This window comes from Streptomyces sp. NPDC001493, from assembly GCF_053597235.1.
Window position 1 is genome coordinate 1 of record NZ_JBSFHV010000039.1, and the last position, 53,698, is coordinate 53,698.

General features: G+C 71.7%; 46 protein-coding genes and 1 riboswitch. Of the genes, 37 read left to right on the top strand and 9 right to left on the bottom strand.

Annotated elements, in window-relative coordinates:
- Positions 1-179 precede the first annotated feature (179 nt).
- Positions 180-1,007: a S1 family peptidase gene (locus ACWCWD_RS34415; RefSeq protein ID WP_450779144.1), complete on the top strand. Its 828-nt coding sequence runs from the start codon at positions 180-182 to the stop codon at positions 1,005-1,007.
- Positions 1,008-1,119: 112 nt separating this feature from the next.
- Here ACWCWD_RS34415 and ACWCWD_RS34420 read toward each other — a convergent pair whose 3' ends face one another.
- Complete coding sequence (locus ACWCWD_RS34420) at positions 1,120-1,353, bottom strand: DUF7455 domain-containing protein (protein ID WP_327178373.1); 234 nt, start codon at positions 1,351-1,353, stop codon at positions 1,120-1,122.
- 443 nt (positions 1,354-1,796) lie between these two features.
- Here ACWCWD_RS34420 and ACWCWD_RS34425 point away from each other — a divergent pair, with 443 nt between their 5' ends.
- The 7 genes from ACWCWD_RS34425 (at position 1,797) to ACWCWD_RS34455 (ending at position 10,084) form a co-directional block, all read left to right on the top strand.
- Entirely contained in the window at positions 1,797-3,929 is a 2,133-nt protein-coding gene (locus tag ACWCWD_RS34425; RefSeq protein WP_390958193.1) for a DNA gyrase/topoisomerase IV subunit B, read from the top strand.
- Between the two features lie 277 nt (positions 3,930-4,206).
- Complete coding sequence (locus ACWCWD_RS34430) at positions 4,207-4,767, top strand: DUF1453 domain-containing protein (RefSeq protein ID WP_450779146.1); 561 nt, start codon at positions 4,207-4,209, stop codon at positions 4,765-4,767.
- On the top strand, positions 4,764-5,927 hold the full coding sequence (locus ACWCWD_RS34435; RefSeq protein WP_450779148.1) for a sensor histidine kinase: 1,164 nt from the start codon (positions 4,764-4,766) through the stop codon (positions 5,925-5,927). The genes ACWCWD_RS34430 and ACWCWD_RS34435 overlap by 4 nt, the downstream gene beginning before the upstream one ends.
- Positions 5,924-6,688, top strand: a complete 765-nt coding sequence (locus ACWCWD_RS34440; protein ID WP_450779150.1) for a response regulator — start codon at positions 5,924-5,926, stop codon at positions 6,686-6,688. Before ACWCWD_RS34435 ends, ACWCWD_RS34440 begins: the two co-directional genes overlap by 4 nt.
- Positions 6,689-6,784: 96 nt before the next feature.
- Entirely contained in the window at positions 6,785-7,261 is a 477-nt protein-coding gene (locus tag ACWCWD_RS34445; protein ID WP_450779152.1) for a DUF485 domain-containing protein, read from the top strand.
- Positions 7,258-8,850: a solute symporter family protein gene (locus tag ACWCWD_RS34450; RefSeq protein ID WP_450779154.1), complete on the top strand. Its 1,593-nt coding sequence runs from the start codon at positions 7,258-7,260 to the stop codon at positions 8,848-8,850. Before ACWCWD_RS34445 ends, ACWCWD_RS34450 begins: the two co-directional genes overlap by 4 nt.
- Positions 8,851-9,064: 214 nt before the next feature.
- Positions 9,065-10,084, top strand: a complete 1,020-nt coding sequence (locus tag ACWCWD_RS34455) for a LacI family DNA-binding transcriptional regulator (protein WP_450779156.1) — start codon at positions 9,065-9,067, stop codon at positions 10,082-10,084.
- Positions 10,085-10,091: 7 nt separating this feature from the next.
- Here the strand turns inward: ACWCWD_RS34455 and ACWCWD_RS34460 are convergent, their stop codons facing one another.
- Positions 10,092-11,579: a citrate/2-methylcitrate synthase gene (locus tag ACWCWD_RS34460; protein ID WP_450779158.1), complete on the bottom strand. Its 1,488-nt coding sequence runs from the start codon at positions 11,577-11,579 to the stop codon at positions 10,092-10,094.
- 125 nt (positions 11,580-11,704) lie between these two features.
- Between ACWCWD_RS34460 and ACWCWD_RS34465 the strand changes: the two genes are divergently transcribed.
- Positions 11,705-12,964 carry a citrate/2-methylcitrate synthase gene (locus tag ACWCWD_RS34465; protein ID WP_450779160.1) on the top strand — a complete coding sequence of 420 codons (1,260 nt, stop codon included), beginning with the start codon at positions 11,705-11,707 and terminating at the stop codon, positions 12,962-12,964.
- A gap of 38 nt (positions 12,965-13,002) precedes the next feature.
- On the top strand, positions 13,003-14,220 hold the full coding sequence (locus ACWCWD_RS34470) for a CobW family GTP-binding protein (protein ID WP_450779162.1): 1,218 nt from the start codon (positions 13,003-13,005) through the stop codon (positions 14,218-14,220).
- Positions 14,221-14,371: 151 nt separating this feature from the next.
- On the opposite strand, the gene ACWCWD_RS34475 is transcribed toward ACWCWD_RS34470, so the two are convergent.
- A complete protein-coding gene (locus ACWCWD_RS34475; protein ID WP_450779164.1) occupies positions 14,372-16,822 on the bottom strand; it encodes a DNA gyrase/topoisomerase IV subunit A in 2,451 nt (816 codons plus the stop codon).
- A gap of 383 nt (positions 16,823-17,205) precedes the next feature.
- On the opposite strand from ACWCWD_RS34475, the gene ACWCWD_RS34480 reads away from it, so the two are divergent.
- From ACWCWD_RS34480 to ACWCWD_RS34495, 4 genes are all read left to right on the top strand, one after another.
- Entirely contained in the window at positions 17,206-18,573 is a 1,368-nt protein-coding gene (locus ACWCWD_RS34480) for a M16 family metallopeptidase (protein WP_450779166.1), read from the top strand.
- A 26-nt stretch (positions 18,574-18,599) separates the two neighbouring features.
- On the top strand, positions 18,600-19,982 hold the full coding sequence (locus tag ACWCWD_RS34485; protein ID WP_450779216.1) for a M16 family metallopeptidase: 1,383 nt from the start codon (positions 18,600-18,602) through the stop codon (positions 19,980-19,982).
- Between the two features lie 212 nt (positions 19,983-20,194).
- Positions 20,195-20,362, top strand: a riboswitch (cyclic di-AMP (ydaO/yuaA leader).
- 13 nt (positions 20,363-20,375) lie between these two features.
- Positions 20,376-21,140: a M23 family metallopeptidase gene (locus ACWCWD_RS34490; protein ID WP_450779168.1), complete on the top strand. Its 765-nt coding sequence runs from the start codon at positions 20,376-20,378 to the stop codon at positions 21,138-21,140.
- A 252-nt stretch (positions 21,141-21,392) separates the two neighbouring features.
- Positions 21,393-22,088, top strand: a complete 696-nt coding sequence (locus tag ACWCWD_RS34495; protein ID WP_450779170.1) for a GntR family transcriptional regulator — start codon at positions 21,393-21,395, stop codon at positions 22,086-22,088.
- A 167-nt stretch (positions 22,089-22,255) separates the two neighbouring features.
- Here the strand turns inward: ACWCWD_RS34495 and ACWCWD_RS34500 are convergent, their stop codons facing one another.
- Positions 22,256-22,537, bottom strand: coding sequence for an HPr family phosphocarrier protein (locus tag ACWCWD_RS34500; protein WP_450779172.1), 282 nt, complete (start codon positions 22,535-22,537; stop codon positions 22,256-22,258).
- A gap of 510 nt (positions 22,538-23,047) precedes the next feature.
- Here ACWCWD_RS34500 and ACWCWD_RS34505 point away from each other — a divergent pair.
- The 8 genes from ACWCWD_RS34505 (at position 23,048) to ACWCWD_RS34540 (ending at position 33,583) form a co-directional block, all read left to right on the top strand.
- Entirely contained in the window at positions 23,048-26,005 is a 2,958-nt protein-coding gene (locus tag ACWCWD_RS34505) for a bifunctional acetate--CoA ligase family protein/GNAT family N-acetyltransferase (protein ID WP_450779174.1), read from the top strand.
- Between the two features lie 58 nt (positions 26,006-26,063).
- On the top strand, positions 26,064-26,687 hold the full coding sequence (locus tag ACWCWD_RS34510) for a DUF5998 family protein (protein ID WP_450779176.1): 624 nt from the start codon (positions 26,064-26,066) through the stop codon (positions 26,685-26,687).
- Positions 26,687-27,874 carry an alkaline phosphatase family protein gene (locus ACWCWD_RS34515; protein WP_450779178.1) on the top strand — a complete coding sequence of 396 codons (1,188 nt, stop codon included), beginning with the start codon at positions 26,687-26,689 and terminating at the stop codon, positions 27,872-27,874. Before ACWCWD_RS34510 ends, ACWCWD_RS34515 begins: the two co-directional genes overlap by 1 nt.
- Positions 27,875-27,935: 61 nt before the next feature.
- Complete coding sequence (locus ACWCWD_RS34520) at positions 27,936-28,586, top strand: thymidine kinase (protein WP_450779179.1); 651 nt, start codon at positions 27,936-27,938, stop codon at positions 28,584-28,586.
- 134 nt (positions 28,587-28,720) lie between these two features.
- A complete protein-coding gene (locus ACWCWD_RS34525) occupies positions 28,721-29,221 on the top strand; it encodes a hypothetical protein (RefSeq protein WP_450779181.1) in 501 nt (166 codons plus the stop codon).
- Between the two features lie 455 nt (positions 29,222-29,676).
- Positions 29,677-30,627, top strand: a complete 951-nt coding sequence (locus ACWCWD_RS34530) for a sugar ABC transporter substrate-binding protein (protein ID WP_450779183.1) — start codon at positions 29,677-29,679, stop codon at positions 30,625-30,627.
- A gap of 269 nt (positions 30,628-30,896) precedes the next feature.
- Positions 30,897-32,459: an MFS transporter gene (locus ACWCWD_RS34535; RefSeq protein WP_450779218.1), complete on the top strand. Its 1,563-nt coding sequence runs from the start codon at positions 30,897-30,899 to the stop codon at positions 32,457-32,459.
- Between the two features lie 155 nt (positions 32,460-32,614).
- Positions 32,615-33,583, top strand: a complete 969-nt coding sequence (locus tag ACWCWD_RS34540) for an Lrp/AsnC family transcriptional regulator (protein ID WP_450779185.1) — start codon at positions 32,615-32,617, stop codon at positions 33,581-33,583.
- A 61-nt stretch (positions 33,584-33,644) separates the two neighbouring features.
- Here ACWCWD_RS34540 and ACWCWD_RS34545 read toward each other — a convergent pair whose 3' ends face one another.
- Complete coding sequence (locus ACWCWD_RS34545; protein WP_450779186.1) at positions 33,645-34,421, bottom strand: VOC family protein; 777 nt, start codon at positions 34,419-34,421, stop codon at positions 33,645-33,647.
- A gap of 259 nt (positions 34,422-34,680) precedes the next feature.
- Between ACWCWD_RS34545 and ACWCWD_RS34550 the strand changes: the two genes are divergently transcribed.
- Positions 34,681-35,511, top strand: coding sequence for a sulfurtransferase (locus tag ACWCWD_RS34550; protein ID WP_450779188.1), 831 nt, complete (start codon positions 34,681-34,683; stop codon positions 35,509-35,511).
- A gap of 66 nt (positions 35,512-35,577) precedes the next feature.
- Here the strand turns inward: ACWCWD_RS34550 and sepH are convergent, their stop codons facing one another.
- Positions 35,578-36,633 (bottom strand): septation protein SepH, encoded by a 1,056-nt coding sequence (gene sepH, locus ACWCWD_RS34555; protein WP_450779190.1) that lies wholly within the window; start codon positions 36,631-36,633, stop codon positions 35,578-35,580.
- A 529-nt stretch (positions 36,634-37,162) separates the two neighbouring features.
- Between sepH and ACWCWD_RS34560 the strand changes: the two genes are divergently transcribed.
- Positions 37,163-38,266 (top strand): hypothetical protein, encoded by a 1,104-nt coding sequence (locus ACWCWD_RS34560; protein WP_450779192.1) that lies wholly within the window; start codon positions 37,163-37,165, stop codon positions 38,264-38,266.
- Positions 38,267-38,352: 86 nt separating this feature from the next.
- Here ACWCWD_RS34560 and ACWCWD_RS34565 read toward each other — a convergent pair whose 3' ends face one another.
- On the bottom strand, positions 38,353-39,669 hold the full coding sequence (locus ACWCWD_RS34565) for a D-arabinono-1,4-lactone oxidase (protein WP_450779194.1): 1,317 nt from the start codon (positions 39,667-39,669) through the stop codon (positions 38,353-38,355).
- Between the two features lie 335 nt (positions 39,670-40,004).
- On the opposite strand from ACWCWD_RS34565, the gene ACWCWD_RS34570 reads away from it, so the two are divergent.
- Both ACWCWD_RS34570 and ACWCWD_RS34575 read left to right on the top strand, forming a co-directional pair.
- The gene (locus tag ACWCWD_RS34570; RefSeq protein ID WP_450779196.1) at positions 40,005-41,132 is read left to right on the top strand and encodes a ferrochelatase; all 1,128 of its coding nucleotides are present in this window, start codon (positions 40,005-40,007) and stop codon (positions 41,130-41,132) included.
- A gap of 94 nt (positions 41,133-41,226) precedes the next feature.
- The gene (locus ACWCWD_RS34575; protein ID WP_450779198.1) at positions 41,227-42,027 is read left to right on the top strand and encodes an inositol monophosphatase family protein; all 801 of its coding nucleotides are present in this window, start codon (positions 41,227-41,229) and stop codon (positions 42,025-42,027) included.
- Positions 42,028-42,246: 219 nt separating this feature from the next.
- Here the strand turns inward: ACWCWD_RS34575 and ACWCWD_RS34580 are convergent, their stop codons facing one another.
- Positions 42,247-42,420, bottom strand: a complete 174-nt coding sequence (locus ACWCWD_RS34580; RefSeq protein WP_327178405.1) for a hypothetical protein — start codon at positions 42,418-42,420, stop codon at positions 42,247-42,249.
- A gap of 381 nt (positions 42,421-42,801) precedes the next feature.
- On the opposite strand from ACWCWD_RS34580, the gene ACWCWD_RS34585 reads away from it, so the two are divergent.
- The 4 genes from ACWCWD_RS34585 to ACWCWD_RS34600 all read left to right on the top strand — a co-directional run bounded on the left by ACWCWD_RS34585 (position 42,802) and on the right by ACWCWD_RS34600 (position 46,389).
- A complete protein-coding gene (locus tag ACWCWD_RS34585) occupies positions 42,802-43,455 on the top strand; it encodes a response regulator transcription factor (RefSeq protein ID WP_450779201.1) in 654 nt (217 codons plus the stop codon).
- An 8-nt stretch (positions 43,456-43,463) separates the two neighbouring features.
- Positions 43,464-44,705 carry a sensor histidine kinase gene (locus ACWCWD_RS34590; RefSeq protein ID WP_450779203.1) on the top strand — a complete coding sequence of 414 codons (1,242 nt, stop codon included), beginning with the start codon at positions 43,464-43,466 and terminating at the stop codon, positions 44,703-44,705.
- A gap of 406 nt (positions 44,706-45,111) precedes the next feature.
- Positions 45,112-45,408 (top strand): DUF4193 domain-containing protein, encoded by a 297-nt coding sequence (locus tag ACWCWD_RS34595; protein ID WP_003965732.1) that lies wholly within the window; start codon positions 45,112-45,114, stop codon positions 45,406-45,408.
- 12 nt (positions 45,409-45,420) lie between these two features.
- Positions 45,421-46,389 (top strand): hypothetical protein, encoded by a 969-nt coding sequence (locus tag ACWCWD_RS34600; protein ID WP_450779205.1) that lies wholly within the window; start codon positions 45,421-45,423, stop codon positions 46,387-46,389.
- 117 nt (positions 46,390-46,506) lie between these two features.
- On the opposite strand, the gene ACWCWD_RS34605 is transcribed toward ACWCWD_RS34600, so the two are convergent.
- The gene (locus ACWCWD_RS34605) at positions 46,507-46,980 is read right to left on the bottom strand and encodes a DUF3093 domain-containing protein (protein WP_450779207.1); all 474 of its coding nucleotides are present in this window, start codon (positions 46,978-46,980) and stop codon (positions 46,507-46,509) included.
- A 58-nt stretch (positions 46,981-47,038) separates the two neighbouring features.
- On the opposite strand from ACWCWD_RS34605, the gene ACWCWD_RS34610 reads away from it, so the two are divergent.
- From ACWCWD_RS34610 to ACWCWD_RS34640, 7 genes are all read left to right on the top strand, one after another.
- Positions 47,039-47,623 (top strand): PaaI family thioesterase, encoded by a 585-nt coding sequence (locus ACWCWD_RS34610; protein ID WP_450779209.1) that lies wholly within the window; start codon positions 47,039-47,041, stop codon positions 47,621-47,623.
- Positions 47,620-48,150, top strand: a complete 531-nt coding sequence (dut, locus tag ACWCWD_RS34615; protein WP_266709948.1) for a dUTP diphosphatase — start codon at positions 47,620-47,622, stop codon at positions 48,148-48,150. Before ACWCWD_RS34610 ends, dut begins: the two co-directional genes overlap by 4 nt.
- A gap of 1 nt (position 48,151) precedes the next feature.
- A complete protein-coding gene (locus ACWCWD_RS34620) occupies positions 48,152-48,922 on the top strand; it encodes a DUF3710 domain-containing protein (RefSeq protein WP_390958132.1) in 771 nt (256 codons plus the stop codon).
- A gap of 408 nt (positions 48,923-49,330) precedes the next feature.
- Positions 49,331-49,420, top strand: coding sequence for a K(+)-transporting ATPase subunit F (gene kdpF, locus ACWCWD_RS34625; RefSeq protein WP_078075662.1), 90 nt, complete (start codon positions 49,331-49,333; stop codon positions 49,418-49,420).
- 6 nt (positions 49,421-49,426) lie between these two features.
- The gene (kdpA, locus tag ACWCWD_RS34630) at positions 49,427-51,091 is read left to right on the top strand and encodes a potassium-transporting ATPase subunit KdpA (protein WP_450779212.1); all 1,665 of its coding nucleotides are present in this window, start codon (positions 49,427-49,429) and stop codon (positions 51,089-51,091) included.
- Between the two features lie 26 nt (positions 51,092-51,117).
- The gene (gene kdpB, locus ACWCWD_RS34635) at positions 51,118-53,214 is read left to right on the top strand and encodes a potassium-transporting ATPase subunit KdpB (RefSeq protein ID WP_450779220.1); all 2,097 of its coding nucleotides are present in this window, start codon (positions 51,118-51,120) and stop codon (positions 53,212-53,214) included.
- 5 nt (positions 53,215-53,219) lie between these two features.
- On the top strand, positions 53,220-53,698 hold a 479-nt coding region (locus tag ACWCWD_RS34640), incomplete at its 3' end, for a potassium-transporting ATPase subunit C (protein WP_450779214.1).

The following is a 53,698-nucleotide window of genomic DNA, read 5'->3' on the forward strand; positions in this document are numbered from 1 at the left end:
CTCCGGGCGTACGGCCGCCGCGGCCAACTCGGCGACGCACAGGGCACAGAACCCGGCGATCAGCCCGCTGAGGGCGGCCAGTACGGCGGGGCCCCCGGCCCATTCGGTTTGAGGGTGCGGGCCGCTTCGGGCTGGATGACTCTGAGTAGGTGATATCCACCTCGGAGTCAGGAGTGTCCATGTCCCACAGGTTTGCCCGTGCCCTGACCGGAGCGGTCGCGCTGGCATCCGCCGCCGCTCTGGCGGCGGGGTCCCAGGCGTCGGCCGCGACCGGCAGCATCATCATCGGAGGAGAGCCCGTCAGTGTGGCGGACAGCCCGTGGGTGGTGGCTCTGTCCAGCCGCGCCCTGTTCGGGGAGTCGCGCGGCGGGCAGTTCTGCGGGGCGGTGGTGGTCGCTCCCACCAAGGTGCTGACGGCGGCCCACTGCCTCGGCTCCGATGTGCTCGGGGGCGAGGTCGCCGATGTGCCGGACCTGCGGATCATCGCGGACCGGGACGATCTGCGCGGCACCGGAGGGCAGGAGATCCCGGTGAAGGACGCGTGGATCAACCCCGCGTACGACCCCGCCACGAACGTGGGCGACGCCGCTGTCCTGACGCTGGCGGAAGCGCTGCCGGAAAATAGTTCGATCCCGGTCGCCCGGGACGGTGACGCCGCCTACTCGGCGGGCGAGCAGGCGCTCGTCTACGGCTGGGGGGACACGACCGGGTACGGCACGTACGCGTCGACGCTGAGGGCGGCCTCGGTACAGGTCATGTCGGACGAGGCGTGCGCCGTCTCCTACCCCGGCGGCTCACGCGGGACGTACGACGCCTCCTCGATGGTCTGCGCCGGCGAGCCGGAGGGTGGCTACGACGCGTGCCAGGGGGACAGCGGAGGGCCGCTGGTGGTCGACGGGCGCCTCATCGGGCTGGTCTCCTGGGGCAACGGCTGTGCGCGCGCCGACAGCCCAGGGGTCTACACGAGGGTCTCCGCCGCGGTCACCTGGGCGGAAGGCGAAATCTGAGCCTCCCGCCGCAGGCGGAGCGAACATGAGAACGGGCGGCCTCCCCCACACCGGGGAAGCCGCCCGTCGGACGGTCAGGGACCGGCCCATGGCTCGTCGTGGATGCGAGGTGTCAGTGTTGTGCCTCGTCGGCGGCACCGGCCTGTACGGCGGTGAGCCGATCCGTCTCATCCTGTATTTCCGCGGCGATCTTCTTGAGTTCCGGCTCGAACTTGCGCCCGTGGTGGGCACAGAAGAGCAGTTCACCACCGCTGGTGAGGACGACGCGCAGATAGGCCTGGGCGCCGCAACGGTCACAGCGGTCTGCTGCGGTCAGCGGGCTCGCGGGGGTCAGAACAGTAGTCACGTCGCCTCTTCTCTAGCTCGACGAGCTGTCGTACCAGGGTCAACATCCAACCAGGCCGAAAACGTTCCCGCTCGTGGCATTTCTTCGAAAACTTCTTTTCAGGTGGCTGGCTGCCGACGGTTGGCGGCGAATGTGCCGTAATGCGGAGCGCTACGGTTTCGCGTTGCTGGTGTCGGGTCGGTCCTCCGGCTGGCTTGCCGGTTGTTCATGAGGACGTGCCCGGAGCCTAAATGGTTCATGCCTCAAATGGAACGTGATGTGCACGTCACTCCGAGGAATGATCGAACACCCATGCGATCCGCTGGGGGCTCGACTAGCATGATGATTCCCCGAGGGTGGCGTGACAACCGCTCTACCAGGCCTCGGTAGGCTTTCAGCGGCCACCACGGCCGCGCCCGATACCCAAACGGGCCCCCATTGAAATTCAGCGAGGAGCGAACCGCGTGACCGCCGATACGTCCGTGCCGTCCACTGCGCTGCTGACCGGAGCCGGCGGCGTCGTCGACAGGGACAGCTCCAACTACACCGCGCGGCACCTTCTCGTCCTCGAAGGGCTGGAGGCCGTCCGTAAGCGTCCCGGCATGTACATCGGGTCGACGGACAGCCGCGGCCTCATGCACTGCCTCTGGGAGATCATCGACAACTCGGTCGACGAAGCCCTCGGGGGGTACTGCGATCACATCGAGGTGATCCTCCACGACGACTCCTCGGTCGAGGTCCGTGACAACGGCCGCGGCATTCCCGTCGACGTCGAACCCAAGACGGGCCTCTCCGGTGTGGAGGTCGTCATGACCAAGCTCCACGCGGGCGGCAAGTTCGGCGGTGGGTCCTACGCGGCCTCCGGCGGCCTCCACGGCGTCGGCGCCTCGGTCGTCAACGCACTCTCCGCGCGGCTCGACGTGGAGGTCGACCGGAACAGTTCCACGCACTCCATCAGCTTCCGGCGCGGAGTGCCGGGCATCTTCGTCGAGCAGGGGCCGGACAGCCCCTTCGACCCCGCCAACGGGCTCCGCCGGACCAAGCGGGTACCCAAGGCGCGCACCGGCACCAGGGTGCGGTACTGGGCGGACCGGCAGATCTTCCTCAAGGACGCCAAGCTCAACCTGGAGACGCTGTACCAGCGCGCCCGCCAGACCGCCTTCCTCGTGCCCGGCCTCACCATCGTCGTGCGCGACGAGCGGGGCCTGGACGGCGAGGGCAAGACCGAGGAGACGTTCCGCTTCGACGGCGGCATCAGCGAGTTCTGCGAGTACCTCGCCCAGGACAAGGCGGTCTGCGACGTGCAGCGGCTGACCGGGCAGGGCACCTTCAAGGAGACCGTCCCGGTCCTGGACGAGCGCGGGCACATGACCCCGACGGAGGTCACCCGCGAGCTGGGCGTCGACATCGCGCTGCGCTGGGGCACGGGGTACGACACCGTGGTCAAGTCCTTCGTGAACATCATCGCCACCCCCAAGGGAGGCACTCACGTGGCCGGATTCGAGCGCTCGCTGACCCGTACGGTCAACGAGGCGCTGCGGTCGGCCAAGCTGCTCAGGGTCGCTGAGGACGACGTCGTCAAGGACGACGCCCTGGAGGGCCTCACGGCGGTCGTCACGGTCCGGCTCGCCGAGCCGCAGTTCGAGGGGCAGACCAAGGAGGTGCTCGGCACCTCGGCCGCCAACCGGATCGTCGCCAATGTGGTGGCCAAGGAACTCAAGGCATTCCTGACGTCGACCAAGCGCGACGCCAAGGCGCAGGCCAGGGCCGTGCTCGACAAGGCAGTGGCTGCCGCCCGCACGCGCATCGCCGCGCGGCAGCACAAGGACGCCCAGCGTCGCAAGACGGCTCTGGAGTCCTCGTCCCTCCCCGCGAAGCTGGCCGACTGCCGCAGCGACGACGTGGAGCGCAGCGAGCTCTTCATCGTCGAGGGGGACTCCGCCCTCGGAACGGCCAAGCTCGCGCGCAACAGCGAGTTCCAGGCCCTGCTGCCCATCCGGGGCAAGATCCTCAACGTGCAGAAGGCGTCCGTCTCGGACATGCTGAAGAACGCCGAATGCGGGGCGATCATCCAGGTCATAGGAGCCGGGTCCGGGCGGACCTTCGACATCGACGCCGCCCGCTACGGCAAGATCGTCCTGCTGGTCGACGCCGATGTCGACGGCGCGCACATCCGCATCCTGCTGCTCACGCTCTTCCAGCGGTACATGCGGCCGATGGTGGAAGCGGGCCGGGTCTTCGCGGCCGTGCCCCCGCTGCACCGCATCGAGCTGGTCCAGCCGAAGAAGGGCCAGGACAAGTACATCTACACGTACTCGGACGGCGAACTGCGCCAGACGCTGGTGGACCTGCGGCGGAAGAACATCCGCTTCAAGGACTCCATCCAGCGGTACAAGGGCCTGGGCGAGATGGACGCCGACCAGCTGGCCGAGACCACGATGGACCCCCGGTTCCGGACCCTGCGGCGGATCAACATCGGCGACCTGGAGTCGGCGGAGAAGGTGTTCGACCTGCTGATGGGGAACGAGGTCGCGCCCCGCAAGGAGTTCATCACGAGCTCGGCGGCCACGCTGGACCGCTCGCGCATCGACGCCTGAGCCGTCCGGACCGCTCAGCGCCTCTCCGGGGGCACGGCCCTCCGCGGTCAGTGTTTCTGCGGGGGCAGCGCTTCTCCGGGGTCAGTGTTTCTGCGGTCCCAGCGCCTCTTCGCATCGAGCGCTTCTCCGGGCTCAGCGCCGCTTCGCGCGAGAGCGTCTCTCCACCTACGGGTGGAGAGACGCTCTCCACCCGTGTTCCACCCGGGGGCCGATCCGTCGGCCGTCCTCGGTCCGTAGCGTCGAAGGCGTCCGATCTCCCCGTTCTGCGGAGGGCGCCATGTCCGGCGTTGTCAGTGTTCTCGTGGTTCCCGTGATCGTCGCCGTTGCCGGCTGGACGCTGGTGCGCCAGTTCTCCGCGCGTCCGCTGCCGGCTCGGTGGTGGCTCCTTCCCGCGATTCTGGCGGTGTTGGCGCTGCGCGGCGGGGCGTTGCTCGACGCGCGCCACGAGGCCCTTTCAGCAGAGGTGCTGGCGGCAGAGCTTGCCCTCGGACTCGTCCTCGGCGTCGGCTGGGGATGGGCGACCCGGGTCTGGCGGGAGCCGGACGGCACTGCGTGGGCCAGGGGCACTCGTGCCGCAGCCTTCGTCTGGGCGGGTGGCCTGGCGCTCCGTGCCGCACTCTGGGCCGCTGGGGCGGCCGCAGGGGTGGAACAGGGCAGTGACGGTCTCCTGCTCGCCCTGGCCGTAACCCTGCTGGCGCGAGGCGGGGCCCTGGCCTGGCGCCTCGCGAGACTCTCACCCGATGCGGGACCTGCCGGGGGCCCCGGGGGCAGATCACCCGCCGTGATCCGTCCCGTCGACGGCATACGGACGCCGGCGGCGGCAAAGGACCTTCCGTGACTGGGGTGAGCTGGACCTCCTGGCCCTCCCGCGAGGCGCTCATGCGCAAGCCGAGGTTGCCTGCCCGGACCGTTCTGTCCCTTCTCATCTGGGCCCTGGCGGCCTCAGGACTGCTGTGGGCGACGCTGAGCGACAGCCGGTCCGGTCCTGCCACACTCCCCGTCGCGCTCGTGGTGATGGCCTGCTGCGTCCGGGTGGCGCGGAGGTACCACCGGTTCACCCGGGAGCACTGGCTGTGGCCGTCACTGGCCCTGCTTCTTCTTCTGGCGGGACTGGCGCTGATCGCGTACGGGGCCGGCACGACGGCGCTCGCGACCGCTCTGTGGTGCGGCGGTACCGTCCTCGCCATGGCGAGGCTCCCGCTCCGGGCGGCGGTGCCGGCGGCGGCCCTCCCCCTGGCGTGCTTCGCGGTCCTGGCCAGTGGCGGGTGGATGACCACGCTGCTCACGGGTGCAGGTCTCTGCCTGGGCGGCTACGTGGTCCGGCTGGACGCGGAGGCGAGCGGAAGCGCTCAGCGGCTGCTCGCCCAGGAGCGTGACGCCCGGGCGGCGGAGGCGGAGAGGGCGGCACTGGACGAACGTTCCCGGATCGCCCGGGAGATCCACGACGTGCTCGCGCACAGTCTGTCGGCCCAGATGGTGCATCTGGAGGCGGCCAGGCTACTGATCGAGCGTGAGCCTCCCGGAGCGTTCCGTGACCAGGTTCTGGAAAGGGTCGTCTCAGCCCGTTCGATGGCCCGGGAAGGGCTGACCGAGACCCGGCAAGCACTCTCCGCGCTCCGGGGCGAGATGACACCCGTCGAGGAGTTCCTGCGGAACCTGGTCTCCACCAGCCCGGTCGAGCTGAGCATCGAGGGGCCTCGGCGGCCTCTGCCGGCCGGTGCCTCGCTGGCGGTGCGGCGGGTCGCGCAGGAGGCCGTCACCAATGTGCGCAAGCACGCCCCTGGGGCGCATGTTCGGATACGACTGGAATATCTGCCGGACACGGTGACCTTGGAGGTGCGGGACTCCGGGGGAGGGGCAGCGGACGAGGAGCTGACGAGCGGTGGGCCAGGCTACGGTCTGACCGGAATGCGGGAGCGCGCCGAGGTCCTCGGCGGGACCTTGGTGGCAGGGCCGGGTGAGGAGGGATTCGTGGTGAATCTGCGGGTGCCCACGTGAGCGCGCGGGTGGTGGTCGCCGACGATCAGTCGGCGGTCCGTGAAGGCATCGTGATGCTGCTCGGGCTGCTGGGCGTCGATGTGGTCGGGGCTGCCAGGGACGGCGAGGAGGCGGTGGCGCTCGTCGCGGAGCATGCGCCTGACGTGGTCCTGATGGACCTGCGGATGCCGCGCTGCGACGGTGTCGAGGCGACCAGGCGGGTTCGCACGGAATACCCCGGTACCCAGGTCGTGGTGCTCACCACCTTCGACGACGACGAATCGCTCTTCGCGGCGCTGCGGGCGGGTGCGCGCGGCTTCCTCACCAAGGACGCGGGCGGCGAGGAGATCGTGCAGGCCATCGCCGCCGTGCTGTCCGGTGAAGCGGGTCTCTCGCCCGCCGTGCAGCGGCGTCTGCTGGAGCGCGTGGCCGGTGAGCCCGCCGTGCTCCGGCCGGCGTCCTCCCGAAGCCAGGGCCAGAGCTCGGAGCAGGACCAGGGTCCCGGGCAACGTCAGGGCCAGGGTCCCGGGCAACGTCAGGGCCAGGGCCAGGGTCGGGAGCTCCCTGACGGGCTGACGCTCCGTGAGGCGGAGGTGCTGGTGCTCATCGCCGAAGGGCTTTCCAACGCAGAGATCTCACGTCGGCTGCACGTCTCGCAGGCCACGGTGAAAACACACATCAACAACCTGTTCGCCAAAACAGGGGTGCGGGACCGGGCGCAGGCGGTGCGTTATGCATATGTCCAGGGGCTCGTACGGGCACCTGGTACGAATGTCACCTGAACAGGTGAAAGCGGTGCATGCCGCAACCTCGATCCACCCTGTCCGGACACTCTTGACCGAGCGGCCGAAAAGGTTCGCGGACAAGGGAGTTGTTCGGTGGAGAAGGAAGCAGGGCGGGAGGCCGCGGCGACGCGGCTCGACGACCCGTGGTATGACGCGCTGACCCCCGGATGGGGTGAGCAGGACGGTACGGGGACCGCGATGAGCGACGCGCCGCCCGTACCGGAGGCTCCGCAGAGCGGCCACAGCGCTGCCGACATCTACCGAGAGGTCCAGCAGAGCGAGGCTTTCCGCGAAGTGCGCCGCAGGTACCGGAGGTTCGTCGCTCCGGCGACCTGCGCGTTCCTCCTCTGGTATCTCGCCTACGTGGTCGCGGCCACCGGGGCGCCCGGGCTGATGGCCCGTCCGGTGGTGGGTGCGGTGAATGTCGCCATGGTCGTCGGGCTCGGCCAGTTCCTCACCACTTTCCTGCTGGCCTGGGCGTACGCGCGGCACGCGCGGCTCCGCCGGGACCGGGCGGCGCTCGAACTGCGCTGGGAGACACAGGAACTGACGAGAGGTGCCGAGCGGTGAGCGGGGGCCACCAGACACTCGCGCTGGTGCTGTTCAGCGCGTTCATCGCCATCACCCTCGGCATCACCACCTGGGTCGGTCGCACCCGCAAAGGGTCCGCCGAGGAGTTCTACACCGGGGGGCGGCTGTTCTCTCCCATGGAGAACGGGTTCGCCATCGCCGGCGACTACATGTCGGCCGCCTCGTTCCTCGGGATCTCCGGGCTGATCGCGCTCTTCGGCTACGACGGGATGCTGTACTCGGTCGGCTTCCTCGTGGCCTGGCTGGTCGTTCTGTTCCTGGTGGCTGAACTCGTTCGCAACTGCGGTCGGTTCACCCTCGCCGACGTGGTTGCCGCGCGCATGGCGGAGCGCCCCGTACGCACGGCGGTCGGCGCGTCTTCGGTGACCGTCTCCGTGTTGTACCTGGTCGCCCAGATGGTCGGCTCCGGCAGCCTGGTCGCCCTGCTTCTCGGTGGAACCAGCGGCGCCACCCGCTCCTGGACCGTGGTCGGGGTCGGTGCCCTCATGGTCGTCTACGTCTCCCTCGGTGGCATGCGGGCGACCACCTGGATCCAGATCGTCAAGGCGGTCCTCCTCATGGCGGGCACGATCGCTCTCACCGTGGCCGTGCTGGTCCGATTCCACGGCGATGTCAACGCACTGCTCAACTCCGCGGCCGAACACAGCGGACACGGGAAGGAGTTCCTGGCGCCCGGCCTCAAGTACGGCGGAAGCTGGACGGCGCGCTTCGACTTCATCAGCCTCGGGGTGGCGCTGGTGCTCGGTACGGCCGGCCTGCCGCACATCCTGTCGCGCTTCTACACCGTGCCGACCGCTCGCGCGGCCCGCCGGTCCGTCGTCTGGTCGATCGGTCTGATCGGCAGCTTCTACCTGATGACCATCGTGCTCGGCTTCGGTGCTGCCGCGCTCGTCGGGTCGGCGGCGGTCCGGTCCTCCAGCGAGGCCGGGAACACCGCGGTTCCTCTCCTCGCGCTGGCGCTGGGCGGCGGTGAGGGCTCCGCCGGCGGGACGATTCTCTTCGCTGTGGTCGCGGCCATCGCCTTCGCCACGATCCTGGCCGTGGTCGCGGGGATCACCCTCGCCTCCTCGGCCTCCGTCGCCCACGACCTCTACGCCTCGCTCCGCCGCCCGGGGGGCAAACCGTTCGGCGAGGTCGCGGTGGCCCGGGTGTCCGCCGTGGGGATCGGGGTGGTCGCCATCGGGTTGGGCCTGCTCGCCCAGGACCTCAACGTGGCCTTCCTCGTCGGGCTGGCCTTCGCGGTGGCCGCCTCGGCCAACCTTCCGGCACTGCTCTACTCGCTCTTCTGGAAGAACTTCACCACTCGCGGTGCCGTCTGGGCCGTGTACGGCGGGCTGGTTCCGGCGCTGGTTCTCGTACTGCTCTCGCCGGTCGTCTCCGGTGGGCCCGACTCACTCTTCCCCGGGCTCGACTTCCAGCTCTTCCCGCTGGAGAATCCGGGTCTCGTCTCCATTCCGCTGGGCTTCCTCGCGGGGTGGATCGGCACGGTGACCTCCGCCGAGTCGCCCGACCAGGACAAGTACGCCGAGACCGAGGTCAGGTCGCTGACCGGAGCCGGGGCCGTGTGACCAGGATCGGCGTGCTGTGACCTGATCCGGGGCGGTGTGGTCCGAGCCGAGCGGTGGTGGCGCCCGAGCCGGGCGGGCGAGGTGACCGGAGCTGGTAGGCGCGAGTGGGGCCGACCGGTCCGAGCGGAGCAGGGCAGGGTAAGCCGAGCCGAGGGCGAGTGAGGATTCCGCAGGCACGCAATCGGTTTGCGTTCCTTGCGCTAATCTTGCGCTCATGACGCGACGACTTGCTCAGGTGGCACAGAAGGTTGGGGTCAGCGAGGCCACGGTCAGCCGGGTCCTGAACGGTAAGCCAGGCGTCTCGGACGCCACCCGGCAGGCGGTGCTGTCCGCTCTGGACGTGCTCGGGTACGAGCGCCCGACCCAGCTGCGGGGCGAGCGGGCCAGGCTGGTCGGGCTCGTCCTTCCCGAGCTCCAGAACCCCATCTTCCCGGCCTTCGCCGAAGTGGTCGGCGGTGCCCTCGCCCAGCAGGGACTCACGCCCGTGCTCTGTACGCAGACCAAGGGCGGGGTCTCCGAGGCGGACTACGTGGACCTGCTGCTCCAGCAGCAGGTGTCGGGGGTGGTGTTCGCCGGCGGCCTCTACCACCAGGCCGACGCCGCCCATGACCACTACAAGGTGCTCGCCGACCGGCGGATCCCCGTCGTCCTGATCAACGCGGCCATCGCCGAGCTCGGCTTCCCCGGTGTCTCCTGCGACGACTCCGTCGCGGTCGAGCAGGCGTGGCGGCACCTCGCCTCGCTCGGGCACGAGCGGATCGGCCTGGTGCTCGGCCCCAGCGACCACGTCCCCTCCCAGCGCAAGCTCGACGCCGCACGGCAGCTGGCCCGTGAGTACGGGGCGACGATCCCGGACGAACATGTCGCGCGGGCCATGTTCTCCCTGGAGGGCGGTCAGGCGGCGGCCTCCAGGCTGCTCGACCGCGAGGTCACCGGCATCATCTGCGGCAGCGACCCGCTCGCGCTCGGCGCGGTGCGCGCGGTCCGCCGCCGTGGGCTCTCGGTGCCGCACGACGTCTCGGTGGTCGGCTACGACGACTCCGCCTTCATGAACTGCACCGAACCGCCCCTGACGACGGTCCGCCAGCCCATCGAGGCCATGGGCCGGGCGGCCGTCGAGCTGCTGTCCGTGCAGATCGGGGGCAAAGCGGTGCCCTCGGACGAGCTGCTCTTCGAGCCGGAACTGGTGGTGCGCGGCTCGACCGCCCCGCCGCCGCGCGAAAATTCGCGTTGAGTTGTCGCTATTTTGCGTTCCCCGAGCCGTCCGTTCGGGATGAGGGGGCGGGCGAGTACGGGGCCGGGGCGGGCAGCGGCTGCGGTGGGGGCGGTCCGGTGTACTGGCCGCGGGGCCGCAGGCGCAGCGGCCGCTCCGCGTACTCCTCCAGGGCGTGCGCGATCCAGCCTGCCGTTCGGGCCACCGCGAAAACGGTCTCGCCCGCCTCCGCGGACATGCCCGTGGAGACCGAGAGCACGGCCAGCGCGAGATCGATGTTGGCGTGCAGGGGTACGTGCCGTGCGGCGGTGGACACCACGTCGCGAGCGGCTGCGAGCGCCGGTGCGGCCCCGGGCATGTCCTCCAGGAGGGTGAACAGGACCCGCGCCCGAGGGTCCTCGCCGCTGTAGAGACGGTGGCCGAGGCCGGGGACGCGCCTCCCGGCCCGCAGGTGTTCGGCGACGACCGGTGCGGCGCCGCCCCGCTCCACGACCTCGCGGAGCATCCGGTGGGCGAGCCCGCTGGCCGCGCCGTGCAGCGGTCCCTCCAGCACCCCGAGCCCCGCCGAGACAACGGCGTAGGGATGCGCGTGTGCGGAGGCCGCCACCCGGACGGCGAGGGTGGACGCGGCGAGGTCGTGGTCGATCAGCAGCGCGAGCGCGGTGTCCAGAACGGCGAGCGACGCGGCGTCGGCAGGACGCGCGGTGAGAGCGGGCCACAGCCGGGCCGCGATGCCGGGGCCGTCGTCACCGGCGGCGTCCGCGGCAGCGAGTTCCGCGCCGCCGATCTCGGCGGCGTCGGGTCCCGTGCCGTCGGATCCCATGCCGCCGGGGCCCGTGACACCCGGCCCCGCGGCGGCCGGGCGCAGCGCCTCCACCAGTGTCGGGATCAGGCCACGGGCAGCGCCCAGGACCGAGGCGGGGGACAGGTCGAACCGCAGCGGGTCGGCCGCCGACGCCGCGACGACGGCGACCCGCAGCCTGTCCGTCGTCCCGCTGTGCGCGGGGAGGGCGGCGACGGCCTGTCGCGCCGCCGGCAGGGCCTGCGCCGGAGCGGAGAAGTGGACCCCCGGCCTCAGCTCGCCCGTCCACAGCCATTCGGCGACTTCCTCGTAGCCGTGGTTCAGGGCGAGTTCGCCGGCGTCGACGCCCCGGTAGTAGTACCGGTCCTGGTCGATGAGGGTGATGCCGGTGCGGAACACCAGGTCGGCGCCGCCCGCCGGGACGGGTTCGCGTCGGCCCGTACGCCGGGCCAGGGCCCGGACCTCGTCGGCGTCGAAGGTGCTGCCCCGTCCGCCGGGTGCGCGCACGCTGCTGAGCTGGCCGCGGCTGACATAGGCGTACACCGTCTCCGGCTTCACGCCGAGCAGAGCGGCCGTCTCGCGTGTGCTGAGCCGTTCCGTGCCGGGCCGTTCCGCGTCGGGCCGTTCCGCGCCGGGCTGTTCCCTGCCGGGCCGTTCCGCGTCGGGCCGTTCCGTACCCGCCGGGTCGAAGCCGCGCGCTCCTTGATCCGTCATGCACTCACCGTATCCACTCGTCTTGTATTGATTCAATCAATATTGACGCTTGTTGAGTCAAGCATGGATAGTCGAATCAATAGTGAGGCAGATCCGAACAGGGACATCCGAAGAGGAGGCCGGCGATGCCGACCGAAACGACCCGCAGCCCCGAGACCTACAGCCCCGAGACACACAGCCCCGAGACCCACAGCCCGACCGGGACCCGCAGTCCCGCCGAGCCCCACACCTCCGTCCCGTCCCCCGTCCCGTCCGGTGTCCCGCGCGGTCTCGCGGGGGTCGTCGTCACCGACACGGCCCTGGGCGACGTCCGGGGGACCGAGGGGTTCTACCACTACCGCCAGTACTCGGCGATCGAGCTGGCGGAGACCCGGAGCTTCGAGGACGTCTGGTACCTGATGTTCCACGGCGAGCTGCCCGATGCCCCGGCCCGCGCCGCGTTCGCCGCGCGCCTCGCCGAACTGCGCCACCTCCCGGACGAGGTCCGTACGGCGCTGCCCGCCATCGCCCGCGCCGGAGCGGTGTCGGGTCCGCTGGCCGGGCTGCGGACCGCGCTCTCGCTGCTCGGTGCCTCCTCCGGATACCGCCCGCTGTACGACATCGAGCCCGGCCGCCGCCGTGAGGACGCGCTCGCCGTCTGCGCTGCGGTGCCCACCCTGCTGACCGCGCTGCACCGGCTCGGCGAGGGGCTCGACCCCGTCGAACCGCGCGACGACCTGCCGCACGCGGCCAACTACCTCTACATGCTCACCGGCGAGGTACCCGACCCCGTCCGCGCACGGGCCGTCGAGCGCTACCTCATCTCCACCGTCGACCACGGGTTCAACGCGTCGACCTTCACCGCCAGGGTCGTCGCCTCCACCGGGGCCGACATGGCCGCTTGCCTGGTCGCGGCGGTCGGCGCGCTCTCCGGGCCGCTGCACGGCGGCGCGCCCAGCCGTGCCCTGGACACCCTGGACGCGATCGGCACCCCGGACCGCATCGACGGCTGGATCCGCGAACAGGTCCTTTCCGGCGGGCGGATCATGGGCTTCGGCCACCCCGTCTACCGCACCGAGGATCCGCGTTCGCGCATGCTGCGGGGGATCGCCCAGGACTTCGGCGGCCCGCTCGTCGACTTCGCCGTCGAGGTGGAGCACCAGGTGGAGGCCATCCTCGCCGAGCTCAAGCCGGGCCGTGAGCTGCACACCAACGTGGAGTTCTACGCCGGGGTCGTGATGGAGCTCTGCGGGCTGCCGCGGACGATGTTCACGCCCACCTTCTGTGCGGCGCGGGTGGTCGGCTGGAGTGCCAATATCCTGGAGCAGGCGGCGGACTCGAAGATCATCCGCCCGGCGGCCCGCTATGTCGGGACGCCTCCGCCGCAGCCGGTCCCGGCACCCTGACCGACGGCTGCTCCACCGCTCCGTGAGGATGGTCCGTCTTGCCCGCTCCGGCCACGCCTGGGGATGCCCGCGTCCCGCAGATCCCGGTCATCGTGCTCGCGGGCTTCCTCGGCTCGGGCAAGACCACGCTGCTCAACCACCTGCTCCACCACCGCGCCGGCAACCGGATCGGCGTGATCGTGAACGACTTCGGGGCCATCGAGATCGATGCCATGACGGTCGCCGGGCAGGTCGGCTCGACGGTCTCGCTCGGCAACGGCTGCCTGTGCTGCGCGGTGGACGCGAGCGAACTGGACTCCTATCTGGAGACCCTGACCCGGCCCGCCGTCCGCCTCGATCTGATCGTGATCGAGGCCAGCGGTCTCGCCGAGCCGCAGGAACTCGTACGGATGCTGCTGGCGAGCGAGAACCCCCGGATCGTCTACGGCGGGCTGGTGGAGGTCGTCGACGCGGCCGAGTTCGACCGTACCCGGGAGCGGCACCCGGAGACCGACCGGCACCTCGCCGTCGCCGATCTGGTCGTGCTCAACAAGACCGACCGGATCGACGGAGCCGAACACGACCGGCTGCGCGCCTCGGTCGCCGCGCTGACCGACCGCGCCGCCGTCGTCTCCACCGAGCACGGACGGATCGATCCGGCACTTCTCTTCGACCCCGCGCTCCGCCCGGACACGGAACGGGTGTCCCGCCAGCTCACCTTCGAGGACCTGCTGGCGGAGGACCGGCCGACGGAGGACCTGCTCGCAGAGGACCGGCCGGCCGGGGAGGCGGCCCCCGGCGAAGCGGGGAGCCGTGGCGGGGCGCATCCCCACGCCGCGTACCAGAGCGTCGAACTCTCCACCGGAACGCCCCTGGACCCCCGTCGCCTCATGCGGTTCCTCGACTCGCGGCCGGAGGGGCTGTACCGGATCAAGGGCTTCGTGGACTTCGGCGCGGCCGATCCCCGCAACACCTACCTGCTGCACGCGGTGGGCCGGTTCCTCCGGTTCGTACCGCGTCCGTGGGGCCGCGGCGAACCGCGGCTCACCCAGCTCGTACTGATCGGTTCGGGGTTCGACGCGGAGGCACTCCTGCGGGAACTGGAGGAGTGCCGGGTGCCGTCGCCGGACGACCCCGGCCCTCTCGACGGCGGACCCGGGGCCGAGCCCCGTGACGCGGACGAACTGGAACGCGCCATGTGGGGCGTGCTGCGTTACGTGGCCGACGACCGGCCCGCCGAAGGGCGCGGGACGGACGTCGAGCCGGATCCGGCGTAGCGACACGCGACGGGCCGGGCACACCGGCCCGGCCCACGTACGGCCGGAGGACGGGGGCAGGGGCCCGCCCCGCCGCACCCGTCCTCCGTACGATGCCGTCCGTTTCTTGGCCGCTACACCGCTTCCGAGCTGTTACACCGCTTCCTGGCCGCTACACCGGCCCTGCGATCGCGGCGACCGGGTCGGTCAGCGGGATGCCCGAGCCGTCGCGGCGGGGGTCGGGTTCCGGCAGCCGGGCAGGAGTGCCGTTCTGCTGTGCGGCCCGGGCGGGCGTGGGACCGGCCCAGGCGAAGACCAGCACGTCCTCACCCTTGAGGAACCGCTGGCACCGCACCCCGCCGGTGGCCCGGCCCTTGCGCGGGTACTGGTCGAACGGCGTGAGCTTCGACGTGAGCACCGAGTCGTCCAGCGTGCCGTGCGAGCCGGCCACGGTGAACACCGCAGCGTCCGCGGCCGGTTCGACCGCGGAGAAGGACAGCACCTCGGCGCCGTCCGAGAGCTTGATCCCGGCCATGCCGCCGGCCGGACGCCCCTGCGGGCGCACCTGGGCCGCCGGGTAGCGCAGCAACTGCGCGTCGGACGAGATGAAGACCAGGTCCTCCTCGCCCGTACGCAGCTCCACGGCTCCGACGATCCGGTCGCCCTCCTTCAGGGAGATGACCTCCAGCTCGTCCTTGTTGGCCGGGTAGTCCGGCACGACGCGCTTCACCACGCCCTGCAGGGTGCCGATCGCCAGCCCCTGCGACGTCTCGTCGAGCGTGGTCAGGCAGATCAGGTCCTCGCCCTCCTCCAGCGTGAGGAACTCCGCGACCGCGGCCCCGCCCGAGAGGTTGGGCGCCGCGTGGGTGTCAGGGAGCTGGGGCAGGTCGATCACCGCTACGCGCAGCAGCCGTCCGGTGGAGGTCACCGCCCCCACCTCGCCGCGCGCCGTCGCGGGAACGGCCGACACGATCACGTCGTGCTTCGCGCGCTTGGCGTCCTCGTCCTGGGCCACCGGGTCGGCGTTGGCCGTCCGGGCGAGCAGACCGGTCGAGGAGAGCAGCACCCGGCACGGGTCGTCCGCGACCTGCAGCGGTACGGCGGAGACCTGCGAACCCGCCGACTCCAGCAGTACCGTGCGCCGGTCGGTGCCGAACTTCTTGGCCACCGCGGCCAGTTCGGACGAGACGAGCTTGCGCAGCTCGGTGTCCGACTCCAGGATCGTGGTCAGCGCCTCGATCTCGGAGTTGAGCCGGTCGCGCTCGCTCTCCAGCTCGATCCGGTCGAACCGGGTCAGCCTGCGCAGTGGGGTGTCCAGGATGTACTGCGTCTGGATCTCGCTCAGCGAGAAGCGCTCCATCAGCCGCTCCTTCGCGGCCGAGGAGTTGTCGCTGTCCCGGATGATCCGGATGACCTCGTCGATGTCGACGAGGGCGACGAGCAGCCCGTCCACCAGGTGGAGCCGGTCGCGCCGCTTGGTGCGGCGGAACTCGCTGCGCCGGCGCACGACCTCGAAGCGGTGGTCGAGGTAGACCTCCAGAAGCTCCTTGAGCCCCAGGGTGAGCGGCTGTCCGTCGACGAGCGCGACGTTGTTGATGCCGAAGGACTCCTCCATCGGCGTCAGCTTGTAGAGCTGCTCGAGCACGGCCTCCGGCACGAAGCCGTTCTTGATCTCGATGACCAGGCGCAGCCCGTGCGAGCGGTCCGTGAGGTCCTTGACGTCGGCGATGCCCTGGAGCTTCTTCGACGAGACCAGGTCCTTGATCTTGGAGATGACCTTCTCCGGACCGACCGTGAAGGGCAGTTCGGTGACGACGAGGCCCTTGCGGCGCGGGGTGACGTTCTCCACGGCGACCGTCGCCCGGATCTTGAACGTGCCGCGCCCGGCGGCGTAGGCGTCCTTGATGCCGCTCAGGCCCACGATCCGGCCACCGGTCGGCAGGTCGGGACCGGGGACGAACCGCATCAGCGCTTCGAGGTCGGCGTTCGGGTACCGGATGAGGTGGCGCGCGGCGGCGACGACCTCACCGAGGTTGTGCGGAGGCATGTTGGTCGCCATGCCGACCGCGATCCCCGACGCGCCGTTGACCAGCAGGTTCGGGTAGGCGGCCGGGAGGACGACGGGCTCCTGCTCCTGGCCGTCGTAGTTGGACTGGAAATCGACGGTGTCCTCGTCGATCGACTCCGTCATGAGGGACGTGGCGTCGGCCATCCGGCACTCGGTGTACCGCATGGCGGCCGGCGGGTCGTCGTTGCCGAGGGAGCCGAAGTTGCCGTGTCCGTCCACCAGCGGGAGCCGCATGGAGAACGGCTGCGCCATGCGCACCAGGGCGTCGTAGATCGACGCGTCACCGTGCGGGTGGAGCTTGCCCATGACTTCGCCGACCACGCGGGCGCACTTGACGTACCCGCGGTCGGGGCGCAGTCCCATCTCGTTCATCTGGGACACGATGCGGCGGTGCACGGGCTTCATGCCGTCGCGCGCGTCGGGCAGAGCCCGGGAGTAGATCACCGAGTACGCGTACTCGAGGAAGGAGCCCTGCATTTCGTCGACGACGTCGATGTCGAGGATCTTCTCCTCGAAGTCGTCCGGCGGCGGGGTTTTCGTGCTGCGGCGGGCCATCGCGGCTGCGACTCCTTCACAGATTCTGTCGGGCAACCTGAGGTTCTGACGCGGACCATTGTGGACCGCCCCGCCGACAGCGCCGACCTCGACCCGTCCCAAGCGCCCCGCCGGGACCCGCCGGGACGCCCCTTCCCACGGGTTCCCGGGCCGTCCCGGAGGCCGCACCGGGGGGCCGCGCCGGAGACCGTACCGGAGCCCGGAACAGGTGCTTCGGACCGACCCCCCGCACGCGGGCGCCGGCACCACGCGTCAACATCAGTCGTCAAGAACAAACCAACGAGCACAACATCGAAGGAACGGGAACTTCGCCAGGTACCCGTGCGCTTGCTTACAGTGGCAGGTCTGGCAGAAAGTCCAGTACCGCGATCGAAGGGACGTACATGCCCATGGGTCACACGGCCACCGCACAGGCCGGCTCCGGCGGCCTGACAGCGACCGAGCACCGTCTGGCCAATGGCCTGCGCGTGGTGCTCTCCGAGGACCATCTGACCCCGGTCGCCGCGGTCTGCCTCTGGTACGACGTCGGCTCCCGCCACGAGGTGGAGGGACGGACCGGGCTCGCACACCTCTTCGAGCACCTGATGTTCCAGGGGTCGAAGCAGGTCAAGGGGAACGGCCACTTCGAGCTCGTCCAGGGCGCCGGCGGTTCGCTCAACGGCACGACCAGCTTCGAGCGCACCAACTACTTCGAGACCATGCCGACCCACCAGCTGGAGCTCGCGCTCTGGCTCGAGGCCGACCGGATGGGCTCGCTGCTCGCCGCGCTCGACGAAGAGTCGATGGAGAACCAGCGGGACGTCGTCAAGAACGAGCGCCGCCAGCGGTACGACAACGTTCCGTACGGCACCGCGTTCGAGCGGCTCACCGCGCTCGCCTACCCGGAGGGCCACCCGTACCACCACACGCCGATCGGTTCCATGGCCGACCTGGACGCGGCGACGCTGGAGGACGCGCAGACGTTCTTCCGTACGTACTACGCGCCCAACAACGCGGTGCTCTCGGTCGTCGGCGACATCGACCCCGAGCAGACCCTCGCCTGGATCGAGAAGTACTTCGGCTCCATCCCGTCCCACGACGGCAAGAAGCCCCCGCGCGACGGCACCCTCCCCGGCACCATCGGCGGGCAGCTGCGGGAAGTGGTCCATGAGGAGGTCCCGGCCCGCGCGCTGATGGCCGCCTACCGGCTGCCGCACGACGGCACCCGCGAGGCGGACGCCGCCGACCTGGCCCTGACCGTTCTCGGCGGCGGCGAGTCCTCCCGGCTGCACAACCGCCTGGTGCGCCGCGACCGTTCCGCGGTGGCCGCAGGGTTCGGGCTGCTGCGGCTGGCCGGAGCGCCTTCGCTGGGCTGGCTGGACGTCAAGACGTCCGGCGGTGTGGAGGTCGAGAGCATCGAGACCGCGGTCGACGAGGAGCTGGCGCGGTTCGCCGCCGAGGGCCCCACGCCGGAGGAGATGGAGCGCGCGCAGGCCCAGTTGGAGCGCGAGTGGCTGGACCGTCTCGGCACGGTCGCCGGCCGTGCCGACGAACTCTGCCGCTTCGCCGTGCTGTTCGGTGACCCGCAGCTCGCGCTGACGGCCGTGGGGCGCGTCCTCGACATCACCGCGAACGAGGTGCGGGAGGTCGCCGCGGCCACGCTGCGTCCCGACAACCGTGCCGTGCTGGTCTACGAGCCGGTCGAACCGGCCGACGAGACCGGTGCCGAGGACGGCGCGGACGCCGACGCCCACGAGGAGGCCGCCAAGTGAGCGACGCCGCCGTGACTGGAGTAGCCATGGACTTCCACCCGCAGCCCACCCCGGGCACCGCCCGCCCCTGGGCCTTCCCGGCCCCCGAGCGCGGCACCCTGCCCAACGGTCTGACCGTGCTCCGCAGCCACCGCCCCGGCCAGCAGGTCGTCGCGGTCGAGATCCACCTCGAAGCGCCGCTCGACGCCGAACCCGAGGGCCTGGACGGCGTCGCCACCATCATGGCGCGCGCCCTCTCCGAGGGGACCGACAAGCACAGCGCGGAGGAGTTCGCCGCCGAGCTGGAGCGTTGCGGCGCCACGCTCGACGCGCACGCCGACCACCCGGGCGTCCGGGTCTCGCTGGAGGTTCCCGCCTCCCGGCTGGCCAAGGCGCTCGGCCTGGTCGCCGAGGCGCTGCGGGCCCCCGCCTTCGCCGACAGCGAGATCGAGCGCCTGGTGGGCAACCGCCTCGACGAGATCCCGCACGAGCAGGCCAACCCCGCGCGCCGCGCCGCCAAGCAGCTCTCCAAGGAGCTGTTCCCGGCCACCGCCCGGATGTCGCGCCCGCGTCTGGGCACCGAGGACACCGTGCGGCGGATCGACGCCGCGGCGGTGCGCGCCTTCTACGACGCCCACGTCCGCCCCGCCACCGCGGTCGCGGTCGTCGTCGGCGACCTCACCGGCATCGACCTGGACGCCCTGCTCGCCGACACCCTCGGCGACTGGTCGGGCGACGCAGGCACCCCCCGCCCGGTGGCGCCGATCACCGCGGACGACACCGGCCGCGTGGTCATCGTGAACCGTCCGGGAGCCGTGCAGACGCAGCTGCTCATCGGTCGTATCGGCGCGGACCGGCACGACAGCGTCTGGCCCGCGCAGGTCCTCGGCACGTACTGCCTCGGCGGCACGCTCACCTCGCGGCTCGACCGGGTGCTGCGCGAGGAGAAGGGCTACACCTACGGCGTACGCGCCTTCGCCCAGGTGCTCCGCTCCACGGCCGGCGGTCCGGATTCCGGCCCCGCCGGTGCGGCGATGCTGGCCATCAGCGGCTCGGTGGACACCGAGTCCACGGGCCCCGCGCTCGACGACCTCTGGAAGGTCCTGCGGACCCTCGCGGCGGACGGGCTGACGGACGCCGAGCGCGAGACCGCCGTGCAAAACCTGGTGGGGGTGGCTCCGCTCAAGTTCGAGACGGCCGCCTCCGTCGCGGCGACCCTCGCCGACCAGGTCGAGCAGCAGCTGCCCGACGACTTCCAGGCCCACCTGTACGCACGGCTCGCCGAGACCGGCACGGTCGAGGCGACCGCCGCGGTGGTCAACGCCTTCCCTGTGGACCGGCTGGTGACGATCCTGGTGGGCGACGCGGCGCAGATCGCCGATCCGGTCCGTGCGCTGGGCATCGGCGAGGTGACGGTCGTCAGCGGCTGACCAGCCGTCAAGCACACGACCGGGTAGGCCCGGCCGCGACCCCGGTGGGAGAGATCCCGCCGGGGTCGCGGCGTTTGTCCTCTTTGCCATGAAGAGTGGCTGTCTGCCCTGTGGGATACGCTACAAAACTCCCTGTCCGTTTGGTGATCGAAAGCACCGCGGCCTAGCGTCGATCCGGCTGTCCGCCGACTGTGTACCGCACTCGCGGTGCCGGACAGTCATCGCCGAGTCCCCGTCAGGCGCGAGCCTGGGGAGCCGGGGACCCGCGAAGTCCCTGGGGTGAATCGGGCACCCGTGTCTCGTGAGAGGCGCGAACGCCCGTAGGAGACCTTCCTGCTCCGAACCCGTCAGCTAACCCGGTAGGCGAGAAGGAAGGAAAGGATCCGCTCCTCCATGGCGTTCACCCGTGCCACCGGGACGCATCGCGCCCCGGGCCGTCTGACGCGCTCCACCGCCAGGTTCGCCGGCGTCGCGGCCCTCGCCGCCACCGGCGTCGTCGGCTCGCTCGCCTCCCCGGCCCTCGCCGCCGACTCCACCCTCCCGTCGCCCGGTACGACCGGCCTCATCGAGGCCGTGACGCTCGGGGACTCCATCGCGGACCGGATAGCCGACCAGGCGGCGGCCCAGCAGCGCGGAGCGGAGGCCAGGGCGAAGGCCGAAGCGAAGGCGAAGGCCGAAGCCGCCGCACGGGCCAGGGAGGCCCGCGAGGAGAAGGCGCGCGCCGCCCGCGCCGCCGAGCGCGCCCGCCTGAACTCCTTCCACCTGCCCATCGCGGGCTCGTACATCAGCACCGGCTACAAGTCGAGCGGCTCGCTCTGGTCCTCCGGCAGCCACTCGGGCGTCGACTTCCACGCCGCCACCGGCACCCCGGTCCTCGCCGTGGGCGCGGGGACGGTCGTCGAGGCCGGCTGGGGCGGCGCGTACGGCAACAACATCGTGCTGCGGATGACGGACGGCACGTACACGCAGTACGGCCACCTCTCCTCCCTCGGTGTCTTCGTCGGCCAGCGCGTCTCCTCCGGGGAGCGGATCGGCCTCTCCGGCGCCACCGGCAACGCGACCGGCCCGCACCTGCACTTCGAGGCGCGTACCGGCCCGGAGTACGGCACCGACATGGATCCCGTGGCCTATCTGCGGGCCCGCGGCCTCACCGTCTGACCCCGGCCGCCTCACGCGTCCGGCCCCGCGGTACCGCCGCCCGGCCGCTGCCGGGCACCCCGACCGTCCCGAAGCCCCGGCCCGTGCCGGGGCTTCGGCATATCACCCGAAACCCCTCCGGCCACCGGCTCCGCAGGCAAAAGATATGTGCGAATTCCGGTACGCCATCGGAAATTCACTCAGATTGCAATAGAGTCACGGTGCAGGCTTCGATCGGCCGCGTTTCGCGGGGATTAAGGCGGAGGTTCGGACATGCGCATTCCCGCGCACTCGGTATGCACGGCAATCCGTGACGACATCGTCTCGGGCGTCTACGAACGCGGCAGCCGCCTGACCGAGGAGCTTCTGGCGCGGCGTTACGGCGTCTCCCGTGTGCCCGTGCGCGAAGCGCTGCGGACCCTGGAGTCGGAGGGGTTCGTGGTCACCCGCAGACACGCCGGTGCCTGCGTCGCCGAGCCGACGGAGCAGGAGGCGGCCGACCTCCTGGAGGTGAAGCTCCTGCTGGAGCCGCTGGGCGCGGCCCGGGCCGCGCAGCGCCGCACCGAGGCGCACCTCAAGGTCCTGCGCGGACTGGTCAAGCTGGGGCAGGAGAGGGCCCGCCGGGGTGAGGGGGAAGACCTGCGTTCCCTCGGCGGCTGGTTCCACGAGACGCTCGCCCAGGCATCCGGCAGCCCCGGCCTCATCGCGCTGCTGACGCAGCTCCGGCACAAGATCGCCTGGATGTACGCCGTCGAGCAGCCGGTCCGCCCCGTCGAGTCGTGGGCCGAGCACGGCGCTCTCGTGGACGCGGTGGCCCGGGGCGACGCGGAGCGCGCCAGGGGGCTGGCCGTGCAGCACGCGGAGCGTTCCCTGGCCGCGCACCGGCCGCGCCGGCCGGTCCGAGCGGTGAAACAGGCCCGGGTGAGCACTTTGCAACATCCCGTAAACACCTCGGGTGCCCGTCATTAACAATCGCGCCGTATACAAATAGCAGAGCGAATTGAAGGCGCTTTTTCGTGCTGTCGGAATTCTCGTCCTCACGGCTGCCCGGGAAATGACTGAGCCGCCCCGCCCGGTAGGGACGGTGCGGCTCGGCCGAGCGAGGAATTTCTTCACGGAGTCCGGCGGGAGGGGGATCAGACCGTTTCCGGGAGTTCGTCGAGCCCCTCGGCGACCAGCTTGGCCAGTCGGTCCAGTGCGGCGTCCGCGCCCTCCGCCTCGGAGGCGAGCACGATCTCCTCGCCGCCCTCCGCGCCCAGTCCGAGGACCGCGAGCATCGACGCGGCGTTGACCGGGCTGCCGTCGGCCTTGGCGATCGTCACCGGGACCCCGGAGGCCGTGGCGGCGCGGACGAAGATGGAAGCGGGGCGGGCGTGCAGGCCTTCGGCCCATCCGACGTTGACGCGGCGCTCAACCATGGTTCTGCCCTTCGTGAATCTGCGATGTCCTGACGGTAATTGATTTGTCTAGACCATTGTGTCATGGGGGCGTGGACCTGCGTAGCCTCCCGGCGGCGGAGCCGCCCGGTGGGCTTCCCAGCCTGCCCCGGCACCGAATCCGCCGCGACCCGTGCCGGGCCGCGGCGATGCCCGTACGACCCTGAGCGCCCGCCTCGGACGGCGGCCCGGCGGCCGGGCGAACGGTGGCCGAACAGCCGGTCGAACGATGTCCGTACGGCAGTCGGACGATGTCCGGACGGCGGCCGGACGGTGACCGGACGGTCCGTCGGGCCGTGGCCGTACGGGCAACCGGACCCCGACCGGACGGGCGGCCGGAGGGGCAGCCGGACGGACAACCGCAAGGCCGGTCGTGCGAGCAGTCGTGCAGGCGGTGGTCCGGGCGGCCGGCCGGCCACCCGGACGCCCCGGGCGCGCGGGGCGACCCGCGCGGACCCTTCCCGGAACGTGGGACCGCCGTAGGCTTTGCCCATGCAGCCCACGCCGGAGCAGAGTCCGCATCACGCGTACCCCGACCACTGGGAAGCAGACGTGGTGCTGCGGGACGGCGGCACCGCCCGGATCGGGCCCATCACCCCGGACGACGCCGGACGGCTGGTCAGCTTCTTCGAGCAGGTCTCCGACGAGTCGAAGTACTACCGCTTCTTCGCCCCCTACCCCCGGCTCTCCGACCGGGACGTCCACCGCTTCACCCACCACGACTACGTCGACCGGGTGGGGCTGGCCGCCACGGTGGGAGGGGAGTTCATCGCCACCGTCCGCTACGACCGGATCGACGACCGGGGCCGGCCCGCCTCCGCGCCCGCCGACGAGGCCGAGGTCGCCTTCCTCGTCCAGGACGCCCACCAGGGCCGCGGTGTCGCCTCCGTGCTGCTCGAACACATCGCCGCGGTCGCCCGGGAGCGGGGCATCCGCCGGTTCGCCGCCGAGGTGCTGCCCGCCAACACGAAGATGATCAAGGTCTTCCGGGACGCCGGCTACACCCAGCAGCGGAGCTTCGAGGACGGCTCGGTCCACCTCACGCTCGACATCGAACCCACCGCCGAGTCGCTCGCCGTGCAGCGCGCCCGCGAGCAGCGCGCCGAAGCCCGCTCCGTCCAGCGGCTCCTGGCCCCCGCCTCGGTGGCCGTGGTCGGCACCGGCCGCGCCCCCGGCGGGGTGGGCCGGACCGTGCTCCGCAACCTCCGGCACTCCGGCTTCACAGGGCGCCTGTACGCCGTCAACCACGCCTTCGCCCCCGACCGGGGCAGCGTCGACGGGGTCCCCGCGCACCGCTCGGTGGGCTCCATCGGCGAACCGGTCGACCTCGCGGTCATCGCCGTCCCGGCCGAACGGGTCCCCGAAGCCGTCGCGGACTGCGGGGAGCACGGAGTGCGGGGCCTGGTCGTCCTCTCCGCCGACTACGCCGAGCGGGGAGCCGAGGGCCGCGAGCGCCAGCGCGCGCTGCTGCGCCAGGCGCGCTCCTACGGCATGCGGATCATCGGGCCGAACGCCTTCGGCATCATCAACACCTCCGGTGCCGTCCGGATGAACGCGTCGCTCGCCCCCGAATCGCCCGCGCCCGGCCGCATCGGCCTCTTCACCCAGTCCGGCGCCATCGGCATCGCACTCCTCTCCGGTCTCCACCGGCGCGGCGCCGCGCTCTCCACCTTCATCTCGGCCGGGAACCGCGCCGACATCTCCGGCAACGACTTCCTCCAGTACTGGTTCGACGACCCCGACACCGATGTCGCCCTGCTCTACCTGGAGTCGCTCGGCAACCCGCGCAAGTTCACCCGGCTCGCCCGCCGCACCGCCGCCGTCAAACCGGTCGTGGTGGTCAAGGGCGCCCGGCACAGCGGCGCCACCCCGCCCGGCCACGCCGTGCCCGTCAGCCGCATTCCCGACGCCACGGTCTCCGCCCTGATGCGCCAGGCGGGCGTGATCCTCGTGGACACGGTGACCGAGATGATCGACGCGGCCCTCCTCCTCGCCGACCAGCCGCTGCCCGCGGGCCCGCGGGTGGCGATCCTCGGCAATTCGGAGTCGCTCGGGCTGCTCACGTACGACGCCTGCCTCACGGAGGGACTGCGGCCCCGGCCGCCCCGGGACCTGACCACGGCGGCCGGACCCGCGGACTTCCGCGCGGCCCTGGCCGAGGCGCTCGCCGACCCGGCCTGCGACGCGGTGATCGTGACCGCGATCCCGCTGGTCGGGGGCGAGGGAGAGCTGCAGAGCGGCGACGGCGAGGTGCTGGCGGCAGCCCTGCACGAGGCCGTGGCGGCCCGGACCGCCGGACCGGCCAAGCCGGTGGCCGTCGTACACCTGGAGATCGGCGGACTCGCCCAGGCCCTGGCGGCCACGGCCGGTACGCGCCCGCCCACCACGCCCGCGGGCGACGGGGCCCCCGGCGGCCCCGCACCGGACGCGGACCTCGCGGTCACCCCGTCCTCCCGTTCGGCATCCGGTACGACGGCGACGCGCCCGCCCGCTCCCGACGGGACGCCCACCCCCGTACCGCCGCCCGATGCCGGATCGTCCGCGGAACCCGGGGCCCACACGCCCGCCCCCACCGGCCGGATCCCCGCCTACCCGGCCGCCGAGCGGGCCGTCCGCGCGCTGAGCGAGTCGGTCAAGTACGCCCAGTGGCGCCGCCAGGCCGCCGCGCCGGGCAGGGTGCCCGAGTTCCTCGACGACACCATCGACGAGCCCGGCACCGCCGCGTTCATCGACGCGCTGCTCGGCCCGGACCCCGACCCGCGCGGCCGGCCGCTCGGCCACGACGAGGCCCGAGGGCTGCTGGGCCGCTACGGCATCGACGTACGGGCGACGCTCGCCGCCCCCGACGCGGCCGCCGCCGTGGCCGCCGCCGCGCGACTCGGCTGGCCGGTCGCCCTCAAGACCACCGCACCCCATCTGCGCCACCGCGCCGACCTGGGCGGCGTCCGTCTGGACCTCGCCGGGGAGGACGCGCTGCGCCGGGCGTACGGCGAACTCACCGAACTCCTCGGCAAACCCGCCGAACTCCAGCCCGTCGTGCAGTCCATGGCCCCCCGGGGCGTCGACACCGTGGTGCGGGCCTCGATCGACGCCGCCGCCGGAGCCGTGCTCTCCTTCGGCCTCGCGGGCACTCCCTCCGAACTTCTCGGGGACATCGCCCACCGGCTGGTTCCGGCCACCGACCGGGACGCCGCCGAACTGATCCGCTCCATCCGCGCGGCACCCGTGCTCTTCGGCTGGCGCGGCTCGTCGCCCGTCGACACCCGGGCGCTCGAAGAGCTGCTGCTGCGGGTCTCCCGCCTGGTCGACGACCATCCCGAGGTGGTCTCGGTCACCCTGGAACCGGTCGTGGTGGCCACGCACGGGCTGACGGTCCTCGGCGCGAGCGTGCGGCTCGCCCCGCCTCCGGCGCGGACCGACCTCGGCCCCCGCCGGCTCCCGAACTACTGACCGGCCACCCCTCCCCGTAGCGTCTCCGGCGGTCACCGGGGCCCGTAAGATGGGGGTCATGGCAAAGACCGGTACGACGACCCAGGGGCTGCGCGCGGCGATCGAGCGCAGCGGCTACTACCCGGCCCTCGTGGCCGAGGCGGTGGAGGCCGCCGTCGGCGGGGAGCCGGTCGCCTCGTACCTCGTGCACCAGGAGACGACCTTCGACTCCAACGAGGTCCGGCGCCATGCCACGGTCCTGGTCCTGACGGACACCCGCTTCATCGTCAGCCACACCGACGAGCAGACCTCCGAGACGGAGTCCCCGACGCCGTACGCGACGACCTCCACGGAGTCCGTGCACCTCGGCCGGATCTCGTCCGTCGTGGTGAGCCGTGTGGTGGCGGACCCCGAGAAGTACGTCCCCGGTTCGCTTCCCCGCGAGGTCGTCCTGACCATCGGCTGGGGCGCGGTCTCCCGGATCGACCTGGAGCCGGCCGCCTGCGGCGACCCCGACTGCGACGCCGACCACGGCTACACCGGCAGCTCCACCGCCGACGACCTCAGCCTGCGGGTCAGCGAGGCCGGCGACGGCCCGGACACCGTGCGGCAGACGCTCGCCTTCGCCCAGGCGCTCAGCGAGGCCACGGCAGCCACCGCGGCGACGGCGGCCACGCCGGCCAACACGGCGACCAAGCGCTGATGGCCCAGCCCGCCTGGCAGGACCCCGTACTCCTCCCGCTCGACACCGCTCCCGTGCCCGAGTACGGCACCGGGTCCCTCGCGGACCTGCTGCCGACCCTCGTGGCCGGGCAGGAGGTGCCCGGCTTCACCGCGTCGATCCCGGAGCTCACCCCGGCCGACCGCAACTGCGTCTTCCTGATCGACGGCCTCGGCTGGGAGCAGATCACGGCGCACCCGGACGAAGCCCCGTTCCTGCACTCCCTGCTGCCGACCTCGCGCGGCGGCACCGGGCGTCCCATCACCGCGGGCTTCCCCGCCACGACGGCGACCTCCCTCGCCTCGGTCGGTACGGGCCTGCCGCCCGGGAAGCACGGACTGCCCGGGTACACCGTGCGCGATCCGGCCACCGGCGGGCTGATGAACCAGCTCCGCTGGAAGCCCTGGACCTCCCCGAAGGTCTGGCAGCCCTACCCCACCGTCTTCAGCCTCGCCGACGCGGCGGGGGTGCGTACGGCCCAGGTCTCGGCGCCCGACTTCGAGCAGACCCCGCTGACCAAGGTCGCGCTCAGCGGCGGCTCGTTCCTGGGGCGTCTCGCCGGGGAGGAGCGCATGGACGTCGCGGCCCAGCGGCTCGCCGCAGGGGACCGCTCGCTGGTCTACACGTACTACAGCGAGGTCGACGGCGCGGGCCACCGCTTCGGCACCGACTCCGACGCCTGGCGCGGGCAGCTGATGTACGTGGACGGACTCGCCCGGCGCCTCGCCGAGCAGCTGCCGCCCCGCTCGGCGCTCTACATCACCGCCGACCACGGCATGATCGACATCCCGTTCGACGAGCAGTCCCGCATCGACTTCGACGAGGACTGGGAGCTTCGCGCGGGTGTCGCCCTGCTGGGCGGCGAAGGCCGCGCCCGCCACGTCTACGCCGTGCCCGGAGCCCAGGCCGATGTCCTGACGGTCTGGCAGGAAGTGCTCGGCGAGCAGTTCTGGGTGGCGAGCCGGGACGAGGCGATCGCCGCCGGCTGGTTCGGCCCCGAGGTCGACGAGCGCGTGTACGGCCGTATCGGTGACGTGGTCGCCGCCGCTCACGACGATGTGGTGATCACCGCCTCGTCCAACGAGCCGCACGAGTCCATGATGGTCGGGATGCACGGTTCGCTGACCCCGGCCGAGCAGCTCGTCCCCCTCCTCGAAGTCCGCACCTGACGCTGCCGCTCCACCGGCGCGTCCCCTCCGTCCCCCCATGTCGAAAGGCGTTCGACCTCTCATGCCCGAGCTTGTGTTCTTCTCCGGAACGATGGACTGCGGAAAGAGCACGCTGGCCCTGCAGATCGGGCACAACCGGTCCGCGCGCGGCCTCCAGGGTGTGATCTTCACCCGTGACGACCGGGCGGGGGAGGGGAAGCTCTCCTCACGGCTGGGGCTGGTGACGGAGGCCGTCGAGGCCACCGACGGCATGGACCTCTACGCGTACGTCGTGAACCAGCTTTCCCAGGGCGGCAAGGCGGACTACGTCATCGCGGACGAGGCGCAGTTCCTGGCCCCGCTCCAGATCGACCAGCTGGCCCGGATCGTGGACGACCTCGGGATGGACGTCTACGCCTTCGGCATCACCACGGACTTCCGTACGAAGCTCTTCCCCGGATCGCAGCGCCTGATCGAGCTGGCCGACCGTCTCGAACACCTCCAGGTCGAGGCGCTGTGCTGGTGCGGCGCCCGCGCCACGCACAACGCCCGCACCGTGGGCGGCGAGATGGTCGTCGAGGGCGAACAGGTCGTGGTCGGTGACGTCAACCGCCCGGCCAAGGAGGTCGGTTACGAGGTGCTGTGCCGCCGTCACCACCGGCGCCGCACGACCTCCGCCGCGGCCCACGCGGCCGCGCTGTCGCCGGACGTGCTCCCGGTCAACCCGGCCTGACCCGCGGTAGCCTGCGGCACGGCAAGGAGTTCCGGGCCGTGCTCCGGGGGACGGGCCCGAAGCGGTACAGGGTGAGCCCCGACACGACGGGCTGGACCGACGAGGCGCGAGCGCCGAAGGACTGAGGACGGGCCATGGATCTGGTACTCGACCCGCCGCGCGGAGTCGCGCCGATCCTGCTGGGCATGACGCTCGACGAGGTACTCGCCGCCGTGCCCCGGGCCTGGGGCGAACCCGAGGTGCTGCGGCGCCCGGGCAGGAAATCGGCGACCGTCTCCTGGACCCTCGACCACGTCGGCGTACACGCACTGCTCGAAGGCGACGGGACCCACGTCACCGCCGCCGAGCTGTGGTGGCCCGGCGAGGGCCGCACCTCCGGCACGCGCGTCCTGCTGGAGAAGGACGAGGTGTTCACCACCCCCGCCGCGGAGCTCTTCCGGCACGCCGCCGGACGGGGCTGGACGGTCGACACCGCACGCCCCGAGTACCCGGTGATCCCCGGAGTGTCGCTCGGGTTCACCCGGCAGACCTCGCAGGCGGTCGAACGGGACGCCGACGGGCTTCCGGCGTACGTCACCTCGGTCCTGGTGGGCGGCGAGAACTACTACGACTACCTCCAGGACGCGCGCGTCTGACCGGCGCCCCCCGTACGACCACCGGGCCGGGCCTGCCGGGGACCCCGGGCGCCTTGGACCCGTGCCGCCGCCCCGGCTCCCGCGCCCGGTCTCCGCGCTGGCCTGCCCTGTCTCCACGTTCCCGCGCCGATCCCCGTTCCCTCCTGACCGCGCCTTGCCTCCGCGTAGGTTCTCCGGCGCGCCCGCCCCCGCCGCTCGGTCCCGTGCCCTGCAAGCACACCTTGCGCGCCGTACGGGGGTTGGCCGGGCCTTCCGCGCGCTACGTTGTGCGCCGCCGCCGGACGTCCGGGGCGTCCGGACGACGGCGACGGCTCCCTCGGCACGTCCGCCCGGCGGCCCCGCCGCGCCCGGCCGTCCGGGCACGTCCCCGGTCCGGCCGGGCCGTACGCCGGCCCGGGACCGGCCGCGCGGCCCACCTCCCTCGTGCCTCCGCCCACCGCAGAAAAGGCCGAACCATGACTTCTTCGCCGCGCAGCCTCCCCGGACGGCTCGCCGCAGCAGCCGCGCTGGCCGCCCTGGCCACGGGGTGTTCCCCGGCCGACTCCGGTACGGGCGGGGACGACGGCTCGACGACGATCGGCTTCGTCAACGGAGCCGACACCGTCTTCCACACCTGCCTGCAGAAGGCGATGGAGCAGTCCGCGAGATCCCGGAACGTGCACCTCGTCGTCGCCAATTCGCGGCAGAACCCGGTCACCGAGCTCGCCAACATCGAAGATCTGATCGCGCGGGGCGTGGACGCGCTGGTCGTCCAGACCGTCGACGTGAACACCCTGGACGTGGACGTGGCCAAGGCGCGGGCCGCCGGGGTCCCGATCTTCCTCACCTCGGTGAGCCCGGACGACCTTTCGGGGGTGCTCGGCGCGGTGGTCGTGGACCTCGGCAAGCTCGGCGCGCTCGACGCGGGGTGGGTGGAGAAGGACGCGGCGGGGCGGAACGTCGAGGTCGGGGTGATCGCCGGAGCCCCCGGCGCGGCCTCGGACCTGATGGTCGCCGGGTTCGAGCAGGCTCTCCCCGCCAACGCGAAACTGGTCTCGGACCTCCCGGGGCTGTTCGACCCGGCCAAGGCCCGTGAATCCGCGGGAGACATGATCGAGGCCTATCCGGACCTCGACTACGCCTTCGTGGCGAACGAGGAGATGGCCCTGAGCGCCCGGCAGGTCTTCGACGCCGCAGGTGCCGACGTCAAGATCGTCACGGTCAACGGCACCGACGAGGGGCTCGCGGCGGTGAAGGACGGGCGGCTCTCCGCCACGGTGGCCAACTCCGCGGCCGACCTGGGGAAGCTGGCCGTACGGAACAGTCTCGGCCTGATGGCGGGCGGGGCCGTCGAGAAGGTCGCCTCCGCCCCGATCCGCCTCGTCACCCGGGCGAACGTGGAGGAGGCGCCCGCGTACTGTTCCTGACGGTCCGGAGGGGGCCACCGGCGACGGGCCGGTGCGCCCAGGACCCGAAGGCTGTCCCGGCCCCGAGATGTCGAGAATTCGGCATTCCGGGCCCTTGAACGTCGAGAATCCGGCTTCCGGGTCCACCGGCTGGCTCCGGGGAGGTTCCGTCCGCATAGTTCCGTCTGGCATCGACAGACAGCGGCGGGCGTCGCCGCGGAGGAGATTTCGTGAACAGCACACCCCGGACCGCCGGCCGCGCCCCCGACCGGCGCGCGGCCACACTGATCATGGCCTGCATAGGCGTGTTCGTGGCCTACTTCCCGGTCACGACGGTGTCGGTGAGCCTGCCCGTCATCCAGGGCGCGCTCGGTGCCTCCACCTCGGACCTCTCGTGGGTCTCGGACGCCTTCGTCCTGCCGGTGGCCGCCCTGATCCTGACGGCCGGAGTCTTCGGCGACGTGCACGGGCGCAAGAAGGTCTTCCAGGCCGGACTCGCCCTCTGCGCCGTCGGTGCCGCGGTCTCGCTCTGCGCCCAGTCGATCGCCGTGATCTGGGTCGGGCAGGCCCTCTCCGGGGCCGGAGCCGCCGCCCTGCTGCCCATGACCCTGGCCCTCATCAGCCACGTCGTCCCCGACCACCGCGAACGCGGCAAGTTCATCGGCCTGTGGACGACCTGCCTCATGGGGGCGCTCGCCGTCGGCCCGCTGATCGCCGGCACGATCACCGCGCACGCCCAGTGGCGGTGGATCTTCCTCCTGCCCATCCCGCTCTCCCTCGCCGCGATGGCCGCCGGTGCGCGCCTGCTCGACGAGTCCAGGTCGCCGTACCCCCGCAAGCTCGACTGGCCCGGCCAGATCACCGCGGCCGTGGCCATCACGGCCCTCGTCTACGGGGTCATCGAAGGCGGCGCCACCTCCTTCACCGAGCCGCAGGTCGTCGTCGCCCTGGCGCTCGCGGTGATCGGCGGGACCGCCTTCGTCCTGGCGGAGCGCCGCAGCGACAGCCCGATGCTCGACCTGCGGATCTTCCGCAGCCAGGCCTTCACCGGCTCGACCCTGGTGGTCATGATCAGCTTCCTCGGGCTGATCGGCTTCTTCTTCGTGCTCAGCCTCTACTTCGGCATGGTGCAGCAGCTCAGCACCCTGGAAGCGGGCCTGCGCCTCCTCATGGTCACGATCATGCCGATCCTGCTGGGCGCCGTCTTCGGCCGGCTCACCCAGCGGCTCTCGGCCCGCCTGCTCATCACCGGCGGGCTGCTGATCACCACCGTGGCACTCTGCACGCTCACCACGATCGGCATCGACACCACCTTCGCCTCGCTGGCCTGGCGGCTCGCCCTGCTCGGCATCGGCCTGGGCATCGCCTTCCCCTGCATCACCGCCACCGCCGTGGGATCCGTGCCCCCGCACCAGGCCGGGATGGCGGCGGCGGGGAACAACGCCTTCCGCCAGGTAGGCGCCGCTCTCGGCCCCGCCATCCTGGGCGCGCTGCTGACCACCAAAGCCGTGGGAGCCCTCCCCGCGCACCTGGCCGATCAGGGGCTGACGGGGACGACCGGCACCCGTATCACCGAGGCCGTCGACCGCGGCGGCCTCGAAGCCGTCGCCGGAATGCCGCTGGGCGCCGACACGGGGCGTGCCCTCCACGCGCTCTCGCTCTCCTTCGTGGACGGCCTCCACCTCTGCCTCGTCGTCTCGGCCGTCCTCATGCTCTGCGGCGCGATCGTCGCGGCGGTCACCCTGCGCCCCCGTCGGTCAGCCCCCTTCGCACCCGCCGCCGGAAGCGCTCCCGGAGGCATTTCCGGAAGCGCTCCCGAGGCCGCCGCGGGCGAGGCACGCACCAACGCCTGACGAACCCGCGCGGTCCCTGTGCCCCCGCCCGGCGCCCCACCCGGGGGGGGAAAACGCACCCCCGCCCCCACCGGCATGTCCCGGACGAGCAGGCATGCTGTGGGGGCGGGCCGTCGTAGGGCCCGGACGGCAACGAGACGGATCGGAGAACGACGGTGGCCCTGCCCGACGCCCTGGACCTGAAGGTGATGCAGGCCCTTCAACTGGACGGCCGGGCCTCCTTCGTCCGGATCGCCGAAGTCCTCGGCGTCTCGGACAAGACCGTCGCCCGCCGCTTCACCGGGCTGCGCCGCGAAACCGGCTTCCGGGTGCTCGGGATGACCGACGAGACCAGGCTCGGGCGGCCGAGCTGGATCGTCCGGCTGCGCTGCACGCCCGATGCCGCGGAACCGCTCGCCACCGCGCTCGCGCGCCGCGCGGACACCTCCTGGATCGGGCTCATGTCCGGCGGCACCGAGGTCATGTGCGCCATGAGGCCGCGCACCCAGCAGGAATGCGACGAACTCCTGCTCGGACGGCTGCCGCGCACCCCGCGCGTCGTCTCGGTCAGCGCCCACTGCGTACTGAACCCGTTCTACGGCGGCCCGTTGGGCTGGCTCAGCAAGATCAGCGCCCTGACCGCCGCGCAGGAGGAGGCGCTGCGGCCCGGACTCGGTGAACCTCCCGCCGGGCCCGTGGCCCTGGACGGCGTGGACGAGGCGCTGATCGGCGTCCTCCGCCGGGACGGGCGGGCGCCGATGGCCGAACTCCAGAGCAGGACCGGCCAGTCCGAATCCGTGGTCAAGCGGCGACTGGACCGGCTGCGCCGCACCGGGGTCCTCTACTTCGACGTGGAGTACGACCACGAACCGCTCGGCCACGACGTGGGGGCCATGCTCTGGCTCACGGTGGCGCCGGGCGATCTGGTCACGGTGGGAAGGACTCTGGCGGCCCACCCCGAGGTGCGGTTCGCGGCGGCGGTCAGCGGCCGCGCGAACCTCGTCACCGCCGTCCAGTGCCGGACCACCCAGGAGCTGTACGCGTATCTGACGGATCGCATCGGCGCGATCCCCGGAGTGCGGGACGCCGAGACCGTGCTGACCCTGCGCCAGGTCAAGGCGCTGACCTACGATCCCCACCGCTGACCCGCACCCGCCCACAATGTGGAGCGGAACCGACGGCTGTCGGTAACCGACGGCCCGTCGGTCAGCTCTCGCCGCTCCGGACGATGGTGAACACCGCGCCCTCCGGGTCCGAGACCGTGGCCAGCCGGCCGCTCGTCCCCTCGCGCGGCGGCTGGAGGATGTGCCCGCCGAGCTCGACGACCCGGGCGGCCGTCTCGTCGGTGTCCTCGACCTCGAAGTACGTCATCCAGTGCGGCCCCCGGTCGCGCGGCAGGGCGTGCCCGACTCCGTGCAGGGCCGCGACCGGACGGCCGTCCAGGTGCAGGGTCTGGTAGTCGAAGTCGGCCGAGACGACCGCCTGGATCTCGTAACCGAACACCGCCTGGTAGAACTTGGCGACCGAGGACGTCTCCCGGGTGACCAGCTCGTTCCAGACCGGGGTGCCCGGAGTGCCCCACAACCGCGTTCCCGCGTGCCGGGCGGCCTGCCAGAGGCCGAAGACCGCTCCGTTCGGGTCGGAGACGATGGCCAGACGGCCCGCCGGGCCCGCGTCGAGGGGGCCGACCGCCACCGTGCCGCCGCAGGACCGGATCGTCTCGGCGGTGGCGTCCGCGTCGTCGGTGGCGAGGTAGGTCGTCCAGGCGATCGGCAGATGGCGGTCCGGGGGCAGCTGGCCGATGCCCGCGATCTCCTCGCCCTGGAGCCGGCCGCGCACGTACGGGCCGAGCTGCTCCGGGCCGGGCTTGAACTCCCACCCGAAGAGCGCGCCGTAGAAGTCCTGGGTGGCGCTCAGGCCGTGCACGATCAGGCTCACCCAGCAGGGGGTGCCGGGCGTGCGCCGGGAGACAGCCTCGGTCATCGTCTTTCGCTCCTCGGACCATCGGTGGCCGTGCGGCAGATCGGGTCCGGTCCGCCGTCCAGGGGTGCGGTACGGCTCGTGAACGCTGTCCCGCCCCGTTCCGATGCTCGCACCACCGGGGCCGGGAGACGCACCGGCCGCGCCGCGCGCTCCGCGTTCTCGGCGGAACTCGACCGGTTTATCCGCTACGGCGGTTCTCTCGTCCGCGTTCACGCGGACGCCACACGCCGGGGCCGGTCGCTGCGCGAGGATGGCCCTCATGAAGCCCATCATCACCGCATCCGAATACGCGGGCGAGTCGGCGGGGCCCCGCCCGCCCGTGCTCCTCGACGTCCGCTGGCAGCTGGGCGGCCCCAACGGCCGGGCCGCGTACGAGGAGGGGCACCTCCCCGGCGCCGTCTACGTCGACCTGGACACCGAGCTGGCCGGACCGGCCGGAACCGGTGGCGGCCGTCATCCGCTGCCCGACCCGGAGAGCTTCGGCGCCGCGATGCGCCGGGCGGGAGTCTCCCCGGACCGGCCCGTGGTGGTCTACGACGGCGGCCAGGGCTGGGCCGCGGCCCGCGCCTGGTGGCTGCTGCGCTGGGCGGGGCACGAGGACGTCCGGGTGCTGGACGGGGGTCTCGCGGCGTGGGACGGCGAGCTGTCCACCGACGTCCCGCGCCCCCACGAGGGCGATTTCCGGCCGAAGCCCGGGGCGCTGCCGGTGCTCGACGCCGACGGCGCGGCGGCCCTGGCCCGTACCGGCGTACTGCTCGACGCGCGCGCGGGCGAGCGCTACCGGGGTGACGTCGAACCCATCGACCGGGTGGGCGGCCACATCCCGGGCGCCCTGTCCGCCCCGACCGGCGAGAACGTGGGCGAGGACGGCCGATACCTGCCGGCCGGTCAGCTCGCCGAACGCTTCGCCGCCCTCGGTGCCTCCGGGGACGGGGAGATCGGCGTCTACTGCGGCTCGGGCGTCTCCGGAGCCCACGAGGTGCTCGCGCTGGAGATCGCGGGGCTGCGGGCGGCGCTGTACCCGGGCTCCTGGTCGGAGTGGTCCTCCGACGAGTCCCGCCCGGTCGCGACCGGACCGGAGCCCCAGTAGGCGAACGGCCGGAGGGGCGCACGCGCTGCGCGTGCGCCCCTCCGGCCGTCTGCTCGGTCTCGCGTCTCAGTCCTGCTTCTTGCGCCGGGTCCCGAAGACGATCTCGTCCCAGCTGGGCACCGCGGCCCGGCGGCCCGGGCGGACGCCGTCCGCCTCCGCCTGACGGTCGGTGGTGCCGGTGAGCCGGTCGCGGTGACCCGCGACGGCACGGGGCATCAGCACGTCGGCGTACGCGGACCCGGCACCCGCCGACGCGGCGGCGGCCGGCGGCTCGTCCGCCGCGGGCTCCTCGGCGGCCGGTTCGATCGCCGCGGGCTCCGGCTGCGAGGGGCGCTCCGGTACGACCATGTCGCCCCGGAAGCTCGGTACCGCCTCCAGCAGGCTGGTCAGCGAATCGCGTTCGGCGGCCGTCGGGGCGGAGAACTCCTCCGGTTCGGCGTGCCGGTCCATCTGCCGGTCCAGGGCGCGGTCCAACGGCCGGTCCAGCGGCCGGTCCCGGGGCAGCCGGGCGATCCTCGGTACGAACGGGAAGCTCGGCTCCGGAGCGGTGACGTCCGACTCGCCGATGAGCGAGCGCGCCTCGTCGTCGACGGCCTGGACCAGCCGCCTCGGCGGGTCGTAGGTCCAGCTCGCCGAGTGCGGTTCGCCCGCGACGCGGTAGACCAGCAGTACTTCCCAGGTGCCGTCGTCGCGGCGCCAGGAGTCCCACTGAACCGTTTCCTTGTCCGCGCCGCGCAGCAGCAGACGCTCCTGCACCGCGTCGCCGAGCTGGGGGCCGGTGTTCTCGCCGGGACGGCGTACGGGAGTCTTCCGGGCCCGCTCGGCCATGAAGGCGCGCTCCGCGAGCACGGGGCCCTCGAAGCGGCGGACACGGTCGACGGGGATCCCGGCGAACTGGGCGACCTCCTCGGCGGAGGCACCGGCTCGTATCCGGGCCTGGATGTCCCGCGGGCGGAGGTGGCTCTCCACCTCGATCTCGATCTGTCCGAGCCGCGCGCGGTCGTTGCGCACCGCGGCACGGAGACGCTCGTCGATCGGAAGCGTGTACTCCGTGCTGTCCGCAGCCTTGAGCACCAGTCGTGTGCCGTCGTTGGAGACGGCCACGACACGCAGTTCGGGCATGGGGACCTCCCGGGTGGTGCCTGCCGACGTCACGTGCGTCGCTGCTTCCGCTAGTCGAGTGTGGCCTGCCCGGGTGCAGCCTGCCACAACCTTGCCAAGTTGCCCGGCGTGTGTCGGGCCTTGGCCCTGGTACGCCTTCGTGACACGGTTACCCATGGTGACGCAGAACGACCAGTGCGGTCGCCCTGTGCGACGAGTCTCCGTGCGATGCGTCGGCGCCGCCGGTTCGAGTGCCGCCTTCGGCCCCCTCCCGCAGGACCCGGATCACCCTTGCGGGAGTCCGGCCCCAGGGCTCGTCACAGTACTCCATTCGGGCCACCGGGGTGGACCGGCACGCCGTCCGAGTTGTCGACGGGTGTCCTCGGCGACGTTGGTTGACGGCGGGCATGAGGGTGGAGATACCCATTCGCCGCCCGTTTGCCCCTGCCGCGTGTCCTGCTTCACAGAATCACCAGAAACGGAACTATCTACTCCGCCCAAAGGTCTCTTCCTGTTGCATGGTGGGAGAGATGTCAAGCAAGGGCTGGTAATGGTTCAGAAGCCGGAAAGCGACATAAAACCGAAGGAAAGGCGTATAGACCTGAATGTGCCGCAGGTCGCCGGCAGCGCCGTGGCCGCGGTCGCGGCCGCCGTGGCGGCCTCGCAGCTGGGGGTGTACGGAACGATCCTGGGCGCGGGCGTGATGAGCATCGTCGCCACCTGCGGAGGCTCCGTCTTCCAGCACTTCTTCCGCCGCACGGGCGAGCAGATCCGCGAAGTCACCGTGCAGGTGACCAATCCGGGAGGCCGTCAGGTCGCCGTACGGACCCGCGAGACGACACGCGGCCGCCGCGGCGCCGCGTACGTCCCGGCAGGTGCCGACGGCGATCTCGCCGGCACCCGGCTGATCGACCGTACGCAGGCGAGCGACAGCACCCGGCTGCTGGAGCGCACCCGGCTGATCGACCGCACCCGTCCCGTCGATCCGGACCCGACGCGGACGCTCCGCCCGTCCGCCGGGGCGGACACCGACCGGACCCGGTTGCTGCGGGCCGTTCCCGTCCCGGCGGACGATCCGGACGACGCCACCCGGCAGCTGCGGATCACCGGCCCCGGCCTGCCCCCGGGGGAGACCGGACCGGACGAGGGGTTCTCGGCGGCTACCACCCACGGCACCGCCCGCCGCAGCCGGCGGAAGCCCGTCGTGGCGGCCGTCGTGGTCTTCGTGGTGTCGATGCTCGGGATCACCGGCTTCGAGCTGGTCTCGGGCAACGACCTCAGCGGCGGCAACGGTACGACCGTGGGCTCCGTCGTCCGGGGCGGCGACGCGCGCACGGCCGATCCGCGACCGCCGGCCGGTACGGAATCCAGCACCGGCACCGGCGACGAACAGTCCGGCACCGGACCGAGCGCCACCCCCGGCACCGGGACCGGCCAGGACGGAGACGGCGCGGCCACCACTCCCGCCCCCTCGCCGACCGACGGCGGCGCGGCCACCACCCCCGCCCCCTCGCCGACCGACGGCGCCACCACCCCGGAGCCCTCGCAGACACCGGCGCCCGCTCCGTCCGGCGACGGCGCGAGCACCGCGCCCGAGCAGACCGCCGACGGCACCGGCACGGCCACGCAGGACCCGGCCGCCGGCGGGGAGTGACCCGCACCCGTACCCGGCTGCCGACGGAGCCCCGGCCGCCTGCCCGTGAGGGCGGCGGCCGGGGCTCCGTCCTGTGCGACGGCCCATCAGTCGCCCAGCACGCGCCGCAGGTAGTCGTTGCCGAACACCCGGTCCGGGTCGAGCCGGTCGCGTACCGCCGTGAACTCCCCGAAGCGCGGGTATGCCTCCGCGAGGTACCCGGCGTCCCGGGTGTGCACCTTGCCCCAGTGCGGGCGGCCGCCGTGCGCCGTCATGATCCGCTCGACCGCGGTGAAGTACGCCTGGTGGGGCGTGCCCCGGTAGAGGTGGACGGCGATGTAGGCGCTCTCCCGGCCGGACGCCGTGGAGAGCGCTATGTCGTCGGCGGGCGCGGTGCGGACCTCCACAGGGAAGCTGATCCGCAGCGGCGACCGGTCCACCATCGCCTTGACCTCCCGCAGCGCGGCCACGGCCGCCTCGCGCGGAAGGGCGTACTCCATCTCCACGAAGCGCACCCGGCGCGGACTGGTGAACACCTTGTAGGGGATGTCGGTGTACGTACGGGCCGACAGGGCCCGGCTGGAGATCCGGGCGATCGAGGGAATGGCCGCCGGGAAGGCCCGGCCCACCGAACAGGCCACCTGGAAGACCCCGTTGGAGAGGAGCTCGTCCTCGATCCAGCCGCTGATCCGGCCGGGCGGGGCGGTGGGGCCGGCGCTGCGGTTGTTGCGCTTGGTGTTGCAGTTCCCGGTGTGCGGGAACCAGTAGAACTCGAAGTGCTCGTTCTCGACGACCAGCTCGTCGAAGCCGGAGGTCACCGCGTCGAACGTCATCGGCTCCTCACGGGCGGTCAGCAGGAAGACCGGCTCCACCGCGAAGGTGATCGCGGTGATCACGCCCAGCGCACCGAGCCCGATCCGGGCGACCGCGAAGACGTCCGGGTTCTCCCGCTCGGAGCAGCGCAGCACCGTGCCGTCCGCGGTGACCAGCTCCAGGGCCCGGATCTGCGCGGCGATGGACGCCGAATCGCGCCCGGTGCCGTGCGTGCCGGTGGAGGTCGCCCCGGCGACCGTCTGCTCCATGATGTCGCCCATGTTGGTGAGCGACAGGCCCTCCCGGGCGAGAGCGGCGTTGAGCCGCTTGAGCGGAGTGCCCGCCTCCACGGTGACCGTCATCGCCTCGCGGTCGATCCCGCGGATGCCGGTGAGCAGGTCGGGGCGGACGAGCACCCCGTCGGTGGCTGCCGCCGCCGTGAAGGAGTGACCGGTGCCGACCGGCTTCACCCGCAGCCCGTCCTCGGCGGCCCGGCGCACGGCGGCGGCGAGCTCCTCCACGGAGGCGGGCGAGACCTCCCGTACCGGCCGGGCGGTGACGTTCCCCGCCCAGTTGCGCCACGCGGTCGTCGTCGCGTCGGTGCTGGTCATCTTCCCCACGCCTTCCCGTCTGCGCCGGCCCGCGAGCCGCCGATACCCCGGAGCGCCGAAACGGCCGCGAGCGCTCCCACCACCGGGCCCGCCGCCCGGACGCCGCTTTCGGGGTGCACCCGGGTACTGGTCCGGGGCACACCGATCCACGCGGATCACGCGACAGCCCTCAGGCCCGGGGCATGGAGCGCCGCGGCCAGGAACGGCGTGTCCCCGGCCAGTTGGAGGGGGATCATACTCACGGCCGCGGCGCGCACCCCCCGCCCACCCCGCCCCGGCGGTCCGGACGGATGTCGGTTGCGATGCTCCCGCCGGCGGATGGCAGGATCGGAGCCATGTCCGATCTGCGCGACCCCGCTCCCTACGACGCCCTGCTGCTGCTCTCCTTCGGCGGCCCCGAAGGCCCGGACGACGTGGTTCCGTTCCTCCGGAACGTCACCCGTGGCCGGGGCATCCCCGAGGAGCGGCTGAAGGAGGTCGGCAAGCACTACTTCCTCTTCGACGGCGTCAGCCCGATCAACGGCCAGAACCGGGACCTCCTGGAGGCCCTGCGCAAGGACTTCGCCGACCACGGCCTCGACCTCCCGGTCCACTGGGGCAACCGCAACTGGGCCCCGTACCTGACCGACACCCTCCGCGAGATGACCGAGGCCGGACACCGCCGCATCCTCACCCTCGCGACCAGCGCCTACGCCTCCTACTCGGGATGCCGGCAGTACCGCGAGAACCTCGCCGACGCGCTGGAGACCCTGCGGGCCGAGGGCCTGACGGTGCCGCGCGTGGACAAACTGCGCCACTACTTCAACCACCCCGGCTTCGTCCGGCCCATGATCGACGGGGTGCTCGCCTCGCTCGCGAGCCTCGGCGACGAGGAGCGCGCCGGGGCCCACCTGGCGTTCACCACGCACTCCATCCCGGTGTCGGCGGCCGACACCTCCGGGCCGGTGGAGGACCACGGCGACGGCGGGGCCTACGTCGCCGAGCACCTCGACGTCGCCCGGGCGATCGTCGAAGCGGTGCGCGAGGAGACCGGCGTCGCGTACCCCTGGCAGCTCGTCTACCAGTCCCGCAGCGGCGCCCCGCACATCCCGTGGCTGGAACCCGACATCTGCGACCACCTGGAGTCCCTGCACGGCGACGGCGTCCCGGCGGTCGTGATGGTCCCCATCGGGTTCGTCTCCGACCACATGGAGGTTCTCTACGACCTCGACACCGAGGCCACCGCCAAGGCCGCCGAGCTCGGACTGCCCGTCCGCCGGTCCGCCACCGTCGGAGCCGACCCGCGTTTCGCCGCCGCCGTCCGCGACCTCGTGCTGGAGCGCGCCGCCACCGAACAGGGGTACCGCGTGGACCGCTGCGCGCTCGGCGCCCTCGGCCCCTCGCACGACCTCTGCCCGGTCGGCTGCTGCCCGGCGCGCGCGCCGAAGCCGGCCGCCGCGGGCGCCGACAGCCCGTTCTCCTGACCGCGCCGCCGCCCCGCCCCGGACAGCCGGGCGGGAGCCGGCCCGCCGTCCCACCGCCGATGCCCGTGCCCGACCCCGATCCCCTGGGAGCGCCGTGACCGACCCCCTGCTCACCGAACTCCTCGACCTCGCGCGAACCGCCGCCACCCGCGCGGGCGCCCTGCTGCGCGACGGCCGCCCCGCCGACCTGGGCGTGGCCGCCACCAAGTCGAGCCCCATCGACGTCGTCACCGAAATGGACATCGCCGCCGAGAAGCTGATCACCGGCTACCTCTCCGAGCACCGCCCCCAGGACGGCTTCCTCGGCGAGGAGGGCGCGAGCCGTGAGGGGACCAGTGGCGTCCGCTGGGTCATCGACCCGCTGGACGGGACGGTGAACTACCTCTACGACCTGCCGACCTGGGCGGTCTCGATCGCCGCCGAACTCGACGGGGAGCGGGTCGTGGGCGTGGTCGAGGCGCCGATGCGCGGCGAGACCTTCCACGCGGTGCGCGGCGGCGGCGCGTACGTGAACGGCACCGCGCTGCGCTGCCGCCCCGCGCCGCCGCTGGACCAGGCGCTCGTGTCGACCGGCTTCAACTACGTCGCCACCGTCCGCACCCATCAGGCCGACGTGGCCCAGCGGCTCATCCCCCGGCTGCGGGACATCCGGCGCGGGGGCTCGGCCGCCATCGACCTGTGCGACGTGGCGGCGGGAAGGCTCGACGGCTACTACGAACGCGGACTCCACCCCTGGGACCTGGCCGCCGGCGACCTCGTCGCCCGCGAGGCCGGCGCGCTCACCGGCGGGCGTCCGGGGCTGCCGGCCGACGGGGACCTGACGGTCGCCGCCTCGCCGGGCGTCTTCGAGCCGCTCCAGGCCATCCTCGAAGAGCTGGGTGCCTGGCACGACTGATGCCGACCGGGCCCGGACACGCGAGAACGCCCGCCGGATCCCCTTCAGGAGGATCCGGCGGGCGTTCCCACGTGATGCGGGTGATCCGCGGCGGTGGGGCTCCGGTGCTGCGGCTCGATGGTGCGTGAGGCTCGATGGTGCGTGATCCGCGGTGGTGAGTGCGGCTCGGTGGTGCGTGCGGCTCTCGGGTCCGGTGTGCGGGTGCGGGTCGTTCTCGGGTCAGACGGTGGTGGCGCCGGTCTCGACGCCGTGTTCGGCGGCGAGGCGCAGCAGATCGTCCAGCTCACTCTGCTCGACGTCCGCGAGGAAGTCGTCGCCCGTCTCGCGGGCACGGGTGAGGTCGGACTCGGTCGTCCTGATGCGGTGAAGCAGACCTGCGGTGAAAGCGTCCATGAAGCGCCCCCTCGGCGTGGGTCGGTGGCACGGGGGTGTGCCGGGATTTCTCGGGCCTGGTCCCGAGTGCCGTCGGTCACGCGGCCCCTCCGGGAAAAGGGACGGCAGTGGCGAGCCACGTACGTGGCGTGATCGCGGGTGTAGATGCGTCCTCCCCGGGCCCGCAGAGGGAGAAACCTCAACTCGCCCGCGAATATGCCCCCTTCTTCGATCCGTCTCGAATCCGCAGGTCGCCGTGGGCCGCCTTACCGCCGGTTTATGGGCGTTGCGGGCAGGATGGTCGCGAACAGTCGGCCCGACGTGCCCCGACAAGGGGCCGGCCGGGCCGTTCCCGGACGTGCGGAACGTCCGCGGGAACGACATCTGAGAAGGGACAGTGCCGTGCGCGTACTCGTCGTCGAGGACGAGCAGCTGCTCGCCGACGCGGTGGCCACCGGACTCCGCCGCGAGGCGATGGCCGTCGACGTGGTCTACGACGGAGCGGCGGCCCTGGAACGGGTCGAGGTCAACGACTACGACGTCGTGGTCCTCGACCGGGACCTGCCACTCGTCCACGGGGACGACGTCTGCCGCAGGATCGTCGAGCTGGGCATGCCCACCCGGGTCCTCATGCTCACCGCTTCCGGGGACGTCAGCGACCGGGTCGAAGGACTGGAGCTGGGGGCCGACGACTACCTCCCCAAGCCTTTCGCCTTCAGCGAGCTGACCGCGCGGGTCCGCGCGCTGGGCCGCCGTACGACGGTGGCGCTGCCGCCCGTCCTGGAGCGGGCCGGCATCAAGCTCGACCCCAACCGCCGCGAGGTCTTCCGGGGCGAGCAGGAGATCCAGCTCGCGCCGAAGGAGTTCGCCGTGCTGGAGGTGCTGATGCGCAGCGAGGGCGCGGTGGTCTCGGCCGAGCAGCTGCTGGAGAAGGCGTGGGACGAGAACACCGACCCCTTCACCAACGTCGTACGGGTGACCGTCATGACGCTGCGCCGCAAACTCGGTGAGCCCCCGGTCATCGTCACCGTCCCCGGTTCCGGTTACCGGATCTGAGCGACCAGATGGCCACGTCCTCCACGCCGCTCTCGGCGCCCCCGAAACCCACCTGGGACCCCAAGCAGCAGGACCCCACCTCGCCCTGGCTGCGTCCCACCATCCGGATACGGCTGACACTCCTCTACGGCGGGATGTTCCTGATCGCGGGCATCGTGCTGCTCGCGATCATCTACATGCTGGCCGCGCAGGCCCTGCACGACGCGGGAGGCCCCGCCTTCCAGGTGTCCGGCACCAACGTCCGGATCTCCAGCCCTACGTGTCCGCAGCTGGCGGTCTCGCAGAACAACGACCAGCTCAACGACGGCATCAAGGCCTGCACGGCGTCCCAGCGCCAGCACGCGCTGGACAGTCTGCTGAACCGGGCCCTGCTGGCGCTCGTCGGGCTCAGCATCATCGCGTTCGCCTTCGGTTACGCGATGGCGGGCCGCGTCCTCTCCCCGCTCGGCAGGATCACCCGTACCGCCCGCAGGGTGGCCGGGACGGACCTGTCGCGCAGGATCGAGCTGGACGGGCCGGACGACGAGCTCAAGGAGCTCTCGGACACCTTCGACGAGATGCTGGACCGCCTGGAGCGCGCGTTCACCGCACAGCAGCGGTTCGTCGGCAACGCCTCGCACGAGTTGCGGACCCCGCTGGCGATCAACCGCACCCTGCTGGAGGTCCACCTCTCCGACCCCGGGGCCCCTCCCGAACTCCAGCAGCTGGGCAAGACGCTGCTCGCCACCAACGAGCGCAGCGAGCAGCTGGTGGAGGGCCTGCTGCTGCTCGCCAGGAGCGAGAACCAGATCGTCGAGCGGAAACCGGTCGATCTGGCCGAGGTCGCCGACCGCGCCATCGACCAGGCGCGCGCGGAGGCGGCCCAGAAGGGCGTGGAGATCCGCGGCGAGCGCGGACCCGCCGTCGTTCAGGGCAACGGCGTCCTGCTGGAGCGGATCGCCCTGAACCTCGTACAGAACGCGGTGCGCTACAACGTCCCGGAGGACGGCTGGGTGGAGGTCACCACCCACTTCGGCCCGGGGCAGGCGCTGCTGGTGGTCTCGAACACGGGTCCCGTGGTGCCCGCGTACGAGATCGACAACCTCTTCGAGCCGTTCCGGAGGCTCCGCACGGAGCGGACGGGGAGCGACAAGGGAGTCGGTCTCGGCCTGTCGATCGCGAGATCCGTGGCGCGGGCCCACGGAGGCCGTATCATCGCGGAGCCCCGAGAGGGGGGCGGTCTCGTGATGCGCGTCACTCTGCCCGTCTGAAAAGCGTCACGAAGCGATCAGGGGGAGGGTCCATCGCTTTCGCTTTGAGCGGAATTTTCGTGATGCGTCACCGGTTTGTCCCTGTGTGATCGATCACAGGGGCCTCAGGGGACGCATCTACTCTCCGTGAGCTCCCTACGGGCGTAAAGCCGGGAAACGCCCGGGTTTTCGGGGGGTGGTATCACGGGAAGTACACGGGGTGGCACCCGTGAAGCCCGGCATCCGGACCGTGTACGGTCCCCTTCGCCACCCAAGACGACCGCTCAGCGGCGGCCGGTTCGGGTGTCGATTGAGTAACAGACCTTGATGTGAGGCAAAATCTCCGCCTCAGGTCGGGCACAAGTCCGGCCTCTCACGCGTTACGTGCGCTGAGACACCCGCAGACACCCAAGAGGGGGAGAGCGACATGGCAACGGATTACGACACCCCACGCAAGACCGACGACGACGTCGATCAGGACAGCCTGGAAGAGCTGAAGGCACGGCGGAGCGACAAGACCGCGTCCGCCGTCGACGTCGACGAGTTCGACGCCGCGGAGGGCCTTGAACTGCCCGGCGCGGACCTGTCCAACGAAGAACTCGCCGTTCGCGTCCTGCCCAAGCAGGCCGACGAGTTCACCTGCATGAGCTGTTTCCTCGTGCACCACCGCAGCCAGCTGGCTCGTGAGAAGAACGGCCAGCCGATCTGCCGCGACTGCGACTGAGGCAGGCCCGCCGTGACAGGCGACAGACCGTTCCGGAAGCGGCGCTCACGGCGCAGTGAAGGGCCGGAGGCGAATGAGGGCGGTACGGGCCCGGCAGAAGGCTTGAGTGCCCCTGACGGGCGTCACAAGGCCCCGCACGACCCCTCCGGCACGACCGACGACGAGCGGGGCCATCCGGCCTCGCTCGAAGTGGCCCCGGCGGCCGGCCTGCCGGACGGGGCCGGACAGGCCGGGGAGACCGGTGACCAGGGGACTCCGGCACCCCGGGCGGCCCGGACCGGACCGCTGAACGCTTTGAAACGGGGAGTGCACAAGGGCGGGGAGAGCGCGAGGGCGGTCGCCGGACATCTGGCCGACCGGATCATCGACACGGCTCCCCGTGTCCCCGTGCGCGACCTCGCCACGCTCCGCCGCCACTTCCCGGGACTCGGTCCCGAGGAGATCGCGGACCGCCTGATCGCGGGCGCGAGCAAGGCCACCGCGGCCGTGGGCGCCGGCATCGGGGCCGCGGCCATGATGCCCGTACCCCCTGCCATGCTCGCCGAGCTGGCGGCGGAGATCACCGGGGTCGCCGCGATCGAGCTGAAGCTCGTCGCCGAACTCCACGAGATCTACGGCAGACGCCCCCAGGGCAATCTCACCCAGCGCAGCACCGCCTACCTCACGTCCTGGACGGAGGAGCGCGGTATCGACGTCACCCGCCCGGTCACGCTCAACGCGGCCCTGGGCGGCCAGATGAAACGCGAGCTGCGCCAGCAGATCACCAAGCGCATGGCGCGCGATCTGCCCAACCTGATCCCCTTCATGATCGGCGCGGCCGTGGGCGCGGCGATGAACCGCCGTGACACCCGGAAGCTGGCCGGGCACATCAGGAAGGACCTGCGGAAGCAGCAGGTCCCCTGGGACCGGCTCACCGAGCTCCCCGCGCTGGAACAGCCCGCCGGGCCCATCGTCCTCCCGCCGGAGGCGGAGGGCCGCTGAGGAGGCGCGCGATCCGCGCTTCTCCCGTCCCGGGCGAGCCGCCCTTTCACGCCTAGGCATTCCCCCGCGCCGGCCGGTGGTCCCCTGCCCCTCGCGCCGGTTTCCGGCGCCGGGCGCTCAGTCCTGTGCCGCGACCGGCGTCGTGGAGGTGGAGAGCGCCGCGATCAGAGCCTCCGGCTCACGCGTCGAGAGGTAGAGATAGGGCGTGGGGTCCGCGGGGTCGGTCACCTTCACCTTCACCGCCGTCGGGATGTAGCCGCGCAGCAGCATGAATGCGCGGGCGTCCGCCTTGTACGTGCGCCAGGCCCGGGCCTCCTCCGCGTCCAGCGCCTCGGCGTCCCCGAGCGCCGAGAGCGGGATCCGGGCCTCCCCGGCGACCAGGGAGTCCGCGACGACCCGGATGCGGACGGAGCCGTAGGAGCTGACCACGACCGCCGTCGCCGCCGTGCCGCCGACCAGCCCCGCGAGCAGGAACAGGCCGCCGAGCGGCAGGAGCATCAGCGCGCAGGCCACCCCCACCCCGAAGGCGATGAGCCACCAGGTGCGGGGTGCGGTGAGGCGTTCGTCGAAGGGCGGTACGGAAGGCTGCATGGGAACAAGCTTGGCACGGCGAGACCCGCGGTCGGGCTCGCGGGTAAGGTCTGCGCGTGTGAGTGGAACATCTGCAGCTCTGACACCCCCGGCCGACGCGGTGGCACCCGTGCGGCATCCCGACGCGCCCGCGCCCGGGCAGCTTCTCGGCTCGCACTACGAACACTGTTTCGGCTGCGGCGGCGAGCAGCCCCACGGCCTGCACCTCGCGGCCCGGGCCGGCGAGGGCGTGAGCGTGACCGCCGAGTTCACCGTCCGCCCCGAGCACCAGGGCGCGCCGGGTCTGGCGCACGGCGGGGTGCTCGCGACGGCGCTGGATGAGACGCTCGGCTCGCTGAGCTGGCTGCTGCGGGTCATCGCGGTCACCGGCCGGCTGGAGACCGACTTCTCGGCGCCCGTGCCGGTGGGGACCGTGCTGCATCTGGACGCGCGGGTCGTCGCCGTGCACGGCAGGAAGATCTACTCCACCGCCACCGGCCGGATCGGCGGCCCCGAGGGCCCCGTCGCGGTGCGGGCCGACGCCCTCTTCGTCGAGGTGAAGGTCGACCACTTCATCGACAACGGCCGCCCCGACGAGATCCGCGCGGCGATGGCCGACCCCGACCAGATCAAGCGTGCCCGAGCCTTCGAGGTGAACCCGTGACCCGCCCTCCCGTCGACGTCCTTCTCCGGCGCCTGGATCCGGAGGTCCCGGTTCCCGCCTACGGCCACCCCGGCGACGCCGGTGCCGACCTGGTGACCACCGAGGCGGCGGAACTCGCCCCGGGGGAGCGCGCGGTGCTGCCGACCGGTGTGTCGATCGCCCTGCCGGACGGCTACGCGGCCTTCGTGCACCCCCGCTCCGGCCTCGCGGCCCGCTGCGGAGTAGCCCTCGTGAATGCCCCGGGGACGGTGGATGCCGGGTACCGTGGAGAGATCAAGGTGATCGTCGTCAACCTCGACCCGCGCGAGACCGTGCGGTTCGAGCGTTTCGACCGGATTGCCCAGTTGATCGTCCAGCAGGTCGAGAAGGTGCGCTTCCACGAGGTCGCGGAACTTCCCGGCTCGGCACGGGCCGAAGGGGGATTCGGGTCCACCGGCGGCCATGCCGCGGTGGACGGTGTCGGGGGCGGTATCACCCCGGGTGGGAACAACTACGCTTCGGTCGTATCCGACCGGGAAGGACAGTGACGTGTTCGGACGTCGCAAGAAGAGTGGTTCCGCCGAGGACGCGGTGGACGAAGCGCGCGAGACCGAGCAGGTCGCCGACGAGCTCGATGGTGCCGACGACGCGGTGAGCGCTCGTCGGACGAACCTTCCGCCGGCCCCGCGGCCGGACGGACCCTGGGACGTCTCCGAGGTCTCCAGGCCCGGCGAGGGCCGGGTCGACCTGGGCGGCGTCTTCGTGCCCGGAGTCGAGGGCATGGAACTCCGGGTGGAGGTGGCCGGGGACGCGATCGTCGCCGCCACCGTGGTGCTGCGCGACAGCGCGATCCAGCTGCAGGCCTTCGCCGCCCCCAAGAAGGAGGGCATCTGGGGCGAGGTCCGCGAGGAGATCGCCTCGGGCATCACCAAGCAGGGCGGGATCATCGACGAGGTCGAGGGCCCGCTCGGCTGGGAGCTGCGCGCCCAGGTACCCGTACAGCTTCCCGACGGGAAGAACGGCGTCCAGCTGGTGCGCTTCGTCGGCGTCGACGGGCCCCGGTGGTTCCTGCGCGGCGTGATCTCGGGCCAGGGTGCCGTGCAGCCGCAGGCCGCCGGTCTCCTGGAGCAGATCTTCCGGGACACCGTGGTCGTCCGTGGCGAGGGCCCGATGGCCCCCCGCGACCCGATCGTCCTCAAGCTCCCCAACGACGCCCAGATGGTGCCCGAGGGTGTCCAGCAGGAGGAGCAGGAGAGCTCCAAGTTCTCCGGCGGCATGGGCCAGCTCCAGCGCGGACCGGAGATCAGCGAGATCCGCTAGATCCGCGCGCGGTCCGTACGGACGGACCTACAGCTTCTCGGGCAGCTTTCGGGCAGCCTTTTCAGGCCGGTGGGCCGCATTCCCCGTGAACCGGGGGTGCGGCCCACCGGCCTTTTCCCATGCGTGCGCGCCCCTGGTTCCGCGGGTGGTTTCGCGTGCCACCACACGCCGCGCCGGGCCGGTCGTCAGGGGCGCGTATCGGCCACGTAAGGGCGCCGTCAAGGGAGTGCCCGTCCTCGTATGGAAGGCATCAACGGGGGCGTCAAAAGCTCTGGCCGGAGGTTTGCTCGTCACGTCCGAGAAACCGAACCTCATCTAGGAGCACACGATGGCCGACGTGGCCTTCGTCGTCACCACGATCGCGGTCTTCGCGCTGGTGGCCCTCATCGCCAGGGGGGTGGCGAAGCTGTGACTGCCGAGAACATCGTCGGCCTCGTCGTGGCCGTCGCCCTGCTGGGCTACCTCGTCCTCGCCCTTCTGTACCCGGAGAGGTTCTAGCCCGACATGAGTCCCGTCCTTGCCGGTGTGCTCCAGCTGCTCGCGATGATCGTCGCACTGGGCCTCGCCTACCGCCCCCTCGGCGACCACATGGCACGCGTCTACTCCTCCGACAAGCACCTGCGCGTCGAGAAGTGGATGTACCGGGCCATCGGCGCCAACCCGAACACGGAGATGCGCTGGCCCGCCTATCTGCGCGGCGTCCTCGCCTTCTCCGCGGTGAGCCTGCTCTTCCTCTACCTGCTCCAGCGGCTCCAGGGCAGCCTGCCCGGTTCCCTCGGATTCGTCTCGATCGATCCGGACCAGGCGTTCAACACGGCGGCGTCCTTCGTCGCCAACACCAACTGGCAGTCGTACTACGGCGAGCAGGCCATGGGCCACGTCGTACAGACCGGCGGCCTCGCGGTGCAGAACTTCGTCTCCGCCGCCGTCGGCATGGCCGTCGCCGTCGCGCTCGTCCGCGGTTTCGCCCGGTCCCGTACCGGTGAGCTCGGCAACTTCTGGGCCGACCTGGTCCGCGGCACCGTCCGCATCCTGCTGCCGATCGCGGTGCTCGGCGCCCTGGTGCTGGTCGCGTGCGGCGCCCTCCAGAACTTCTCCGGCATCCACGACGTCGGCCAGTTCATGGGCGGCTCGCAGCAGTGGAACGGTGGGGCGATCGCCTCGCAGGAGGTCATCAAGGAGCTGGGAACGAACGGCGGCGGTTACTTCAACGCCAACTCGTCCCACCCCTTCGAGAACCCCAACGGCTTCACCAACCTCTTCGAGGTCTTCCTGATCCTCGTCATCCCCTTCGCGATCACCCGCACCTTCGGGCGGATGGTCGGCTCCCTCAAGCAGGGTTACGCGATCCTCGCGACGATGGCCGTCATCTGGGTCGGGTTCACCGCCCTGATGATGTGGACGGAGTTCGCCCACCACGGCCCCGCGTTCGACATCGCGGGCGGCGCGATGGAGGGCAAGGAGAACCGGTTCGGCATCGGCGGCTCCTCGATCTTCGCGGTCGCCACCACGCTCACCTCCACCGGTGCGGTCGACTCGTTCCACTCCTCGTTCACCGGCTTCGGCGGCGGCATCACCATGCTGGGCATGCAGCTCGGCGAGATCGCGCCCGGTGGGGTCGGCTCCGGCCTCTACGGCATGCTGATCATGGCGATCATCGCGGTGTTCATCGCCGGTCTGATGGTCGGCCGCACACCGGAGTACCTGGGCAAGAAGATCGGCACCCGCGAGATCAAGCTCGCCGCCTGCTACATCCTGATCGTCCCCGCCCTGGTGCTCGGCTTCACCGCCGTGGCGATGGCGCTGCCCACCCCGCCGAACTCCATGACGAACTCGGGCGCCCACGGCTTCTCCGAGATCCTCTACGCGTACACCTCCGGCGCCAACAACAACGGCTCCGCGTTCGCGGGCCTGAACGCCGACACCCAGTGGTTCAACACCACCATCGGTCTCGCGATGCTCCTCGGCCGGTTCATACCGATGGTCTTCGTGCTGGCTCTCGCCGGCTCGCTGGCCGAGCAGAAGCCCGTACCGGAGACCACCGGCACCCTCAGCACCCACAAGCCGCTCTTCAGCGGCCTCCTGGTCGGCGCCATCCTGATCGTCACCGGCCTGACCTACTTCCCGGCCCTGGCCCTGGGCCCGCTCGCCGAGGGGCTGGCGTCATGACCACACGAACCCCGCAAGAGGACACGATGTCCACCCTGACCACGGCCCCCGCGCCGCACCCGGACGAACAGGCGGACCAGAAGCCCGCGGCCCGCGTCGGCGGAGGATTCTTCGACCCGAAGCAGCTGCTCACCTCCTTCCCGGAGGCGGTCCGGAAGCTCGATCCCCGGGTGATGGTCAAGTCCCCGGTCATGTTCGTGGTGCTGATCGGCTCGGTCTTCACCACCGTGCTCGCGGCCACGGACCCCACCGACTGGTTCGGCTGGGCCATCACGGCCTGGCTCTGGCTGACGACGATCTTCGCCAACCTCGCCGAGGCGGTGGCCGAGGGCCGCGGCAAGGCGCAGGCCGACACCCTGCGCAAGGCCAAGACCGACACGATCGCCCGCCGGCTGGACGGGCCGCGCGAGGAGCGCGTCCCCGGCACCGAACTGCGCATCGGCGACCTGGTCGTCTGCGAGGCCGGTGACATCATCCCCGGCGACGGTGACGTCGTCGAAGGCGTCGCCTCCGTCGACGAGTCCGCGATCACGGGCGAGTCGGCTCCGGTGATCCGTGAGTCGGGCGGTGACCGCAGTGCGGTCACCGGCGGCACGAAGGTCCTCTCCGACCGCATCGTCATCAAGATCACGACGAAGCCGGGCGAGACCTTCATCGACCGGATGATCAACCTGGTCGAGGGCGCGGCGCGGCAGAAGACGCCGAACGAGATCGCGCTGAACATCCTGCTGGCGTCGTTGACGATCGTCTTCCTGCTCGCCGTCGTGACCCTGCAGCCGTTCGCGATCTACGCGGGCAGCAAGCAGTCGATGATCGTGCTGGCCGCCCTGCTGGTCTGTCTGATTCCGACCACGATCGGTGCGCTGCTCTCGGCGATCGGTATCGCCGGTATGGACCGGCTGGTGCAGCGCAACGTCCTGGCCATGTCCGGCCGGGCGGTCGAAGCCGCGGGCGACGTGTCGACGCTGCTGCTCGACAAGACCGGCACCATCACCCTCGGCAACCGCCAGGCCGCCGAGTTCCTCCCGGTCACCGGGGTGACCGAGGCGGAGCTCGCCGACGCCGCCCAGCTCTCCTCGCTCGCCGACGAGACCCCCGAGGGCCGCTCGATCGTGGTCCTCGCCAAGGACCGTTACGGACTGCGCGAACGCCACCGCGGTGAGCTGGCGCACGCCGTCTGGGTCGAGTTCACCGCCCAGACCCGCATGTCGGGCGTGGACGTGGACGGCCGCTGCGTCCGCAAGGGCGCGACCGGCTCGGTGGTGGCCTGGGTCAAGGAGCGCGGCGGCACCGTCGCGGACGACGCCCAGGCGCTGACCGACCGGATCTCGCAGGCCGGCGGCACCCCGCTCCTGGTGGCGGTCGACGACGCCGACGGCGCCCGTGTCCTTGGTGTGGTGCACCTGAAGGACGTGGTCAAGGAGGGCATGCGGGAGCGGTTCGACGAGCTGCGCCGGATGGGCATCCGCACGGTGATGATCACCGGGGACAACCCGCTGACCGCGAAGGCTATCGCCGAGGAGGCGGGGGTCGACGACTTCCTCGCCGAGGCGACGCCCGAGGACAAGATGGCCCTCATCAAGCGGGAGCAGGCGGGCGGCAAGCTCGTCGCGATGACCGGTGACGGTACGAACGACGCCCCCGCGCTCGCGCAGGCCGACGTCGGCGTGGCGATGAACACGGGCACCTCGGCCGCCAAGGAGGCCGGGAACATGGTGGACCTGGACTCCAACCCCACCAAGCTGATCGAGATCGTCGCGATCGGCAAGCAGCTCCTGATCACCCGGGGCGCGCTCACCACGTTCTCCATCGCCAACGACGTCGCGAAGTACTTCGCGATCATCCCGGCCATGTTCGCGGTGGTCTACCCGGGGCTGGACAAGCTCAACATCATGCGGCTCGACTCCCCGGAGTCAGCGATCCTGTCCGCCGTCATCTTCAACGCGCTGATCATTGTCGCGCTGGTGCCGCTCGCCCTCAAGGGCGTCCGCTACCGGCCGGCCGGCGCGGACAGCATGCTCCGGCGCAACCTCGGGATGTACGGCCTCGGCGGCCTGATCGCCCCGTTCATCGGCATCAAGATCATCGACCTGATCATCTCCCTCATCCCCGGAATCGGCTGATCGGCATGAACACCTCCGTAGGAAACACGACCCGGCTGCTGCTGGCCGGTCTGAGGGCCCTGCTCGTCCTCACCCTGGTCTGCGGCGTCATCTACCCGCTCGCGGTCACCGGTGTCGCCCAGGCGCTCTTCTCCCACAAGGCCAACGGCTCCGAGGTCAGCAGCGACGGCAAGGTGGTCGGCTCCGAGCTGATCGGCCAGCGCTACGACCTGCCCCTCAAGGACGGCCAGGAGACGGCGGACCCGGACCTCAAGTGGTTCCAGCCCCGCCCGTCCAACGGTCTCGGCAGCAACAGCGTCAACACCCAGTACAAGATCATCCTCTCCGGGGCGACCAACCGCTCCGGCGACAACAAGGACCTGATCGACTGGGTCACCGCCGCCAAGGCCGCGGTCGTCAAGGACAACTCCGTCGCCGGCCACCCGGTCAGCCCCGACGACGTGCCGGCCGACGCCGTCACCTCCTCCGGCTCCGGCCTCGACCC

Bases quoted from the DNA above. Each gene is read 5' to 3' on its own strand.
- ACWCWD_RS34415 (WP_450779144.1), top strand. From the start codon at position 180: ATGTCCCACAGGTTTGCCCGTGCCCTGACCGGAGCGGTCGCGCTGGCA.
- ACWCWD_RS34430 (WP_450779146.1), top strand. From the start codon at position 4,207: ATGTCCGGCGTTGTCAGTGTTCTCGTGGTTCCCGTGATCGTCGCCGTT.
- ACWCWD_RS34455 (WP_450779156.1), top strand. From the start codon at position 9,065: ATGACGCGACGACTTGCTCAGGTGGCACAGAAGGTTGGGGTCAGCGAG.
- ACWCWD_RS34460 (WP_450779158.1), bottom strand. From the start codon at position 11,579: ATGACGGATCAAGGAGCGCGCGGCTTCGACCCGGCGGGTACGGAACGG.
- ACWCWD_RS34465 (WP_450779160.1), top strand. From the start codon at position 11,705: ATGCCGACCGAAACGACCCGCAGCCCCGAGACCTACAGCCCCGAGACA.
- ACWCWD_RS34475 (WP_450779164.1), bottom strand. From the start codon at position 16,822: ATGGCCCGCCGCAGCACGAAAACCCCGCCGCCGGACGACTTCGAGGAG.
- ACWCWD_RS34480 (WP_450779166.1), top strand. From the start codon at position 17,206: ATGCCCATGGGTCACACGGCCACCGCACAGGCCGGCTCCGGCGGCCTG.
- ACWCWD_RS34485 (WP_450779216.1), top strand. From the start codon at position 18,600: ATGGACTTCCACCCGCAGCCCACCCCGGGCACCGCCCGCCCCTGGGCC.
- ACWCWD_RS34490 (WP_450779168.1), top strand. From the start codon at position 20,376: ATGGCGTTCACCCGTGCCACCGGGACGCATCGCGCCCCGGGCCGTCTG.
- ACWCWD_RS34495 (WP_450779170.1), top strand. From the start codon at position 21,393: ATGCGCATTCCCGCGCACTCGGTATGCACGGCAATCCGTGACGACATC.
- ACWCWD_RS34500 (WP_450779172.1), bottom strand. From the start codon at position 22,537: ATGGTTGAGCGCCGCGTCAACGTCGGATGGGCCGAAGGCCTGCACGCC.
- ACWCWD_RS34505 (WP_450779174.1), top strand. From the start codon at position 23,048: ATGCAGCCCACGCCGGAGCAGAGTCCGCATCACGCGTACCCCGACCAC.
- ACWCWD_RS34510 (WP_450779176.1), top strand. From the start codon at position 26,064: ATGGCAAAGACCGGTACGACGACCCAGGGGCTGCGCGCGGCGATCGAG.
- ACWCWD_RS34515 (WP_450779178.1), top strand. From the start codon at position 26,687: ATGGCCCAGCCCGCCTGGCAGGACCCCGTACTCCTCCCGCTCGACACC.
- ACWCWD_RS34520 (WP_450779179.1), top strand. From the start codon at position 27,936: ATGCCCGAGCTTGTGTTCTTCTCCGGAACGATGGACTGCGGAAAGAGC.
- ACWCWD_RS34525 (WP_450779181.1), top strand. From the start codon at position 28,721: ATGGATCTGGTACTCGACCCGCCGCGCGGAGTCGCGCCGATCCTGCTG.
- ACWCWD_RS34530 (WP_450779183.1), top strand. From the start codon at position 29,677: ATGACTTCTTCGCCGCGCAGCCTCCCCGGACGGCTCGCCGCAGCAGCC.
- ACWCWD_RS34535 (WP_450779218.1), top strand. From the start codon at position 30,897: ATGGCCTGCATAGGCGTGTTCGTGGCCTACTTCCCGGTCACGACGGTG.
- ACWCWD_RS34545 (WP_450779186.1), bottom strand. From the start codon at position 34,421: ATGACCGAGGCTGTCTCCCGGCGCACGCCCGGCACCCCCTGCTGGGTG.
- ACWCWD_RS34550 (WP_450779188.1), top strand. From the start codon at position 34,681: ATGAAGCCCATCATCACCGCATCCGAATACGCGGGCGAGTCGGCGGGG.
- sepH (WP_450779190.1), bottom strand. From the start codon at position 36,633: ATGCCCGAACTGCGTGTCGTGGCCGTCTCCAACGACGGCACACGACTG.
- ACWCWD_RS34560 (WP_450779192.1), top strand. From the start codon at position 37,163: ATGGTTCAGAAGCCGGAAAGCGACATAAAACCGAAGGAAAGGCGTATA.
- ACWCWD_RS34565 (WP_450779194.1), bottom strand. From the start codon at position 39,669: ATGACCAGCACCGACGCGACGACGACCGCGTGGCGCAACTGGGCGGGG.
- ACWCWD_RS34570 (WP_450779196.1), top strand. From the start codon at position 40,005: ATGTCCGATCTGCGCGACCCCGCTCCCTACGACGCCCTGCTGCTGCTC.
- ACWCWD_RS34580 (WP_327178405.1), bottom strand. From the start codon at position 42,420: ATGGACGCTTTCACCGCAGGTCTGCTTCACCGCATCAGGACGACCGAG.
- ACWCWD_RS34590 (WP_450779203.1), top strand. From the start codon at position 43,464: ATGGCCACGTCCTCCACGCCGCTCTCGGCGCCCCCGAAACCCACCTGG.
- ACWCWD_RS34595 (WP_003965732.1), top strand. From the start codon at position 45,112: ATGGCAACGGATTACGACACCCCACGCAAGACCGACGACGACGTCGAT.
- ACWCWD_RS34605 (WP_450779207.1), bottom strand. From the start codon at position 46,980: ATGCAGCCTTCCGTACCGCCCTTCGACGAACGCCTCACCGCACCCCGC.
- kdpA (WP_450779212.1), top strand. From the start codon at position 49,427: ATGAGTCCCGTCCTTGCCGGTGTGCTCCAGCTGCTCGCGATGATCGTC.
- kdpB (WP_450779220.1), top strand. From the start codon at position 51,118: ATGTCCACCCTGACCACGGCCCCCGCGCCGCACCCGGACGAACAGGCG.